The organism is Desulfosporosinus sp. FKA (genome assembly GCF_002196785.1).
Lineage (GTDB): Bacteria > Bacillota > Desulfitobacteriia > Desulfitobacteriales > Desulfitobacteriaceae > Desulfosporosinus > Desulfosporosinus acididurans.
Map to the genome: position 1 here is coordinate 1 of NZ_NAHZ01000032.1, position 57,671 is coordinate 57,671.

At 42.8% G+C, this 57,671-nt stretch carries 60 protein-coding genes and 1 rRNA gene (1 of these 61 running past the window's edge); 4 read left to right on the forward strand and 57 right to left on the reverse strand.

From position 1 onward, the window contains the following. From B5771_RS16885 to pth, 34 genes are all read right to left on the reverse strand, one after another. Window positions 1-59: ribosomal RNA gene (locus tag B5771_RS16885) — 16S ribosomal RNA — on the reverse strand; the annotation flags it as partial. Window positions 60-645: 586 nt separating this feature from the next. Then, window positions 646-2,136, reverse strand: coding sequence for a lysine--tRNA ligase (gene lysS, locus B5771_RS16890; protein ID WP_088188980.1), 1,491 nt, complete (start codon window positions 2,134-2,136; stop codon window positions 646-648). A 250-nt stretch (window positions 2,137-2,386) separates the two neighbouring features. Further along, window positions 2,387-2,857, reverse strand: a complete 471-nt coding sequence (gene greA / locus B5771_RS16895) for a transcription elongation factor GreA (RefSeq protein WP_047809039.1) — start codon at window positions 2,855-2,857, stop codon at window positions 2,387-2,389. A gap of 219 nt (window positions 2,858-3,076) precedes the next feature. Beyond that, entirely contained in the window at window positions 3,077-4,042 is a 966-nt protein-coding gene (gene dusB, locus B5771_RS16900) for a tRNA dihydrouridine synthase DusB (RefSeq protein WP_088188604.1), read from the reverse strand. Between the two features lie 17 nt (window positions 4,043-4,059). Next, window positions 4,060-4,827, reverse strand: coding sequence for a type III pantothenate kinase (locus B5771_RS16905; RefSeq protein WP_088188605.1), 768 nt, complete (start codon window positions 4,825-4,827; stop codon window positions 4,060-4,062). Window positions 4,828-4,862: 35 nt separating this feature from the next. Next, window positions 4,863-5,396: a biotin transporter BioY gene (locus tag B5771_RS16910; protein WP_047809036.1), complete on the reverse strand. Its 534-nt coding sequence runs from the start codon at window positions 5,394-5,396 to the stop codon at window positions 4,863-4,865. A gap of 97 nt (window positions 5,397-5,493) precedes the next feature. Beyond that, window positions 5,494-6,474, reverse strand: a complete 981-nt coding sequence (locus tag B5771_RS16915) for a biotin--[acetyl-CoA-carboxylase] ligase (RefSeq protein ID WP_088188606.1) — start codon at window positions 6,472-6,474, stop codon at window positions 5,494-5,496. Between the two features lie 26 nt (window positions 6,475-6,500). Further along, the gene (gene panD / locus B5771_RS16920; protein WP_088188607.1) at window positions 6,501-6,884 is read right to left on the reverse strand and encodes an aspartate 1-decarboxylase; all 384 of its coding nucleotides are present in this window, start codon (window positions 6,882-6,884) and stop codon (window positions 6,501-6,503) included. Then, window positions 6,877-7,734, reverse strand: coding sequence for a pantoate--beta-alanine ligase (gene panC, locus B5771_RS16925; RefSeq protein ID WP_088188608.1), 858 nt, complete (start codon window positions 7,732-7,734; stop codon window positions 6,877-6,879). The genes panD and panC overlap by 8 nt, the downstream gene beginning before the upstream one ends. A gap of 111 nt (window positions 7,735-7,845) precedes the next feature. Next, complete coding sequence (locus tag B5771_RS16930) at window positions 7,846-8,715, reverse strand: Rossmann-like and DUF2520 domain-containing protein (protein ID WP_088188609.1); 870 nt, start codon at window positions 8,713-8,715, stop codon at window positions 7,846-7,848. Between the two features lie 246 nt (window positions 8,716-8,961). Beyond that, on the reverse strand, window positions 8,962-9,453 hold the full coding sequence (gene folK, locus B5771_RS16935) for a 2-amino-4-hydroxy-6-hydroxymethyldihydropteridine diphosphokinase (protein WP_088188610.1): 492 nt from the start codon (window positions 9,451-9,453) through the stop codon (window positions 8,962-8,964). Then, on the reverse strand, window positions 9,450-9,827 hold the full coding sequence (gene folB, locus B5771_RS16940; RefSeq protein ID WP_088188611.1) for a dihydroneopterin aldolase: 378 nt from the start codon (window positions 9,825-9,827) through the stop codon (window positions 9,450-9,452). Before folB ends, folK begins: the two co-directional genes overlap by 4 nt. Further along, complete coding sequence (gene folP / locus B5771_RS16945) at window positions 9,814-11,028, reverse strand: dihydropteroate synthase (protein ID WP_088188612.1); 1,215 nt, start codon at window positions 11,026-11,028, stop codon at window positions 9,814-9,816. Before folP ends, folB begins: the two co-directional genes overlap by 14 nt. A 17-nt stretch (window positions 11,029-11,045) precedes the next feature. Then, complete coding sequence (locus tag B5771_RS16950; protein WP_088188613.1) at window positions 11,046-11,528, reverse strand: HD domain-containing protein; 483 nt, start codon at window positions 11,526-11,528, stop codon at window positions 11,046-11,048. A gap of 212 nt (window positions 11,529-11,740) precedes the next feature. Further along, entirely contained in the window at window positions 11,741-12,442 is a 702-nt protein-coding gene (locus tag B5771_RS16955) for a DUF881 domain-containing protein (RefSeq protein WP_088188614.1), read from the reverse strand. Next, window positions 12,442-13,152 (reverse strand): DUF881 domain-containing protein, encoded by a 711-nt coding sequence (locus tag B5771_RS16960; RefSeq protein ID WP_088188615.1) that lies wholly within the window; start codon window positions 13,150-13,152, stop codon window positions 12,442-12,444. Before B5771_RS16960 ends, B5771_RS16955 begins: the two co-directional genes overlap by 1 nt. Before the next feature lie 93 nt (window positions 13,153-13,245). Continuing rightward, the gene (gene ndk / locus B5771_RS16965) at window positions 13,246-13,695 is read right to left on the reverse strand and encodes a nucleoside-diphosphate kinase (protein ID WP_088188981.1); all 450 of its coding nucleotides are present in this window, start codon (window positions 13,693-13,695) and stop codon (window positions 13,246-13,248) included. A 32-nt stretch (window positions 13,696-13,727) separates the two neighbouring features. Further along, complete coding sequence (gene ftsH, locus B5771_RS16970) at window positions 13,728-15,632, reverse strand: ATP-dependent zinc metalloprotease FtsH (RefSeq protein ID WP_088188616.1); 1,905 nt, start codon at window positions 15,630-15,632, stop codon at window positions 13,728-13,730. A 95-nt stretch (window positions 15,633-15,727) separates the two neighbouring features. Beyond that, window positions 15,728-17,140, reverse strand: a complete 1,413-nt coding sequence (gene tilS, locus B5771_RS16975; RefSeq protein ID WP_088188617.1) for a tRNA lysidine(34) synthetase TilS — start codon at window positions 17,138-17,140, stop codon at window positions 15,728-15,730. Between the two features lie 239 nt (window positions 17,141-17,379). After that, window positions 17,380-19,140: a formate--tetrahydrofolate ligase gene (locus B5771_RS16980; RefSeq protein ID WP_088188618.1), complete on the reverse strand. Its 1,761-nt coding sequence runs from the start codon at window positions 19,138-19,140 to the stop codon at window positions 17,380-17,382. A 159-nt stretch (window positions 19,141-19,299) separates the two neighbouring features. Further along, window positions 19,300-21,399, reverse strand: a complete 2,100-nt coding sequence (locus B5771_RS16985; RefSeq protein WP_088188619.1) for a SpoIIE family protein phosphatase — start codon at window positions 21,397-21,399, stop codon at window positions 19,300-19,302. A gap of 324 nt (window positions 21,400-21,723) precedes the next feature. After that, complete coding sequence (locus tag B5771_RS16990) at window positions 21,724-22,113, reverse strand: S1 RNA-binding domain-containing protein (protein WP_047809021.1); 390 nt, start codon at window positions 22,111-22,113, stop codon at window positions 21,724-21,726. A gap of 99 nt (window positions 22,114-22,212) precedes the next feature. Continuing rightward, window positions 22,213-22,524 (reverse strand): septum formation initiator family protein, encoded by a 312-nt coding sequence (locus B5771_RS16995; protein WP_047809020.1) that lies wholly within the window; start codon window positions 22,522-22,524, stop codon window positions 22,213-22,215. Next, on the reverse strand, window positions 22,499-22,741 hold the full coding sequence (locus tag B5771_RS17000) for a sigma factor-like helix-turn-helix DNA-binding protein (protein ID WP_047809019.1): 243 nt from the start codon (window positions 22,739-22,741) through the stop codon (window positions 22,499-22,501). Before B5771_RS17000 ends, B5771_RS16995 begins: the two co-directional genes overlap by 26 nt. 148 nt (window positions 22,742-22,889) lie before the next feature. Beyond that, the gene (gene yabQ / locus B5771_RS17005; protein WP_282433354.1) at window positions 22,890-23,438 is read right to left on the reverse strand and encodes a spore cortex biosynthesis protein YabQ; all 549 of its coding nucleotides are present in this window, start codon (window positions 23,436-23,438) and stop codon (window positions 22,890-22,892) included. Between the two features lie 10 nt (window positions 23,439-23,448). Continuing rightward, window positions 23,449-23,727 carry a sporulation protein YabP gene (gene yabP / locus B5771_RS17010; RefSeq protein ID WP_088188621.1) on the reverse strand — a complete coding sequence of 93 codons (279 nt, stop codon included), beginning with the start codon at window positions 23,725-23,727 and terminating at the stop codon, window positions 23,449-23,451. A 101-nt stretch (window positions 23,728-23,828) separates the two neighbouring features. Beyond that, window positions 23,829-24,095: an RNA-binding S4 domain-containing protein gene (locus B5771_RS17015; protein WP_047809016.1), complete on the reverse strand. Its 267-nt coding sequence runs from the start codon at window positions 24,093-24,095 to the stop codon at window positions 23,829-23,831. 163 nt (window positions 24,096-24,258) lie between these two features. After that, window positions 24,259-24,534, reverse strand: coding sequence for an HU family DNA-binding protein (locus B5771_RS17020; protein WP_047809015.1), 276 nt, complete (start codon window positions 24,532-24,534; stop codon window positions 24,259-24,261). 83 nt (window positions 24,535-24,617) lie between these two features. Further along, window positions 24,618-26,075, reverse strand: coding sequence for a nucleoside triphosphate pyrophosphohydrolase (mazG, locus tag B5771_RS17025; RefSeq protein ID WP_088188622.1), 1,458 nt, complete (start codon window positions 26,073-26,075; stop codon window positions 24,618-24,620). 133 nt (window positions 26,076-26,208) lie between these two features. Beyond that, the gene (spoVT, locus tag B5771_RS17030) at window positions 26,209-26,775 is read right to left on the reverse strand and encodes a stage V sporulation protein T (RefSeq protein WP_088188623.1); all 567 of its coding nucleotides are present in this window, start codon (window positions 26,773-26,775) and stop codon (window positions 26,209-26,211) included. 159 nt (window positions 26,776-26,934) lie between these two features. Further along, window positions 26,935-27,903: a peptidyl-prolyl cis-trans isomerase gene (locus B5771_RS17035; protein ID WP_088188624.1), complete on the reverse strand. Its 969-nt coding sequence runs from the start codon at window positions 27,901-27,903 to the stop codon at window positions 26,935-26,937. Between the two features lie 36 nt (window positions 27,904-27,939). Beyond that, window positions 27,940-31,479: a transcription-repair coupling factor gene (mfd, locus tag B5771_RS17040; protein WP_088188982.1), complete on the reverse strand. Its 3,540-nt coding sequence runs from the start codon at window positions 31,477-31,479 to the stop codon at window positions 27,940-27,942. 146 nt (window positions 31,480-31,625) lie between these two features. Next, a complete protein-coding gene (locus tag B5771_RS24370) occupies window positions 31,626-31,802 on the reverse strand; it encodes a hypothetical protein (protein ID WP_172408304.1) in 177 nt (58 codons plus the stop codon). 55 nt (window positions 31,803-31,857) lie between these two features. Continuing rightward, a complete protein-coding gene (gene pth, locus B5771_RS17045; protein WP_088188625.1) occupies window positions 31,858-32,415 on the reverse strand; it encodes an aminoacyl-tRNA hydrolase in 558 nt (185 codons plus the stop codon). A 93-nt stretch (window positions 32,416-32,508) separates the two neighbouring features. Between pth and B5771_RS17050 the strand changes: the two genes are divergently transcribed. After that, window positions 32,509-33,237 carry a PRC-barrel domain-containing protein gene (locus B5771_RS17050; RefSeq protein ID WP_088188626.1) on the forward strand — a complete coding sequence of 243 codons (729 nt, stop codon included), beginning with the start codon at window positions 32,509-32,511 and terminating at the stop codon, window positions 33,235-33,237. A 20-nt stretch (window positions 33,238-33,257) separates the two neighbouring features. On the opposite strand, the gene B5771_RS17055 is transcribed toward B5771_RS17050, so the two are convergent. From B5771_RS17055 to B5771_RS17090, 8 genes are all read right to left on the reverse strand, one after another. Then, window positions 33,258-34,199: a ribose-phosphate pyrophosphokinase gene (locus B5771_RS17055; RefSeq protein WP_047809009.1), complete on the reverse strand. Its 942-nt coding sequence runs from the start codon at window positions 34,197-34,199 to the stop codon at window positions 33,258-33,260. A gap of 2 nt (window positions 34,200-34,201) precedes the next feature. After that, entirely contained in the window at window positions 34,202-35,575 is a 1,374-nt protein-coding gene (gene glmU / locus B5771_RS17060) for a bifunctional UDP-N-acetylglucosamine diphosphorylase/glucosamine-1-phosphate N-acetyltransferase GlmU (protein WP_088188627.1), read from the reverse strand. A 209-nt stretch (window positions 35,576-35,784) separates the two neighbouring features. Next, window positions 35,785-36,039: a septation regulator SpoVG gene (gene spoVG, locus B5771_RS17065; RefSeq protein WP_009617236.1), complete on the reverse strand. Its 255-nt coding sequence runs from the start codon at window positions 36,037-36,039 to the stop codon at window positions 35,785-35,787. A gap of 97 nt (window positions 36,040-36,136) precedes the next feature. Continuing rightward, on the reverse strand, window positions 36,137-36,985 hold the full coding sequence (gene purR, locus B5771_RS17070) for a pur operon repressor (protein WP_088188628.1): 849 nt from the start codon (window positions 36,983-36,985) through the stop codon (window positions 36,137-36,139). Window positions 36,986-36,987: 2 nt separating this feature from the next. Next, complete coding sequence (locus tag B5771_RS17075; RefSeq protein ID WP_088188629.1) at window positions 36,988-37,683, reverse strand: GntR family transcriptional regulator; 696 nt, start codon at window positions 37,681-37,683, stop codon at window positions 36,988-36,990. A 20-nt stretch (window positions 37,684-37,703) separates the two neighbouring features. Then, on the reverse strand, window positions 37,704-38,570 hold the full coding sequence (gene ispE, locus B5771_RS17080; protein WP_088188630.1) for a 4-(cytidine 5'-diphospho)-2-C-methyl-D-erythritol kinase: 867 nt from the start codon (window positions 38,568-38,570) through the stop codon (window positions 37,704-37,706). Between the two features lie 171 nt (window positions 38,571-38,741). After that, window positions 38,742-41,390, reverse strand: a complete 2,649-nt coding sequence (cphA, locus tag B5771_RS17085; protein ID WP_088188631.1) for a cyanophycin synthetase — start codon at window positions 41,388-41,390, stop codon at window positions 38,742-38,744. Between the two features lie 91 nt (window positions 41,391-41,481). Continuing rightward, the gene (locus B5771_RS17090) at window positions 41,482-42,282 is read right to left on the reverse strand and encodes a cyanophycinase (protein WP_047809003.1); all 801 of its coding nucleotides are present in this window, start codon (window positions 42,280-42,282) and stop codon (window positions 41,482-41,484) included. Between the two features lie 121 nt (window positions 42,283-42,403). On the opposite strand from B5771_RS17090, the gene B5771_RS17095 reads away from it, so the two are divergent. After that, window positions 42,404-42,742 (forward strand): L,D-transpeptidase, encoded by a 339-nt coding sequence (locus tag B5771_RS17095; protein WP_088188632.1) that lies wholly within the window; start codon window positions 42,404-42,406, stop codon window positions 42,740-42,742. A gap of 91 nt (window positions 42,743-42,833) precedes the next feature. Here the strand turns inward: B5771_RS17095 and yabG are convergent, their stop codons facing one another. After that, the gene (yabG, locus tag B5771_RS17100; RefSeq protein ID WP_088188633.1) at window positions 42,834-43,670 is read right to left on the reverse strand and encodes a sporulation peptidase YabG; all 837 of its coding nucleotides are present in this window, start codon (window positions 43,668-43,670) and stop codon (window positions 42,834-42,836) included. Between the two features lie 93 nt (window positions 43,671-43,763). On the opposite strand from yabG, the gene B5771_RS17105 reads away from it, so the two are divergent. Further along, window positions 43,764-44,636, forward strand: coding sequence for a glycosyltransferase (locus tag B5771_RS17105; RefSeq protein ID WP_088188634.1), 873 nt, complete (start codon window positions 43,764-43,766; stop codon window positions 44,634-44,636). Here the strand turns inward: B5771_RS17105 and B5771_RS17110 are convergent. The 9 genes from B5771_RS17110 to metG form a co-directional block, all read right to left on the reverse strand. Next, window positions 44,620-45,186, reverse strand: a complete 567-nt coding sequence (locus B5771_RS17110; RefSeq protein ID WP_088188983.1) for a hypothetical protein — start codon at window positions 45,184-45,186, stop codon at window positions 44,620-44,622. The two genes, B5771_RS17105 and B5771_RS17110, sit on opposite strands and share 17 nt — an antisense overlap. Window positions 45,187-45,443: 257 nt before the next feature. Continuing rightward, entirely contained in the window at window positions 45,444-46,271 is an 828-nt protein-coding gene (gene rsmA / locus B5771_RS17115; protein WP_088188635.1) for a 16S rRNA (adenine(1518)-N(6)/adenine(1519)-N(6))-dimethyltransferase RsmA, read from the reverse strand. Next, the gene (gene rnmV / locus B5771_RS17120; protein ID WP_088188636.1) at window positions 46,255-46,806 is read right to left on the reverse strand and encodes a ribonuclease M5; all 552 of its coding nucleotides are present in this window, start codon (window positions 46,804-46,806) and stop codon (window positions 46,255-46,257) included. Before rnmV ends, rsmA begins: the two co-directional genes overlap by 17 nt. A 128-nt stretch (window positions 46,807-46,934) precedes the next feature. Next, window positions 46,935-48,107: a glycosyl hydrolase family 18 protein gene (locus B5771_RS17125; protein WP_088188637.1), complete on the reverse strand. Its 1,173-nt coding sequence runs from the start codon at window positions 48,105-48,107 to the stop codon at window positions 46,935-46,937. 110 nt (window positions 48,108-48,217) lie between these two features. Further along, entirely contained in the window at window positions 48,218-48,925 is a 708-nt protein-coding gene (locus B5771_RS17130) for an N-acetylmuramoyl-L-alanine amidase (RefSeq protein ID WP_088188638.1), read from the reverse strand. Window positions 48,926-49,142: 217 nt separating this feature from the next. Then, window positions 49,143-50,315, reverse strand: a complete 1,173-nt coding sequence (locus tag B5771_RS17135) for a 3D domain-containing protein (protein WP_088188639.1) — start codon at window positions 50,313-50,315, stop codon at window positions 49,143-49,145. Between the two features lie 79 nt (window positions 50,316-50,394). Beyond that, window positions 50,395-51,393, reverse strand: coding sequence for a 3D domain-containing protein (locus B5771_RS17140; RefSeq protein WP_242966872.1), 999 nt, complete (start codon window positions 51,391-51,393; stop codon window positions 50,395-50,397). 78 nt (window positions 51,394-51,471) lie between these two features. Next, entirely contained in the window at window positions 51,472-52,236 is a 765-nt protein-coding gene (locus B5771_RS17145) for a TatD family hydrolase (RefSeq protein ID WP_088188640.1), read from the reverse strand. Beyond that, window positions 52,233-54,164, reverse strand: coding sequence for a methionine--tRNA ligase (gene metG / locus B5771_RS17150; protein ID WP_088188641.1), 1,932 nt, complete (start codon window positions 54,162-54,164; stop codon window positions 52,233-52,235). The genes B5771_RS17145 and metG overlap by 4 nt, the downstream gene beginning before the upstream one ends. Window positions 54,165-54,377: 213 nt before the next feature. Between metG and B5771_RS17155 the strand changes: the two genes are divergently transcribed. Next, complete coding sequence (locus B5771_RS17155) at window positions 54,378-54,656, forward strand: AbrB/MazE/SpoVT family DNA-binding domain-containing protein (protein ID WP_041276183.1); 279 nt, start codon at window positions 54,378-54,380, stop codon at window positions 54,654-54,656. A gap of 85 nt (window positions 54,657-54,741) precedes the next feature. Here the strand turns inward: B5771_RS17155 and rsmI are convergent, their stop codons facing one another. The 5 genes in view from rsmI to B5771_RS17180 are tightly spaced (at most 36 nt apart) and all read right to left on the reverse strand, a layout consistent with a single transcriptional unit that may run on beyond the window. Then, a complete protein-coding gene (gene rsmI / locus B5771_RS17160) occupies window positions 54,742-55,578 on the reverse strand; it encodes a 16S rRNA (cytidine(1402)-2'-O)-methyltransferase (RefSeq protein ID WP_088188642.1) in 837 nt (278 codons plus the stop codon). Between the two features lie 36 nt (window positions 55,579-55,614). Next, window positions 55,615-55,920: an initiation control protein YabA gene (locus B5771_RS17165; RefSeq protein WP_047808991.1), complete on the reverse strand. Its 306-nt coding sequence runs from the start codon at window positions 55,918-55,920 to the stop codon at window positions 55,615-55,617. Further along, a complete protein-coding gene (locus tag B5771_RS17170) occupies window positions 55,917-56,729 on the reverse strand; it encodes a stage 0 sporulation family protein (RefSeq protein WP_088188643.1) in 813 nt (270 codons plus the stop codon). Before B5771_RS17170 ends, B5771_RS17165 begins: the two co-directional genes overlap by 4 nt. Further along, the gene (locus B5771_RS17175) at window positions 56,722-57,600 is read right to left on the reverse strand and encodes a DNA polymerase III subunit delta' (RefSeq protein ID WP_088188644.1); all 879 of its coding nucleotides are present in this window, start codon (window positions 57,598-57,600) and stop codon (window positions 56,722-56,724) included. Before B5771_RS17175 ends, B5771_RS17170 begins: the two co-directional genes overlap by 8 nt. Next, window positions 57,597-57,671, reverse strand: partial view of an amino acid decarboxylase gene (locus tag B5771_RS17180; protein ID WP_088188645.1) — the final stretch only. 1,365 nt of this gene lie beyond the right edge of the window; only the last 75 of its 1,440 coding nucleotides appear in the window; its start codon lies beyond the right edge, outside the window; its stop codon occupies window positions 57,597-57,599. Before B5771_RS17180 ends, B5771_RS17175 begins: the two co-directional genes overlap by 4 nt.

Here is a 57,671-nt window from a genome sequence, read left to right on the forward strand (position 1 = left end):
TGCATGTGTTAAGCACGCCGCCAGCGTTCGTCCTGAGCCAGGATCAAACTCTCCAAAAAAGTTATTTCAACTTCTCTTGAAGAAGATGATTTCTGCTCATGATTTCATGATTCTTTTCGAAACTCTTCCGAGTTTCTCTCATTGACTGTCCTTGTTGTTTAGTTTTCAAAGACCAGTGTTATAAACGAATTAGCTATTAACAAAAACATATCTCTTATCAAGCTAGATTTCAATCATACCACTAATGACTGCTAAAGTCAATATCTATTTTTAATCCATTTAGCTTGAATTTATATTGTTTCGCTCTTTCTGATATATTGCCGAGCGAACAATGACTAATATACCATATTTGTATTAACGTTTTCAACCATAATAATTCAGTGTTTCTAAAGGTTTATAGTGCTATTTGTTAAATATGCTTTCATATTCTCGCAATAGGTAAGATAATCATCTTTATATGTTTCTTGCCTCTATAACCCGGATAACAATGTATCCTATGGAAAAAGAGTCCAACTTATTAGTCAGACTCTCAATCCTAACCAAGCAAAATAACTCTGTAACAACGCCCACAATATGCTCTTAATAATTTGGCTTAATTCAGATACCTAACCAATTCCAGGCATCTAGAGATATCAGCTAAGCAAATTATTCATCGCTATCCGCATCTTGAACATTCTCGTCTCGCGGACGCATGGTTGGGAAGAGGATTACATCTCGAATGGATGCAGAATCCGTTAATAACATGACTAACCGATCAATACCAATCCCCAAACCTCCTGTCGGCGGAAGACCATATTCCAAAGCTTGTACGAAATCCTCATCCAAAATGTGTGCCTCGTCATCTCCCTTGGCTCTTTCCGCGGCCTGGGCTTCAAAACGCTGCCTCTGATCGATAGGATCATTAAGCTCTGAAAAAGCATTAGCAAGCTCACGCCCAAATATAAACGCTTCAAAACGATCCGTATATTCCGGATGTTTGGCATTACGCTTAGCTAAAGGAGAAATTTCAACAGGATGTCCGGTAATGAATGTTGGTTGAATCAAATTAGGTTCGACAAAAGCTTCGAAAAACTCGTTAATAATTTTTCCACGTGATGTTCCTTCGTCAACTTGAATTCCCTTTTCCCTAGCTATCTCTTGTGCCTGCTCATCTGTTACGATCTCACGAAAATCAACGCCTGAATACTCGAGAATCCCCTCCAACATGGGTAATCTGCGCCAAGGTGCTTTAAACTCAATAGCTTGCCCTTGATAAGTTATCATCGTCGTTCCATGAACCTTTTTTACAATATAGGAGATCATCTCCTCAGTTAGTTCCATTATATCTTCAAAATTTGCATAGGCCTGATAGAGTTCCATCATAGTAAATTCAGGATTATGTTTGATCGAAATTCCTTCATTGCGAAAGGTTCGGCCAATTTCAAAGACTTTTTCAAATCCCCCAACAATAAGACGCTTTAAAGGAAGCTCCAGAGCAATCCGCAAATAAAGATCAATATCGAGGGTATTATGATGAGTAATAAAAGGACGAGCCGCCGCTCCTCCTGGTATGCTGTGCAGAGTTGGTGTCTCAACTTCAAGAAACTCTTTCGCTTCGAGATATTCTCGCATGCAGCGAATAATTTTGCTCCGTGTCACAAAAACTTGACGAACCTCAGGATTCATGACTAAATCCAAATACCGCTGGCGGTAGCGTGTTTCTACATTAGTCAGCCCATGGAATTTTTCCGGCAGAGGCCTCATTGCCTTGGAAAGCAACTTGACATCTCGTGCATGAATCGAGATCTCCCCGCGTTTGGTACGAAAAACTTCTCCTTCAACTCCGATAATATCCCCGACATCGAATTTGGAGATCAAATCAAAGAGATCCTGGCCTAGATCATCCTTACGCATATAAATCTGAATCCGCCCACTTAAATCTTGACTGTGGACAAAAATAACCTTTCCTTGATCTCGTTTGCTCATAATTCTGCCGGCAATGCTAACCTTCTGACCTTCTAGATTTTCAAAATCATCCAGTATCTCTTGAGCTTTATGAGAACGAATATAGCGATCTGCATAAGGTTCTAGACCTGCTTGGCGGAAAAGATCAAGCTTATCTAAACGTATTCGCCAAAGGTCGTTAGTATTATCCATCTTAATTCCTCCATCATTTACTCTTATCTTATCAATTTTACCAAATATGGACGCAGATAAACAAGAAGAATCAAGATTTTGAACGTAAAACCAACGATCATTCATCATTTTGGCCGCGTTTCCCATAATATGGCTATCCCAAGATCAATAAACAAAGTGCAGGATCTGTATTTAATTAACCATACAGAAACACTGCACTCTGCAAAAAGCTTATTTTTTCTGTCCTTATTTGATAATGAGATTCTAATCCTTACTTGATGTCGAGGATTTGATAGTGAAGAATCCCCGCCGGTACATTAACTTCCACGATAGATCCTTTTGTTTGACCCAAAACGGCTTTACCTACCGGAGACTCATTAGAAATCTTATTCGTACCCGGATCTGCTTCTGCTGAACCAACAATATAGTATTCTTCGTCGTCTCCATAGTCAACGTCTTTCAAACGTACCTTTGCACCTAAGGTTACAACATCTGTTCCTTCAACCTCATCAATAACCCGTGCATTCCTAAGCATCTTTTCCAGGGTAATAATTCGACCTTCGATAAAAGCTTGATCATTCTTAGCATCGTCGTATTCAGAGTTTTCACTAATATCACCAAAGTCAATGGCTTGCTTGATCCGCAAGGCAACTTCTCGACGCTTTACTGTTTTTGTTAGTTCTAACTCTTCCTCAAGTTTTTTGAGGCCTTCTAAGGTCAGAATGACTTCTTTTTCAGGCATAGTTTCTCGCTCCCTTTTCTCGTCCTACGCATTGTGCCATTTATAGTACCTTGCACTTTCTAACAGCCTTTAGCGTACTTCATTTAAACCAGGAACTGTAAAAAATAATTCCTCAATTACATTACTCGTTATTATAAGGACCTTGCAAAATATTGTCAAGGATACCACATTCCCTCTTACCGAGCAATGTTCCCATAGTTTTTCTCTCTTCGACAAAATCTATTCTCCATTTTGTAATATTCGACTCAAGACGGTTCTCATTTCATCAGCGGATCTTGTTTGCATAATAATATCTCTGAATTGTGCCGCATTTCGTACTCCTTTGATATACCAAACAGCATGTTTTCTCATTTCGTTAAGACCAATATGTTCGCCCTTATAGCGCAACACTCGCTCAAAATGCTGCGTGGCGACCATAAGACGTTCTTCAAGGAGTGGTTCAGGTACTATTGTGCCGTGTTCAAGGAAATACTGGGTTCGGGAAATAAGCCAGGGGTTTCCCAAAGCTCCGCGGCCAATCATGACACCGTCACATCCCGTTTCCTCAATCATTTTACGCGCATCTTCCGGACAAAATATATCCCCGTTGCCAATAACAGGGATTTTAACTTCACGCTTAACGTTTTGGATCCAGGACCAATCAGCTCGCCCCGAATAGAATTGTTCTCGAGTTCGGGCGTGAAGAGTTAACATCTGAACTCCCACAGCCTCAAGACGACGAGCCATCTCCAAAGCCACAATTTCATCGTGATTCCAGCCAAGACGAATCTTTACCGTAACCGGAATACTAACAGCCTTTACGACAGCGGCCGCAATAGCTTGTGCCCGCGGCAAATCTCTTAGCAGAGCCGAGCCCTCGCCATTTTTAGTGATTTTAGGAGCAGGGCATCCCATGTTTATATCAATAACATTTGCACCGGCATCTAGCGCCAAAAGAGCTGCCCGAGACATTGTTTCCGGATCTGAACCGAAAAGCTGAACAATCCTGGGCTCTGGCTCATCTCTTAAATCTAACATGCTCAACGTTTTTGAATTACGATAATTCAATGCTTTGTCGCTGACCATTTCTGTCCATACAGTTCTTCCGCCTAAGGCACATACCGTTTCGCGAAAGGCCTTATCCGTTACTCCTGCCAAAGGTGCTAAAAATACAGGAACTCCAAGGTTATAATTTCCTAGATTCATATTCATTCCTCGATAAATTATTTCTGATTCCGTTCATAAATGATTAGCAGCCCTTCGAGGGTCAGAAAAGGATCCACTGTTTCAATGGTTTCAGATTCTTGAGAAATCATCTTCGCCAACCCGCCAGTTGCTACAACTTTAGTCTCTGATCCTAGTTCCTCTTTTATCCGTTTAACAATCCCATCAACTTGGCCAGTAAAACCGTAGTATATCCCTGATTGCATTCCAGCAACAGTATTTTTAGCAATTACCGAAGTGGGTTTTACCATCTCGACCCTTGGTAATTTGGAAGCACGCAAGAAGAGGGCTTCAGTTGAGATTCCAATCCCCGGCGCAATAGCTCCTCCTAAATATTCACCACGTTTGGAAACAACACAGAATGTTGTTGCTGTGCCAAAATCTACAATGACTAGGGGACCGCCGTATTTGGCATAAGCTGCAACAGCGTTTACAATCCGATCAGCTCCAACTTCCCTTGGGTTATCATAAATAATCGGCATGCCTGTCTTAATCCCCGGCCCCACCACAAGCGGTTCTACGCCAAAATATTTTCGAGCAAGCGTTTCCAAGGTAGGCATAACAGGCGGAACAACGGAAGAAATGACAACAGCATTTATCTCCCTAAAGCTTAATCCACTAAAGTCAAAAAGATTTTTAATCACAACCGCATACTCATCAACAGTTCGAGATTTTTCGGTTGAAACTCTCCAATGATGCGTCAATGTCCTTTCATCATAGACCCCTAAAACAATATTTGTATTTCCTACATCGAATAGAAGAATCACACTACCACTCCTTTTCCCTAACGATCTGAGGCAGTTTAGCGCCGACGAACGATCTCTTGACCAACCCAGACTGCAAGTCCGGCCTTAATCAAATCTCCCATAAAAAGTAAAGGGACAAATCCGATCGCCAGAACACCCGCAATACTTGTTGTTTGATGCAAAACCCAATGTAAAATTACGTAAAGATAACTTAAACCAAATAAATATAAAACAATAAGGCCAAAGAACACACCAGTAATTGCCCGCCAAAGACTTCCTTCACGATAAAAACGCCCCACAACATAAGCTGCCGCAACATAACCTAACAGAAAGCCAAATGTCGGCTTTAAGATATAACCTAAGCCCCCGAACGGTGCAGAGGCAAAAACGGGCAGTCCAAACAGCCCCAATACCAGATAAACGAGCATTGCCATGGCACCATATTCTGCTCCGAGAATAAGCCCCGAAAGATACACAAAAACCGGAAGTATACTAAAAGGAATCAAGGCAGGTGCCCAATGTATCAGCATACCTGTTAAGCACATTAATGCCGCAAAAACCGATGACATAGCTAATTTCCGAACATTCATAAATCTCGCCCTCCATTGTAAACTTTACTTTTATTTTGAGTTTACAATAAGAGTCGATGACTTGCAATATCTTTCTAAGTATCCGTAAGGAATCTCTCTAAAAATATGATCCCTGCTTAGACCTCAACCTAACTTCTCCGGCAGAAAACCGCTCTTCGCCATGTTCTGTGCTCAGGAGCAATTCACCATCTTGAGAAATTCCTTTAAACACGCCTCTAAAGACCTCTTCACCACGCAAAACCCTTACTTCTTCTCCAAGACCAACCGCTCGAGCCATCCAGTTAGAACGTAGGTCTTCAAAAAGATTTTCTTCCAGAGCTGTAACCTGTTTTTCTAAGTACTCTAAAATCGTGGCCGCCAACCTATTCAAGTCTACCTCGTACCCTAAAATTTCCTTTAATGTTGCAGCCGTTAAAACAGAACCTAATTTTTCACTCGAAAAATTAGCGTTAATGCCAATTCCTAATATTAAGGTCTGAACTCTATTCCATTCTCCAACAACTTCTCCGAGTATTCCGGCAATCTTTTGGCCATTATAGAGAAGATCGTTGGGCCACTTAATTCCAACCCGCAATTGATATAATTCTTCTATAGCATCTACAATCGCCACACTTGCAGCAAGGGTTAGCTTAGAAGCATTGGCTAAAGTCAAGTTTGGCCGGATAATTACCGACATCCATAATCCTCCCAGCGGAGACTGCCATTCCCTCTGCATTCTTCCACGTCCTGCATATTGCGACTTTGCTATAACAACCTGACCATGAATTCCTCCCTCGCGTGCTAATTCTCTGGCCTTAGCATTTGTCGATTTCAGTTTGTCCTCGATAGACAGAACATGCCCAAAGGACTTGGTTTGTACCATTTGCTCAATAACCCAAGCATTTAATGAATTGGGAGTTTTACGGAGGCAATATCCTTTTTTGGTATGGGCCTCTATATCAAACCCTTCTTCTTTTAGCTGTTTAATCTGCTTCCAAACTGAAGCTCTAGTGACATTAAGTTGTTGGCTGATTCTTTCACCCGATACATACTCTCCGGGAAGAGAGACGAGAAGCTGAAGAATATCGTGACTTGCCATTCGCTTTTGCTCCCTGCTTGATCCAATTATGATTTTTGCCCATGAATTTCTTCGGACTCAATTTTTGTTGGCCGATTATTTTCATCCACAAAAACAACATTTGGTTTGTAATTATGGGCTGCCTCATCCGTAAGTAAACAATAGGAAATAATAATCACCTGATCTCCGACCTGCACCTGTCGAGCTGCAGCACCATTGAGACAGATCACACCGGAATGTGGCTCGCCGGGAATGACATAGGTTTCAAACCTGGCACCATTATTATTATTGACAATCTGTACCTTCTCATTAGGTAAAATATCCGCTTTTTGCATTAATTCTGAGTCTATCGTCACGCTCCCCACATATTGAAGGTTAGCTTCTGTCACGATTGCTCTGTGAATTTTCGATTTCATCATCGTTCTAAACATTAGTTTCAACCTCCACGACTATATTATCAATTAAGCGCGTTGGGCCAAACTTCACCGCTAGCGCAATTAGTACTCGCCGATTGATTTCTGTAACTTCCGACAGATCCTCGGCGTCCCTGACCTCTACATAATCGATAACCCCTTGACTGTCACGCCTAATGGCAGTGCGAATAAAATCTTCAATATCTCGGGCTGATTGCTTTCCTCGTCGAATCAATTCCGCCGCTTCTTGAAGACTACGAGACAGTACTAAGGCTTCCTGGCGTTGTTCAGCCGATAAGAAGACATTACGCGAGCTGAGAGCTAGACCATCTTTTTCTCGAACAATAGGGACACCTCGAACTTCAATTGGAAGATTCAAATCACTAACCATTCGTCGGATAATCAAGTATTGTTGATAATCCTTTTGCCCAAAAAAGGCTATATCCGGCTGGACAATATGAAACAATTTGCTGACAACAGTGGTAACTCCTCGGAAATGCCCGGGGCGATTCGCACCGCATAATACCTTATCCAATTGACCTACCTCAACAAAAGTTACCATGGGTCTGGGATACATTTCCTCCACAGATGGGTGAAAGAGTAGATCAACGCCGCGCTCTTCCACTAATTGTGCATCTCTTTCTAAATCCCTCGGATAACGTGCATAATCTTCATTAGGTCCAAATTGCAGGGGATTAACAAAAATACTTACAACAACAAAAGCCCCTGTTTCTTTAGCCTTTTCAATTAATGTTAAATGTCCTCTATGCAAGTAACCCATTGAAGGAACAAGAGCGATGGTTTTCCCCCTTTGTTTTTCCTCTTTAATGATTTTACGAAGTTCTGAAATATTAGCAGTTCTAAGCATACCTATGTCCGCCTTTCTTACCTTTATAGTACATTCGATGTGTAGAGAATTTTCAAGAAAATCTCAGCTCTGTCAATAGAGTACCAACAATTTTGGTAGTTCATATCAATTTTAATTAAATAAATGGCCTAACATTGACTTCAGCTTATTTAAATCTTCCGGAGAATAGGTCAATCCTTGTAGAGCCTTTTTGTCTTCTCCGAGCTCCAGAGCTTTTAACCCTAATTCCCTGTATATTCCCTTGAGCTTCGAGGGCATATGGTCTAAATGGCCTTGTACCACTTTAACATCGCCCCGCGCCACCGGCCCTGTCAAGGCTTGGGGGAGTCCAACCTGCTCCAGATTATAGAGAGTCCCTCGCATCAAAGGAATTAATGATGCCAAGGCTTCATCCTCTTGGAATCCGGCCTCAGCAAAAAGTTCCACAGCCAAAGAAGCCAATACTACCAGATAATTTGAAGCAACTACAGCACCTGCATGATACATTGATTTCTGGGACGCTAGGATGCGATGAGGAATCCCACCCAGATCATTGACAAGACCCTCACCAAACTCTTCATCATCACCTTCTATTCCAAAATGAGTCCCGGTTAAGATCTCCAAAGCCTTTTCTATGCTGGCAAAAGCCTGAAGAGGATGCAGAGAAAGACAGCGTACAGATAAACCCTCTTTGACCCTCAGGACACTCGAAGGGAGTGAACCTGAACAGTGAATCCATAGTTGTTCTGATTTAATCGAAGGTCTAATACTAAGGTTCTCAGCCACCGTGCGGATTAAGTCATCTTGGGTAGTTATAAACAGCCCATCCGCAGTTGAGGCGAGTTCATCCAACGTAAGATGGTTTTTAGGCAAATACCGGCAGAAGCGTTCATAAGAGCTGCAACTTCGCGTGTGAACACCAATACAATAGTGCCCCTTTTCCTCTAGGCGAAGTGCCAACGCGGTCCCGACAATCCCTGCTCCGATAATTCCAAACTTCATTCTTTCCCCTCCTTACTCCATTTAGGCTACTCTCTGAACTGGGTTAGCAACAATCTCTGATGCTGCTTTACGGCGTGGGAATAGTAAAAAAAATACCCTCACCAAGGTGAAGGCACTTTATTCTACCCTCCGTCTCGGTCCAATGATCCAAGCGGTGTTTATGTAATAGTATTAGTTTGGTAGGAATGATTAATTCGTTGACACCAAAACCACCGTACAACTCTTTCGATGTCGTCGGCTAATAGTTTAGTCTTGTTGGAGCTCCGAGTATTGCTCTTTTAGAAACACCTTTCCCTCTCCAAAAACCTCACTGATTGGTCTTCCCGAAGGTAAAATAAGATCTGGCGCGATTTCGCGCAGGGGAGCCAGTACAAACTCCCGAACCTCCAGATAGGGATGAGGTAATATTAATTCCTTCGATTCGCTAACCACATTATCATAAATTAGAAGATCAATGTCAATCGTTCTAGACCCCCAATGTTCCTTACGCACTCGTCCAAATTGCTGTTCAATTTCTTGACAGACGTGGAGCAGATCCAAAGGAGGAAGAGTGGTATCCACCTCAACCACCTGATTCCAATACAGAGGTTGCTCCTGAACTCCCCAAGGTTCGGTTACATAGATTCGTGACAGCGACAGAACAGCTATGGCGGGACGCTTCTTTAAAGCCAAAACAGCCTCGCTAAGGTAGCGCCCTCTGTCCCCAAGATTACTGCCCAATCCTAAAAATACTCTCATGCTGTTCCTCCAGCCGGTCGCCAAATCTCCACGGAAACATCTCGGAAAATGCCGGCAACCGGTGCTTGGGGCTTATGTACTTCTATCCGAACAGATTGGCAGTTAAATTGGCCCAAAACTGCTTGGGCAATTTTTTCAGCCAAATATTCTATTAACTGATGTTTATCATCCATCACACAAGTTTTAACAACATTGTAAACTTCACCATAATGAATGGTGTCCTTGACTTGATCTGAACTTCCTGCCCGACTGAGATCCACAAAAAGATCAATGTCTATTATGAATTTCTGCCCAAGAATCTGTTCCTCAGGCAGAGCCCCATGATAGGCATAGAACTCAAGGCCTCGAAGGTGAATAGCATCATGCCCCGACATAATTAACTCCTCTCTGCCCTCGAACTATGGCATCTGCCATTTCTACAGCTCTGCGATTCTCTTGAACATCATGAACTCGTACAATGTCTACTCCGGCAGCCACTCCAAGAATGCTTGTTGTCAGCGTCCCTTCCAAACGTTCATCAACTGCTAGATCCAACGTTTTTCCGATCATGGATTTGCGGGATGTTCCCAATAGTACGGGGTGACCTAAAGCCTTGAATTCTGCTAAGCGGGACATGACCTCAAGATTTTGCTCCAGGGTTTTGCCAAAGCCGATTCCCGGGTCTACGATAATTTGGTCTCCCGTTAAACCACAGGCTTCGGCTAGTCCAATACTCTGTTTCAAAAATGTCAGAATATCCCCCATTAAATGATGATACGTTGTTCCCGTCTGATTATGCATAACAATCACAGGAGCTCTATATTCACCAACAACTCTTGCCATTTCAGGATCTTTTTGCAGGCCCCAAATATCATTAATTATATGGGCCCCGGCTTCAAGGGCCTTAGCCGCCACACTTGCTTTATAGGTATCAATGGAAAGCGGTAAATCAACACGTTCCGCTAAAGTTTTCAAAATAGGTTCCAAGCGCTTCCACTCATCTTCCTCACTAACTTCAAGATGTCCTGGCCGGGTGGATTCTGCCCCGATATCCAGAATATCCGCCCCTTCAGCGGCCATTCGTTCTGCTTGAGCGATCGCATCCTCAAGATTATTATATCTCCCCCCATCGGAAAAAGAGTCAGGCGTTATATTTAAAATTCCCATAATTAAGGTTCGTTCACCAAGTCTTAATTCTTTGCCACGGCAGTTTAATATTCTGGATTTAGGAGGTTCTAAATTGCCCAGCAATTTCCTCAAATCAGAGCCGATTTGCTTCAATCCGAAGGGTTGAGATAGAACTTTTGTCGAAAGCCTCTCAAGCTGCCGAACTGTTCCAAGCAGCATAATATCTGTCATTTCAATTTGGTTTACAATCACATTGCGATGGACCGCTGCATCTCCGCCCAAAGAGAGCATCTCTTGCTTTAGAATATGAGCCACACGCAAGGGCACTTGCTCAAGTTTAATTCCTCGTCCCAATCCTTTTCCGGCCATATGAGCAATTCCCGCAGAATCTGTGCCAATTTCTTTTAAGGCCATTTTGGCCTCTTCCAGATCATCCATGCTAACCCATCTCATGCCATAACTTTGCATATGTTGAACCCTCCAAATTAATACGTAATAAGTCTCATTAGTTGATTGTATTTGTAACATTCTTTTTGAGCTGGGCAATGACGGCAGTCCCTTGCCCAATTGTCAGCCAAAGCCAGAGCATTACCTAATATACTTAGACCATCTGCGCTGTGTTGGCGATGTTCACGTATCCCCTTAAGAATAATCGTAATTTCCTCTTGCTTAAACTTACAATCTTCAAGTATCGGCAATGCTAGTTTAGCACTCGCTTCGGCGTGGTCTTCTCCGCTCTGATACTCCATCCATCGTCCTATATCATGAAGAAAGGCAGCGGCATAAACTACTTCTTTAGAAAGAGCACGACTGCCTTGCTCTAAAATATAGGTATAAGCTATACGAGCAACACTTATCCCGTGATCAAAACCATGTTTACAGAACTGCCGATTTTTCTCTAACTGATCGATTGTCTCCTGATAGGTAACATAATCTCGATGATCTAAGAGCCGGTTTAGGCGAACCATCGAATGTTTTATTTTGACCCACTCCCAACCTGCAATCAAGGCAAGTGGTTATAAAGAAGGTAAGCCTTGGGAATTCACCCAAGGCCTGCTTTCACTTACTTCTATCGCCAGTAACTCACCTTGATCGAATTATTCCAATAATATTTTAAATTCGATAAACTAAGTGAATTCCCTTCTCTATAATGCCATTATTTCTCATAATACGGAAATCCTTAAGGGACTATCGGTTTTGCATATTTGAAGGTGTATGAACCTTTAAAGGAGGGAATCGTCAAGGTTTTTCGCGTAATACTTACTATCAGTCCGTTCTGTTTCAAAGTAGGTGCCTCTACTTTAGAGAAATAATCTAGAAGAGTGTCTGGATCTCCAATGGCATCCAATTCATAAGGAACTCCTTCGGCTCGGTTAATTGGAACTTGATTTATGAGAATTGTCGAACTTCCACTGAGAACGATAGCTGTTGTACTCACAATGCGTTGTCCGTTCACACTAATTGCTTCAGCTCCGGCAAATTTCAATGTATTGACCATCCTGGTAATATCCTCAGTACTTACAGGAAAGATCGTGTTTTTGCCACGATCATCAATGCTTATTTGTATGCCTGGACCATCAACAGCTTGTGTCCCCTCAAGAATCTGTAATTGCTTCAGTCGATCTAGCACCTGAGGATCAGTTCCTACTTTTTTGCGCGCCGTATCCAACTCTGTTAATAAATTCTGATGTTCCTTCTGAAGTTGGGCATTTTGGGCCTGGGAATTAGCTAATACTGATTTCATTTGAGTTAAACGCTCAGCACTTATTTGTTCCGCCGCTGAAACATTTTTTTGAGTGTGAGCCTGTAACGAGACGAGAAAACCTAAAGCAATAGCTACCATCGTAACAGGGAGGGCTAAACTTCTTTTCCAACGATGCATTATGTTCCCTCCTTAACTGGTTGAGCAAAGCGATACGGCTTCAGTTTTCCGGCTGGCAAAGTTAAATTTTGTTCGATCTCAAGTTTACGTGTAATCCCATACTGTTGTTGAAAATCCCCCAGCCTATCCCATCCATAAAACTTGAGAGCCGCAGTGAGGTTAGTCTTATCACCAATTGCTTCAATAACATAAGGCGGCATTTGACGCGTGCCATTAATTTGAATAAAAGAGCCCCCGCAAAAGACCTCAGTATTCGTGGTTACACGCTGTCCGTTAACTGCAATAGCCTCTGCTCCGCCATTCCATAGAGCATTAAAAATCTCCCGAATATACTGCTCATGAATATAATAATTGTTTAAATCATCTTGACCCTGAACTGTTCGCTTTGAATCATCAAGGGTAATTCGTAACCCCGGTCCCGAAACAGCTATTAACCCGCTATTCATTTCAGCGTCTTGAAGTTGTTGATTCGCTAAAGTCGAGGCGCTTTGGCCTTGAGCATATTTCGCAAGTTCTTGCCGCAGCTTATCATTTTCCACAGAAATCTGCTGATTTTCGAGTTCGGTTTGAACTAAATTTGGTACTGCCGTTTCTTGCCCTAAAGGATCATTGCCAGCAATCCCATGCGCCTTGAGCAGCATTACAAACAGAAAACCAATTAATACAGACCCTAAACCTAGTAAGGATCGTTCCCTAATCTCCAACTGCATCTCATTGCCACCTCCCAAAAAGAGAGCAAATTTTTAAAAAGGACACCCATCAGGGCGTCCCTAGTTGTATACCAAAAAGGATAAATCAGATTTTCACTCGCTTAACCAATCTTCCCCGGCTTTAGTATAGTCGACAAGCTCTTCAGGTTTAAAATAAAGGGCAATTTCACGTTCGGCACTCGCCACAGAATCCGAACCATGGATTACATTGCGGCTAATGTCCATTCCATATTTACCCCGAATTGACCCTGGATTAGCATTCGCGGGGTTTGTGGCCCCCATCAGCTCTCTTGCCAAAGCCACAACATTCTTTCCTTGCCAAACCATAGCAACAACGGGCGATGACATTATATAAGCCACGGTTGGTTCGAAAAACCCTTTGCCCTTATGTTCAGCATAATGAGCTTCAGCCAATGTACGATCTACCTGGATGAACTTCATTCCGACGAGCTTGAAGCCCTTGTCTTCTAACTTAGCAATAATTCTCCCGACCAGCCCACGTTGAACGGCATCCGGCTTCAACATCAAGAATGTTCTTTCCATACACATAATCTCCCTCCACTAATAATCTTTATTCACTCAATCTTATTTAACTCTTCTTCAAGGGTTTGTGATGGCAGATCTTGCGGTTTCTTTTCCAAATCGACCGTGGTTTCCTTTTGACCTTCAACTACAGGCTTGTCAAATTGAGCCATTATTTCAGCAAAACTGTTTACATCTAAAGTTTCTTTTTCCATCAAAGCTTGGGCAATAGCATGAAGCTTGTCAATATTTTCCCGGATTAAAGTTTGAGCCTTCTGATAACAGTCATCAATGATACGACGAGCCTCTTTATCAATAGCATAGGCTACTGCATCGCTGTAACTGCGATCACGAGAAATATCTCTTCCCAGAAAAACTTGTTCTTCTTTATGTCCGAAGGTTAGAGGTCCTAGTTCCTCAGACATCCCAAGTTCAGTAATCATTTTGCGGACAATACCGGTTGCGCGCTCCAAGTCGTTAGAAGCTCCCGTACTTATTTCATGCAGGATCACAGATTCAGCCACACGTCCGCCTAATAACATCGTAACCTGATCAAGCAGCTGAGATTTTGTCATATAATTGCGATCTTCTTTAGGAAGCAGGAGCGTATATCCACCGGCTCTCCCACGTGGGATTATGGACACTTTATGCAAAGGATCAGTATGAGTAAGCAGCTCTCCAAGCAATGCATGTCCGGCCTCATGATAGGAAACAAGTTTCCTTTCAAAAGCACTCATGACTCGAGTTTTCTTCTCCGGACCAGCAATAACTCGTTCGATAGACTCTTCGATCGTTTGTTGGCGAATTTGGTTTTCGCCTCTTCGTGCGGAAAGAAGAGCAGCTTCGTTAAGGAGATTTGATATATCTGCACCGGTGAAACCCGCAGTTCGACGCGCAATAACTTCCAAATCAACTTCTGTAGTTATAGGCTTGCCTTTGGCATGAACTTTTAAGATTTCTTCACGTCCTTTTACGTCTGGAGCATCGACAACAATTTGCCGGTCAAAACGGCCAGGACGTAAAAGGGCTGGGTCTAGTACATCAGCTCTATTCGTTGCCGCAATAATGATAACACCGTCATTTCCGTTAAAACCGTCCATTTCAACGAGAAGTTGGTTCAAAGTTTGTTCTCTCTCATCATGGCCGCCGCCTAAACCAGCGCCCCGCTGCCGCCCAACAGCATCTATTTCATCGATAAAAACAATGCACGGTGCGCTTTTTTTAGCCTGTTCAAATAAATCACGAACTCTCGAAGCACCGACTCCGACAAACATTTCTACAAAATCGGAACCACTTATGCTGAAGAACGGGACACCTGCTTCTCCGGAAACAGCACGAGCAAGTAATGTTTTACCAGTCCCAGGAGGGCCGAATAATAATACTCCTGTAGGAATCTTAGCCCCTAATTCGTTAAACTTCTTAGGGAACTTTAGAAACTCAACCACTTCTTGCAGTTCTTCTTTAACTTCATCAGCACCCGCTACATCCACAAAAGTTACTTTCTTCTTGTCTTCACCGACAAGGCGAGCCTTACTTTTCCCAAACTGCATGACACGATTACCACCGCCCTGGCTTTGCTGCATCATAAAGAAGAACAGGCCCACGATAGCGAGAGTTGGCAGAAGCGTAGATAATAGCCCGACCCACCAAGGTGACTCAGTCGGTTCGGATAAGTTAAGCGGAACTCCATGGGATAACAAATCGGAGGCAAGCTGCGGATCATCGGCATAGCCAACCACATCATGCTTCGTATCGTCTTTTAATGTAACCGTATACTTAATGGTATTGTTTTCAATGATACCTGAAACATCTTTAACCTGGTTATTTACTACATCTCTTTTAAATTCAGTATAGTTCATTCCCTCGTCTTTGTTCACGGGAGGGGCCGACCATTTAATTAAAACAATTGCCATAAGAATTATGAGCACATAAATTGTTGCGTTCTTAAAGACCTTCAAATATGGTCCTCCTCTCTAGTTGGCAAACCGCCTAATCTTACAAAGCAATTCCACATATTATACCATGCTGAATTTCCTTTTACAATGAATTCAAATTAGAACTCCCAGTTTGTGGCTGTAATCATACAATATACTTTCGAAGAGCCTTTCTGCGGCGGCCACAAGCCGCTCTGACGAAGGCCCGGAATCCAAAGCACCTCGTCTCCAACCGCAACAAGCGGTAATTTACTCCTCCTAAAGGCAGAAATTTTACCTTCCTGAAATACCTTTTTTAAAGCCTTGTGCCCGACACCCGGGAACCACATTTTATCGCCTTGTCGCCGTGTTCGACACATAAGCCGGCCCTGTGTTTGAATCAATAACTCTTGATCAAAGATTGCCACTTCATTATCGGAGTCTCTCAATCCTTCCTCTGCTAATTTGAACTCCTTTTCTGTTAGCAGCGTAATTTCGGCCTCATAACCAGGGATTTTGACCCGCTTTCCCAATTCTAAGGAAATATCCGAAAACGAAGGTTTAGAGTCCTTCTCTATAGCCTGGACTTTATTGCAAAACCATATACCCTCTTCATTAATTTTTACAGTTAAACCCGGCAGATCTTGTTTCCATCCTGACTTGCCTTGAGAGGACATAATTCTGGTTATGTAAGCATAACTTAACCCTCTGCGTTCCCCAGTGACTATCATCGCCGCGTATCGCAGCAGGCGCGAAAGAATCGCAGCCGGTTCATTAAAGACCGCCGGCTTTAATCCAATCGCTTGCTGTCCATTTAAAGCATATACATTCCAAGCCTTTTCCACTTGCTGAGCTAAATAATCCTCATCCCAGCGCAGAAGTTCTCCCATCCTTCCCAAGGCTTCCTGAAGCCTTGGATTATAATCTCGCTCCAATAACGGTATTAGTTCCAAGCGAATTCGATTTCGGACATAAATCGGCTGCCGATTTGTCTGATCGATGGCATAAGGTAACCCCTCTTGATCACAGTATCTAAAAATATCTGCCTTTGTAAATGTCAGCAAGGGACGAATTATGGAGTCTCTTGACGGATATATACCTGTTAAGCCAGCAGCTCCGCTTCCTCTCAGTAAGCGATAAAGAATAGTCTCAGCTTGATCGCCTAAATGATGTGCTGTTGCTAAAAGAGTACACCCATCTTCTCGCATATCCTCCCGCCAACGAGCATACCTCCACTCTCTCGCGGCTTCTTCAAAGGATTTCCCCATGGCTTGAGCATAGCCGATAGAGTCGAAACGATGAATCCGGCAAGGAACTTCCCATCGCTCTGCCATTTCTCGAACAAGTTCCAATTCCTGATCCGATTCTTTCCGAACCCCATGATGGATATGGGAAATAACGAGTGAAATTCCCTGAGCAGGGTCTTCCCGCATGTATCGCCAAAGTATATGGCCTAATGCCATAGAATCAGGACCTCCTGACACAGCGACCAGTAATTTGGAATTTCCCGGAATCAGATTAGGCAATATGTAAGTACGCAATTCTTCGAACATCGTCGATTCTCCGCTCTGATCAAAAACTCCTATTAAACATTATAACCTTAACATTCTCTCCGAATAAACACAACGCCATACTTCCATAAAACGTTCATTTGGCAAAAAAATATTTAATAATTATTAGGGTTTATCTCTCTACAACTTTCTGGCAGACAGATTCCAGGATGTCGATGGAAAAGGCCCCGATTTCTCGGGGCCAAATAAGTTTCAAATCTATTGAGTTATTCCCCTTTGCTTTAGAATAAACCGCTGACTTTACCTGTTTTGGTATCAACATCGATTCTTCTGTAAGCGGGGTCAGAACCTGTACCGGGCATTAAAGTGATTGTTCCTGCCATTGGGCAGAGGAATTTTGCACCGCCATATACTAAAACGTCACGAATTGGCAGCCTCCAGCCCTTGGGAACTCCTTTTAAGGCAGGGTCATGGGACAAACTTAAATGAGTTTTGACCATCATCGTGGAAAAATCGGCATAGTGGGGATCCGATTCAAACTTTTTAGCCTTGGCTTCCGCTTCCGGAGACCAATCTACACCATCGGCACCATAAACTTCCTTGGCAATAAGCTCGACACGTTGACGCAGCGGCATTTCAAGAGGATAGAGACATTTGAAATCTGATTTTTCTTGACAAGCCTCCATGACCGCGTCTGCTAATTCCAGAGCGCCATCGCCGCCTTCGAGCCAATGGTTGGAATAGGCGCAGCGTGCTCCGGCTTCTTTCACGATCTTCTTAACCAGATTGATTTCAGCTTCCGTATCCGTATAGAAGCCATTGACACAGACAACTGGCACTATGCCCGATTTTTTAACAGTCTTAAGATGATGAAGTAAATTAGCACACCCTTTTTCGACAAGTTCAAGATTTTCTTGTACATATTCTTCCGGAAGCGGGCGTCCAGGTATAACAGCAGGCCCTCCTCCATGCATTTTTAAGGCACGGATTGTCGCCACAAGGACGGAAACATTAGGTTTCAGGCCGCCCAAACGAGCCTTGACGTTCCAGAACTTTTCAAATCCAATGTCTGCTGCAAATCCACTCTCCGTAACGTGATAGTCAAACATCTTGAGGCCTAAACGGTCTGCAATAATCGAAGACTGCCCAATGGCAATATTAGCAAAGGGACCGGCATGAACCATAACTGGCTGCCCCTCAGCGGAATAGCAAATCGTCGGATTTATCGTATTGCGCATCCAAGCAGTCATTGCACCGTCGACTTCCAGATCCTTAGTAGTTACAGGTTCACCCTTCTTGTTATAGGCCACAATAATATTACCAATCCGTTCTCTTAAGTCTGGAAGATCCTTGGCAATTGCTAAAATGGCCATTAACTCCGAACTTACTGCAATTCCGAATTTTGACTGCATTTGGAAGCCGTCTTTTTTCCCGCCAATCCCTATAATAATATTTCGTAACCCTTGAGCTGCGAAGTCAATAATCCAGCCCATTTCAACATTTTTGGGATCTATGTCCAGACGTTTTAAGCCTCTTTTGGCAAGTTCTTCGTCAGTGTAGTTGGCCTCATGCTGCATGCGGGCATTAAGAGCAACCATCGCCAGATTATGGGCATTCATAATATCATTTATATCACCGGTTAAACCGAGAGAAAATTCCGTCATAGGAATCAACAGGGCATTGCCGCCACCAGCAGCAGTGCCTTTAATGTTCATGGTCGGTCCTCCGGATGGTTGACGAATTGCGCCCCCAACCTTAACTCCTCGTTTCGCAAGCCCCTCAATTAACCCTAATGATGTCGTTGTCTTTCCTTCGCCAAGAGGCGTAGGCGTGATTGCTGTGACTTCAATATAATAACCATCGGACTTGTCTTTGAGACGTTCCATTACCTTCAAAAAATCAACCTTAGGCGTTTTCCCATAAGGAATTAATTCGTCCTTTTCAAGGGACAATTTTTCTACCAATTGATCAATAGTGGGCATGGTCTTTTCGGCTTCTTCGGCAATTTGCCAATCTTTGAGTTTTGTTGCATCCCAAGCCATAATAAATCCGCTCCCTTATTATAATTTTTCTTTCTGATTGACAGGTACAGAAAGCTTTACCAACTGGTATAAATTCGTTTAGTGAAATATCACAATAGTTTGATTCGACATACATTTCTGATTTCCTGCTGCACAAATAATTATATATGTAAATAATTCTCATTCATTCCAGTAATTTTTGCGGATAACAAGAACTATTCCATCATCCTCTAATTCTCCCTCAGAAAGCCGCCTAGCCTCATTACAAATTAAATCAGCCAGATCCTGGGATTTTAGCGAACCAGATTGTTTCAAAATATCCCGAATCCAGTCTGGCCCTTCTTTCAAAACATCCTGCACTCCGTCAGTGATCAGCACAAGGGTTTCCCCGCCTTGCATCTCTTCATCTATGATTGGAATTTCAATTTGATTCAATATTCCCACCGGAAGGCTCGAGGAAACGAGTCTTTTTACCTCTTCAGAGGTAATGAGATAAGAAGGTGCAGCTCCCGCTTTAATTAATTTTAAGTTCGATGATTCCAAATCGAGAATTGCCATATCAATAGTTACAAAACTTTCTTCAGGTGAACGCAATACCAAGATAGAGTTTAAGGCTTGAATTGAGCCTATCGGATCAAAGCCTGTAGTAAGCAACTGCTCTAGGAGAGCCAGCGCTGTTGCGCTCATTTTCGCTGCCTTCTCCCCCACTCCCATTCCATCACTTAAAATAAAAGCGTGCTGGGTTCTGGAGAAAGCAATTGAAGCATAATTATCTCCGCTTAGTCCGTTGCCCGATTTTGTGAAAGAAGCAACTCCGACATCAAGAAAATTACGCCGCCGACGTGCTAAATTCGATGGTTTTACTACTTCCCAATTACGCTGTGTATGAAGTTCCTTAGCGAGATTCCCGATAACCTGAGAGACATTCAAAAATTGCCGCGATAAAGCCTCCTGATTGAGGACCAGACGCCGCCGCCAGGTCTCTTGATTCTTTTGTTGTTCCAGAATAAATTGAACCCCTAACAACATTTCTTTGAGCCGGCCGCAATGCCGCTTCCACTCAACCGGTAAAGATTGCAGCTTAACATCAGGCTCATTTTCAACGAGCCCAAAGAGTTCAAAGAAAATATGATAGGTTTTATAAAATTCTCTCTTCCAGCAGACGTCAACCGTTGGACAATTGTAACAAACACGTTCAACCAAAACATTCATAAGTTCGGGGACTTCCTGCCGTGTCTCAAAAGATTCCGTTTCTGCGGCCTGATAACTTAAAGCAATTTGATCAAAGATCTCTGCCATAGCTTTTACCTTTGAAACTGTTGTTTCAACTTCAGGGATAACCTTAGGTTTCAGAAAATCTCTTTGCTGCGAAATGCCAGGCCAGAGAAAAAAAAGAAATAAGCCGACAACAGAAGAGATTAACTGGGAATAAACCGCATCCTGGCGCAGGAAGACGGTTAGCATCAACATAACAGCAATAAATGCCGTCCCAAGTCCAATTTTCCCGAACCTCCGAAAGGCTCCTGTACAGAAACCCGCCAGTCCATAAATACCGGCAGCCATTAAATTTTCATTGCTTACGGTCAGCTGCGGCAAAAAACCAAGGATAGCGCCAACACCCGCTGAAGTACCAGCTCCGTAACGTTCAGATACAAATAAGGTGAAAAAGCTCATCAACACAATGGAAAAGTTTATCTCCCTTACTTGAACCCCCTGAAGCCCACTAATAATACCAACAAGAATGATCAGCCAAGCTATTCCTTGCTCACGCTGAAATTCTCCCCTCCAAATTGCCTCTTTATGCTTCATAGCAAACCAAATAATAATTGCAAAGCCACCCGCTAAAATACTCTGAAGGGCTGCTAGAAATAGGGCATAAGTGTCAGGTTTGGAAAAACTCACGGTCAAAGAAGCAACTAATGCCACCATTAAACCTGTAATAAGAATCAAGTAGGTTCCCTCATGTCTTTTCTTACGAATGAAAGGCAGCAGCACGTACATAGCTGCTAAAATAACAATGATTTGAACCACGAAGGATACATCGTTTAGTGAGGTTATACCGAGAGAAACTGTCCCCAGTACAATCCCTAATAACCCGAACAAGGACCCGCGCTCGCCAAGTAAAATGACAGCAGCACCGAAGGCAATTCCGAAGGGATGGAGGCCTAAGATAGTGCCCCGAGCTAAGCATCCGCCAAAAATAATAGGCAGAAATGTGCTTTCCAGAGAAATCCCGCTGCGCAGCCCTTGGTTAACTTTTAAGGTTGCCCACTCAGCCATAATATCACCTCTTACCTTTTTATGGTAATATTATAGCTTAAAGGATTAGCAAAGCTTGTCTACTATAGTCAGGCGTGAAAAACAACTTTCGACGTCATTCATAGATAATCTCTTCACGACTCCGCCATATGCCCATGGGCTCTTAAAAACGCCAGCATTTTCATATCTTCTTACTGTCCCTGACTTCTAAATATAAAGAAAACTTGGCTGGCGCCAAGCCTCTGGCGCAGGCGGCAGGTTAGTTGCACTTATGCAGGAGGAAAGTATGCAACGAAGTTATACTTTCTGACAGTATAAGAAAAACCGCCTTACGGCGGTTAATTCCTAGTATCTGCTTGAGCCTCTTCCACCACGTTTGGATTCTGTGGCGCGGCGAAATTCTGTCTGACGTTCATCACTATCTTTAATAAACTTGGCCAATTTATCCTCAAAGGACACCGTTGGCGGAACTCGGCGTTCACGACTAGTATTACGAACAGTAGGATTAGCTTGTTTAATCGAGAGACCGATTTTACCCTTTTCGTCGACATGAATGACCTTTACCTTAACATGATCTTGTTCCTTTAAATAATCCCGAACATCCTTGACATAAGCATCAGCAACTTCCGAGATATGTACAAGTCCGGTTACTCTATCCGGCAATTCAATAAATGCTCCAAAGTTCGTGATCCCGGTAACGACTCCTTCAACAATACTGCCAACGTCAATGGCCATACGAAGTAAACTCCTCCTTGTGATGATCTATCTATACATAATTATATTATATGCAGTAAATTTCGTAACTGTCAAGGTTTTTAAAATCAATGTTACTTACTAATTCTTGGGAGAAATAAGGATTTCGCCATGTTTAACAAGACCTAGTTGTTCCCGGGCCAATTGTTCAACATAACTGGGAGTATTTAATTCGGCAATCTCTTCATGAAGTGACTTTTCTTGTTGCATTAGTCCTTCTTTTTGTTGAGTCAATTGATTAATCTGCTGCTCAACCGAAACATGAAGTTTCCAAAGCTGCCAGGCAGAACTGCCGACCCCCAGAAAAACAAGAAGCAAAAGGGCGATTGTTCCTAGCCGAAGATGAGGCTTTTGTCGTTTTTGCGGTTTAATCTTCTGATAAGATTTCTTCATCCCAATCTGCTCCTTCCAAACCAAGCTCTCCACTTGGGATAATGCATACGATTTCATACCCTTTACTCCGGGCACGATTTAGTAACGTGGCTACAGAGCTTGAACTAAGCTGAAGCTGCTTGGCGATGGCCTCCAAAGATTTCCCGCTTTCTTTAAGGATCACTGCTTGACGTTCACGAAAGCTAAGTTTTTCCAAGCCTCTGATTTCAATCTGCACTGCGGCACACCCTTGCTCAATAGTTATACACAGTTTGTGGATAACTTTGTGGACAAATTAATTACAAAAAAACTACAAAGGACCTACAATCAGTTACACCAATTATTATAACTACTCCTTAGAAGCGAATCAACCCCTTTGGTAATTTTTACCCATTAGTCCTAGGCGGCCATAATTGTCTCCACCACTCCTTTATAGTTATTTCCAGATTTACTAGGGGCCGATAAATAATATGTTCTCCAATACGAAAGCAAAGCAAACTAAACCAACATAAAATCGCATAGGGCGGGCGCATAAGAAGAACGAACCCTCGAACCGGAATCATAACCCCTCCGGCGAAAAGCTTTAAAAGGGCGGCAGCCAATTGGAATAGTTTGAAATATCCTTTTTTTAGAGAGCTGCTGAAAATCCTCAAATATAAGACAAGGCCCAAAAGACTGCCCCAAACATTATAAAACCTGAAGGACAGTGCATTTGCTTTAAAAAACAATCGATAGAGGATAACCAAAGCAATAAGAGAAAAGAGGATATCTCCTACGAACGTTACGACAGGCCCCCATTTCTGCCAACGCCTAAACGTCCGAAAAAAATCAAAGACTACACCCACCATCAATCCTGCTGCAACGACCCAAAAAAAAGCCATAAATTCCGAGATAGTCTTTCCCCTCCTCTCCTTAATCTGAGGAAAACTTTTCAAAAACCTTTACCTACCGAAAAATTTTATGCATTATACCTTGCCGAGAGTTCCCTCCGGTACTCCGATGATAAATGAGAGCACTAACATATCCTTCAATGTCTACCATACTTTCTTCAAGGTTAAGCTGTTTAATTCCCAACTGCTCCCCTTTAATGCTAAGTATCCCTAATTCCGTTTCAAGAATAATTTCTTTCGGATCAAAGGTCTGAACCTTTTTCACTCCTGTCAATGCAATCATTTCACGGTTTTCCATGACAAGGCGATGTCCTTTACCAAAACTGTCTGCCATGCCCCATCCCCCCAACACTTTTTTCTTCTTAAACCCTATTCAGTTCGACTGTCCTTTAGACATACCAAAACACTTTTAAAAAACTAAAAGACAGAGCCTTTTTAACAAGACTCTGTCCTTCGTTCATCTCTGATTAATTCATAGAGGGTGTGGGCTTCGTTAGCCTTAACGCTATTGGGGGTAGCCAAAACTTTTACTTCTACAACATGATTGGCCATTTCCAGAATGATTTGGTCTCCCGGTTTAACTTCCGCAGAGGGTTTAACAATTCGTCCATTGATACTGATTTTTTCTCCTGCACAAACATCTTTGGCAACTGTGCGTCGTTTAATCAGGCGAGAAACTTTTAAGTATTTGTCAATACGCATAAGTTACTGTTAATAACCCTCCCTTTTCAAAACTCGGACCCAGTTTTTATCCAATCGTAAGACTCCCACCGAAGTCTCAATGTTCAGCTTTAGCTGAACAACGAGTTTACTAAAAATCAGGTTCCAGTATAACCGGAACCTGATTTCTCAAAAGTCCAAATCCTTACTTTTGGACTGCATCCTTTAGAGCTTTTCCCGCTTTAAAACCAGGCACCTTAGCGGCAGGAATGACAATTGTCTCCTTAGTTTGCGGGTTTCTTCCCGTTCTTTCAGCACGTTCTTTGACCTCAAAAGTCCCAAAGCCCACTAATTGGACTTTTTCGTTTTGTGCTAAAGATTCTTCGATCGTAGCGAAAACGGCACTTACTGCCTTTTCTGCGTCCTTCTTGGACATTTCTGCCTTCTCAGCAACTGCACTTACTAACTCAGCCTTATTCAAACTAGTCCCTCCTAAATAACTGATCTTATCTCGTAAACTATATTTCGCGATAAATAATCAATCTCCTGCTTATTCGGGTAAGATTACATTAATTTGCCGCCTTTTTCTTGTAATTTTGCCTTTTCCCAATAGACATCCATTTCATTAAGGGATAGTTGCTCAATTTTTTGACCTTCTTCGCGGCTTAATTCCACCATTTTAAGGAAACGCGTCTGAAACTTATGTACAGCTTCCCTTAGAACTTCCTCTGCGTCCAATTTAAGGAATCTCGATACATTGACCATTGCAAACAACAAATCCCCAAATTCCTCCCGAATACCTACTCCGGTTTTTAAGGCACTCTCCAGCTCAAGTAATTCTTCCTGAACCTTCTGGTATGGTCCCTCCAGATCACTCCAATCGAACCCTATTTTAGCCGCCCTGCGCTGCGTTGAGGAAGCCAGCATAAGAGCAGGCAACCCTTTAGGGTCACTGAAAAAGCCTCTTTCTTCCTTTGTGTCGGCCTTTTCCTCTTGTTTAATTCTATCCCATGAGCGAATCACATCATCAGCAGTTTCAAGCACTTCTTCACCGAATACGTGAGGATGCCTGCGCAGCAGTTTTTGAATAATCCCTTGTAAAACATCCTGACTTTCAAATATCTTGTTCTCTGAGGCAATTTGAGCGTGAAATACAACTTGCAGTAATAAGTCTCCCAACTCTTCACATAAATTATACATATCCTCTTTTTCGATCGCCTCTAATACCTCATAGCTCTCTTCAATCAGACAAGGTTTTAAGGTTTGATGATTTTGTTCGCGATCCCAAGCACAACCATCTGGCGAACGCAAAATTTCCATGATTTGAAGTAATTTTGTCCAAGAAATAACCTCCGAACAAGGCGGCAAGACGATTGTCGTTAGGTGATCAAAGGAACCATGATCCATTTCGAAAAGAGGATGCTTGTCCACCCGCTCATTGTGAGTGCCCAGACCCTGTACAATAAAGACATCTGCCTCATCGGGATAGGAACTCATGAGATCAAGTTTAACCTCAGAAGCAATGAGTTGATTATAAACCTGAGGAATAATGAGCCACTCTCTCCCTGTTAGTCCAGCATCTTTGAGCGCATCATAATTTCGAATAAGCATCCCTTCAATGGGATCAAAATTCAGTACCCGGAAAATCTCATCAACAAAGCTCATAGCAGGATGAACAATTACTTCATATTCTGGTCTTAAATTTTTCCAGAGCAGCTGAATAGTTTTCTCAGCTACCATAGGATGACCTGGCACGGCATAAATAACTTCCGAGTCCTTTCCCAACTCTGCTCTTAATCGTTCCGTTATCTTTTGATACACCTCTTCAAAGGTATCCTCCGAATCATAAACTTCATCAAAGGATTCTAACTGAACGCCTTCCGCCATTAATTCCTGAACACAGGGATGATGCAAAGTTCTTACAAAAACCTTCTTGGCGTTACAAAGACGGCGATAGTTTCCTAACGTTAATTGTTCAAGCCCCGAAGGGCCAAGACCAATGACATGAAGACACGAAGACATTCTTTCACCTCCTAAAGCTAGTGTAGCATAAAGTAAAATAAAGCGGGAGTACCGCTTTATTCCTACAACCAGAAATTCAATTAATATATAATTACATTCCGGTAGTATAAGAGTAACTAATTTATAGTAACGCCTATTGCTCCATTTGTTTGGCCAAAAATACTGCTGCCGTCTCTACCAATTTAATTTCTAAATCCCCCATTTTGGCATTTGGCTCTTTCGATATGATAATAACCGCTCCGATAGGGTCCCCTTGGGATATTATGGGAGCGATGACTTCACAGACTATTTTTGCTTTATCATCTTCGTCATTGTCGCTAAGTTTAGGTACATTGGTCTCACCGGAGTTCGTCAACCCGATTTGAATAGTTCTCCTTTCCTCCATGGCTTGTTCCACAGGATGATCAATTGGTTTATTTAAATACTCTTTCTTCGAAGCGCCTGCTACTGCAATAATAGTATCTCTATCCGAAATGCAAGTAATGTGTCCGGTTGCTTCAAACAACGAATCAGCATACTCCTTGGCAAACTCCCCTAATTCTCTTATCGGGGAGTATTTTTTGAGGATAACTTCCCCTTCACGATCTACAAAAATCTCTAACGGATCTCCTTCCCGGATACGAAGAGTCCGACGAATTTCCTTTGGAATAACGACACGACCGAGGTCATCAATTCTTCTTACAATGCCTGTTGCTTTCATAGGCGCACATTCCTCCTTTGTTCCCGAAGACTCATTTCGTCCTTTCTATTACTATTTCAGATCAATGATAGTATATATCTAGAGATTGCCAATTATTCATTATTTTCCAATGCACAAAAAAAAGAAGGCAATAAGTTTTGCCTTCTTTTAGTATCACCCTTAACTTGCCGGTTGATATCCTTGAGCATATTCAATCTTAGCTTTTTTACGCAGGTCATCAAAAAACGTCTGAAATTTGGTGTCCTTAGCCGCATTAAAAGCATCCTGAGTTACTTGAGTCTTTACTTTCGCCAAATCCGGAGTAGTAGCAGGCGTATGCGCTTGAACGTAAATTACATGATAACCAAACTGCGTTTTAACCGGAGTTGTGGAAAATGTCCCTACCTTCTGAGCAAAGGCCGCCGCTTCAAACTCCGGCACCATTTTCCCCTTCGTAAAGGTGCCAAGATCTCCTCCCGACTGCTTGGCTCCCGGTTCAATAGATTTTTCCTTCGCTAATTGTTCGAACAAAGGTAGAATCTGAACGTTATTTTTTTGGGCCTGTTCTAGCTGGGCAATAATTGCTTTGGCCTCAGCTTCAGTCTTGAGCAAAATATGATGAGCAGTAACACTCTCAGGCTGGCCATAATTGGCTTTGTTTTTCTCAAAATAGGCTTGAACTTCGCTCTCTGTCGGCTGTTTCACATCCGAGGTTATCTTGGTATAAACCGCTAAGAAGTTCTTTAATTCCGGTTCGCTCATTCCTTGTTGGTTTAGCATATCCTGAAATTTAGCATCTGTACCCATATTCTTTTTTATAGTGTCTTCCTGACTGTTAATAGCAGGATCCCCTGTGTTCAACTTAAGGTTCTTAACCTCTTGGTCAAGAAGTTTACCTTCAATCATTCGCTCAAGGACTTGACTTTTAATTTGGGTCAACGCTTGTTTTCCTTGGTCCGTATCAAACTTCATACCTTGATTCTCGTAGGTTTTTTGAGCCTCTGCCACACGTGCATCATAGTCCTTAACTGAGATAGATTCTCCGTTAACTTTGGCTGCCCATTTGCCATCAACCAGCGAGGAACAACCCACAGTGATCAATGTCACCATAAGAATACTCACTAGTATCCCCAGCCGGGATTTTTTCATTCCGACACACCCTTTCAATTCACTTAGTCCAGTATATCAGGGAGTTCCCCTCGAAGCAATGTTCCCAAAAATTATAAGGACACGCCGCACTGCCCCAATCACCTCTTCTTGATCAAGCGTACGAGTGCGGACCTTACATTCCAGATTTCCATTAGGCAGAGAATTAAACGACAGGGGCAAGGGAGAAGCTGAAGCGATGGCCATTAACCGCTCTCCGGACATCCCAAGATCTGCTCCAAAGCGAAGGCTGATATTTTGTTTTGTTTGTTGAATTTGTTCTATGCGAATCGGACCGGCTAAAAGCTTGATACGGATAATTTCAATTAAATGTTCCACCTCACGAGGCGGCGTTCCAAAACGATCTACTAATTCATCAACCATTTCCCCAAGTTCTGCCTCGTCGGCAACCTTGGCCAGCCTTTGATACAAAGAAGCCTTAGTTTGCTTATCAGCGACATAAGAATCAGGCAAATAGGCATCGATTTGCAGCTCAATACTTGGCTCAGCAGCTTCTTCAACCTTTTCTCCCCGCAATTCCTGGACTGCTTCCTTGAGCATCTGACTATAAAGTTCGAAGCCGACAGCTGCTAAATGGCCATGCTGTTGAGCCCCGATCAAATTCCCTGCACCGCGAATTTCCAAATCCCGCATAGCAATCTTAAAACCTGCTCCAAATTCGGTAAACTCACGAATGGCAGCCAGCCGTTTCTCAGCTATTTCTGTAAGAACTTTCTGAGGTTTATACAGAAGATAAGCATAGGCTTTGCGGTTTGACCTTCCAACTCGGCCGCGAAGCTGATATAACTGGGACAGACCCATGCGGTCAGCTTCATCAATAATCAGTGTATTGACGTTGGGCATATCAAGACCTGTTTCGATAATTGTAGTTGAAACTAGGACATCAGTTTGCTGTTCCAAAAAATCAAGCATAACTCGTTCCAGCATGGATTCACGCATCTGTCCATGAGCCACACCAAAACGAGCTTCCGGAACTAATTGACCTAAGAAGTTAGTAACCTTGTCCATATCCTCAACTCGATTGTGAACAAAAAACACCTGTCCTCCCCGTTGAAGTTCCCGTCTTATAGCATCCCGCACTACGTCAGGCCGAAACTCCGTGACATAGGTTTGTACGGGATATCTGCCTTCCGGCGGAGTTTCTATTACGCTCATATCCCTGACTCCGACTAGGGACATATGAAGAGTTCGGGGAATCGGTGTTGCCGACAAGGTGAGCACGTCAACATTACCCTTAATGGTCTTCAGTTTTTCTTTATGAGCAACTCCGAAACGTTGTTCCTCGTCGATAATCAAAAGCCCTAAATCTTTAAATTTAACGGCATCCGCTAAAATGCGATGGGTTCCTACAATAACATCAATCCGTCCTTCTTTTAGGCCCTGAATGATTTCTTTCTGCTCCTTAGGCGAACGAAACCGGCTCAACATATCAATTGTTATGGGATACCCTGTAAATCGTTCGCGCAAAGTGTTGAAATGTTGTTGTGCCAGGATGGTGGTCGGAACTAAGAAGGCTACCTGCTTGCTGTCCATAACCGCCTTAAAGACTGCTCTGAGAGCAACTTCTGTTTTCCCATAACCTACATCTCCGCAAAGAAGCCGGTCCATAGGACGAGAAAGCATCATATCCCGTTTAATATCGGCAATGCACTTTAGTTGATCGTCTGTTTCAACATAAGGAAATTTCTCTTCGAATTCTATCTGCCAAACATTGTCCGGTGAAAAAGCATATCCCGAAGTAGCCTCCCGCTGAGCATAGAGCTTTAGTAAATCAAAAGCCATTTCTTTAACCGCGGAGCGGGTTTTACTCTTTACTTTATGCCACTCAGTTCCTCCGAGCTTGTAGAGCTTGGGCAAACTCTCCGCAGCACTTCCTAAATACTTTTGTAAAAGATGAAGTTGGTCCAAAGGAACATAAAGGCGATCCTCACCAGCATAGCGAATTCCGAAGTAATCCTTTTCTATTCCAGCAACCTCTAAGCGTTCAATCCCGGTAAATTGCCCAATTCCATGATGAACGTGAACTACATAATCCCCGGGTTTTAAGTCTGAGACGTAAATATTTTTTGTCGAAGCAGGACTCGGTTTCTTTCCGGAAACCTTACTCTCGCGTTTGTAAATTTCAGCTTCCGTAAGCACCACTAGTTTTCCCAGAGGCAGTTCAAAGCCTTGATCCAAGGAATACGGATAGACGTATACATGTCCATCTTCAATTGTATCTTCGAGATTTTTGCGGCTGGCTGTGACCCCCCTGTCCTTAAGGCCTTGGAGCAAACGCTCAGTATGTTCCTCATCTCCCGCGAAGAGAGCAACAATATTTCCTGCATCCCTATAATGTTCGATTTCATCCACTAACTTGCTTGTTTTTCCCATAAAACCGGTCAGAGAACGAGCGTTGAGATTAAAAACCCGCTTGGGAGTCAGACCCGGCGTCTGCCTTATTAACGTGGAGAGACCAATGAAAGGATTTTTTTGGCCGTGCCTCAGCAAATCTTCATACCTGATAAACAGAGTCTCAGGGTGGACAAAGCCTTCACCCTGTTCTAATTGTTGGGTAAATTCCATCAAGCGTTCATTAGCCTGAAACTCCAACTGTTCTTTTAAGCGCAGCGGCTCATCTAAGATGACATAATGATTTTCGGCCAAATATGAGAAAAAGGGAACGAGAGGCGTATTAACCAAACTTAGGAATGGATAAACATTCTCATCGAGGATTCCCTGCTGCAAACGTTCTTCGAGGAAAATCACTCTGCTGCGCAAACGCTCGGCTGCATCTGTTCTGCCTGCTCGCTGCAGGCGGCCTGTCGCTTTGCGGGCTTCTGCCCGAATAGTAAAGCGCAGTTCTTCAAGTTCTTCCCTTGTTACTACATATTCCATTGCCGGAGAGATTAAAACTCTCTCTTGAGACGAAATCGATTTCTGGGTTTCAAGATTAAAAGTTCGAATAGAATCCACTTCTTCATCGAAAAATTCTATACGCAGGGCTTCTTCATCAAGAGGGGCAATATCTAAAATCCCCCCTCTTAGGGCAAACTGACCTTTTCCTTCAACCGTTTCGACACGCTCATATCCTCCAAAAATCAGGATTGAAAGAATATCATTGAGCATATACCCTTTTCCCACTTCTAAGGTCAGGGAATAATCCTTCCAGCGCCGAAGTGGAAACACGCGCCGCTCTAATGCTAACACAGAGGCGACAACCGTGCAGTCTTGATCCAATGACAGACGATTAAAAACACGAATTCTCTCCGCCGTCGTTTCTTTGCTTTTTCCCAGAACTTCAAAGGGGAGCCACTCAGTAGCGGGAAAATGTAAGATCGTTTTTTGAGGGCACCATGTTTTTAAATCCGCAGTCAACTTTTGAGCCTGTTCTTCAGAATAGGTCAACACTAATCCCGGGGTTGAATTCTGCAATAGTTGGGAGATCAGAGCTGCCTTTTGACTGCCGCTTAAATCATAAATCATTTGAGGCCATTCTCCAGACCTAAGGGACCCCTCAATCTTGTCAATATCCAGCCCCCGGCAGAGGTAATCACGAATTATTTTCAAAACACCCATCCTTTCGGGCGGCAAAAAAGATGAACGTCCATCATGGGACCCCCACTTGCCTACTCCTCTAAACTGATAATAAGGCATGGCGTCAAGCGACATGCCTACATTTAACAAATTATTGTCCGCCCTAAACTCTTAGTACTGAAATATCTTTAATGAAAAACATTCCCAGACTCCGTTTTCAGTTCATTCAGACAATCTGGACAAAGGGTATACGAGACATTTCCAACGATATCCATTATAGAGTCCGAATCAGCGCTGGTCAAGTCATCAAGCTCAATCTCTCCCAGGATCCTGTCACAGGCATGACATACTTTCATAACCCTCATCCCGTTTCACCTCCCTAGCACTAGAATTACCCCTAGCGCGAAAGGTTATACCAGGTTAACGATGGTATAAATTCATGGCCCGGTTTGTATCTCCCTTAATCCAAAGGCCTGCCACTTTTTCTGCCCTATCTAATAAGTCTTCAATAATAGGCAGCTCACTTTCTCCGAACGTCGAAAGGACATAGCGTGCAGGATCCCATTCTTTTGGCGGCCGACCTATACCTAACTTGAGTCTCCAGAAGGCTTCTGTGCCCAACTCGCCTAAAATTGATTTAATTCCGTTATGCCCCCCGGCGCTCCCGTGATCACGCAAACGCAGTTTGCCTAAGGGCAAATCCATATCATCGTGGACAATCAGGACATCCTCCGCAGCAATTTTGTAGAAGTTAACAAGTTCTTTAACTGAATGTCCGCTTAAATTCATAAAGGTTTGAGGCTTCAAGAACAACAAACGCTCCCCTTGCAGGAAACCTTCTGCCCATAATCCCTGAAATTTGGCTCGAAACTGAAGCCCTAAGACTTCGGCCAGACCGTCAAGAAACAGAAAGCCAACATTATGACGTGTCTCTGCATATTGAGGTCCCGGATTGCCCAGGCCGACAATAACCTTCATTCAAATACCCTCCTAAGCATATTCATCTTCTTTTCCGAATACATTCATTATGGATAAGCAACGAATAAATCTTCACCATAAGGGGGTGAGCTTTTGAAGCCAAGTAGAAAATTTTTATCCTTACCCATTATCTCCCTTCAAGAAGGACAGCAAATAGGATTTGTAAAAAGTCTGGTCCTCGATGCCGGAACAAAATCGCTCGCTGCAATTATTGTGGACCCCAAAGGATTTTTTAAAGATCAACGCATTATACCCTATGCCAAAGTCATCAGTGTCGGCGATGACGCAATCACCATTGATAAAGAAACTCACGTGGAAAAAACCTCAAATCTTCCCGAACTGTTAGAATTAGTTAAAGAAAAACTGGCACTTATCGGCACAAAAATAATCACAGAATCCGGAAAAACCCTCGGAACCGCTGATGAATATTATATTGATCCAGATTCAGGGAAAATAACCCAAATTGAAATCTCGTCCGGAAAACTCAATGGGTTCCTGAACGGCAAGGCTTGGATGTCCGCAGACTATATTACGACCCTGGGACATGATGTCATTGTTACTCAGCGGGGAAGCGAAAATTATCTGTCCGTTTCCGACAAGGGACTTAGTGAATCCTTTAAAAATCTTTTACATTCAACGTCCCATCGTGCCTCCGAAACAACCCATGCAGTCAGCAATTACTTCAAAAAGCCAAAACATGGCAACGATAATTTGGAAACTCCGGAAGAAAAACCTCCCGTAATTGTAACCGAACTGGACATAACACCGACAGAAGATCAAGATCCGCCGGAAACTCCTCAAACCAAAGAACCCCTGGGGTAAATACCCCAGGGGTCTTCTTTTTAGCTAAAAAGTTTACTCACTGAGAGATCTTCGTGAATACGAACAATGGCTTCTCCTAAAAGCGGAGCTACTGAAAGAACTTTTATTCGAGGAATTGTTTTCTCTTGACCAAGAGGAATTGTATTCGTAACCACAACTTCCTGCAGCACTGAGTTCTCGAGCCGTTCGATAGCCGGCCCGGATAAGACAGCATGAGTACAACAGGCGTATACTTCTTTAGCGCCACGCTCAAGGAGCGCTTGAGCGCCTTGAGTAATCGTTCCGGCGGTATCAATGATATCATCAATCATGATTACTGTTTTTCCTTTTAATTCGCCGATGACATTCATGATTTCGGAAACATTGGGTTCAGGCCGGCGCTTGTCGATGATGGCAAGAGAAGCTCCAATACGTTCCGCAAGGTTTCGCGCCCTGGTAACTCCGCCCAAATCCGGCGAAACAACACAGAGATTTCCCAAACCCTTTTCGCGGAAGTACTCTGCAAGAATCGGAACACCGGGTAAATGATCAAGAGGGATATCAAAGAAACCCTGGATTGCAGGGGCGTGCAAATCCATGGTTACAACACGGTCAGCACCTGCGGTGGTTATTAGATTAGCCATGAGTTTGGCAGTAATTGGGTCTCTGGCCCTTGATTTACGTTCTTGGCGAGCATAGCCGTAATAAGGCATTACAGCAGTAATTCGGCGTGCCGAAGCCCGGCGCATCGCATCAATCATAATAAGCAATTCCATAATGTTGTCATTGGTTGGAAAACAGGTCGGCTGAACCACATAAATATCTGATCCCCGGACACTTTCATCAATGACAATAGAGATTTCTCCGTCACGGAAACGTTTAATTTTAGCGTCCCCAAGCGGAACTCCCAGATAATCAACAATTTCCTGTGCTAACGGTCGATTGGCATTTCCACAGAAAATCTTAAATTCTTTTGCTGCCATGCCTATTTTTGCCCCCTATTTCTCTTTTCGCGATGCCATTGTTCCTTAATTATTTGTTGACTCCGTTCCACTGCCAAGGCTTTTGCAGGAACATTTTTAGTAATCGTTGAACCTGCACCTGTTACAGCATAGTCTCCCACTTCAACGGGAGCCACTAAATTCGTATTACTGCCAATAAAAGTATGGTCTCCAATTTTCGTAGGATGTTTACTGCTGCCGTCATAATTGCAGGTAATCGTACCTGCTCCAATATTTGCAGCCTTTCCAATCTGCGCATCACCTATATAACTCAAGTGAGGGACTTTAGCCCCCGCTTCTATTTTACTATTTTTAATTTCGACAAAATCCCCAACCTTTACATCTGCCTCTAGGCTTGTACCAGGCCGCAAATACGCAAAAGGCCCAATGTGACAGCGCTCGCCAATTTTCGCATTTTTGGCAACCGTATAGGTTACTTCAGAACCACTTCCTACCTCACAGTTTTCCAACGTTGTCTGAGGACCAATTACAGCATCCTCCTGGACCTTGGTTTTCCCCGAAAGCCGGGTGAAAGGCAGGATCGTGACATCCTGGGACAGCCTTACTTCAGTATCAATAAAGGTTGAAGCAGGGTCAACAATCGTTACTCCCTCTGCCATCCAATGTTCAAGAATGCGCTCGCGCAGAATCCCTTCTGCCTCTGCCAGCTGGCTCCTGCTATTAATCCCCAGCGCTTCATAAGAATCTTCGGTGCAATAGGTCAGTATTCGTTCTCCTTGCTTTAAAAAGATATCAAAAACATCGGTAAGATAATATTCTCCTTGAGCATTTTGAGGAGTAATTTTTGCCAAAGCATCTTTGAGCGCTGATCCTCTAAAACAATAGGTACCAGTGTTAATTTCTTTAATTAAGCGTTCATCAGAAGTTGCGTCTTTTTCCTCGACAATCCTTACAAGTTGATCACCATCTTTAAGGACCCGCCCATAACCAAACGGCTCATCTAAATAAGCCGTTAAAACAGTAGCACAGGCTTCTCCATCTTGATGCAGTTTTAAGAGAGCTTGAAGTGACTCAGGTTTAAGTAACGGCTGATCCCCGCTCAGAACAAGTACCGTTTGAGCGCCTTCCAAATAGGGCAAAGCTTGCATGATAGCGTGTCCTGTTCCCATTTGTTCAGTTTGAACTACTATCTCTGCGCGTTCTTGAACTTTGGCCGCAACAGCCTCACGGCCATGTCCGACAATCACGAAAGGTCGTTCAATCCCAACTTGGTTGGCCACGTCCAAGACATGTTCAATGAGCGGTTTCCCTGCTAATGAATGCATAACCTTTGGCAATTTTGAGCGCATTCTTGTTCCTTTTCCAGCAGCCATGATCACCGCTACCAAATCAGGCATTTCTATTCGCCTCCAATTTAGTTTAACCTCTACAGATTTTTACATTCCAAAAGTTCTTTATTCGTCAAATATGCCCAAAATCCTTTTTTAGTACAACGATATATCAAAAAGAAAACGTATAACTAGAGTATACAGACTTTTCAAAAACCTGCTTATTTTTGCCCACAAAAAAAGAAGACCTCCAAGGTCTCCTTAATCTTTTAAATTAATTAAATCGCTTCTTGATACGCTTTTAAAACAGCAGTCTGAATGACTTCCCGTGCTGCAGCGGAAATAGGGTGAGCGATATCACGAAATTCTCCCTCAGGTGTTTTTCGGCTGGGCATCGCAACAAAGATGCCATTCATCCCTTCGACTACTTTGACATCATGCACAACAAATGCATTATCAAAGGTCACAGAAACCACTGCCTTCATCTTACCTTCCGTGTTAATCTTTCGAACCCTCACATCAGTAATATTCATTATGAATCACCACCCTTCCCTTTGCTTTCCAGGTCTGTCCATAATGTTATTCTCTGCATGGTAAAAAAATCCTGCCTGCAATTCGGGAAAATTTTGATTAGGTTGAATAATTTCCTAATATTTTAGCGAATAGCAAATCATCGGGGACTATAGTTGACTTTCCGCAATTAAGATCGAGTTCACGCAGCTTCAAAAGTGATAGATACCCATCGACAAGCTTTGCCTCAGAGGTTATTTGAGTTTCTACCAAAACTCCGATACCGATAACATCTGCCTCGAATTCGTGCATTAAATTCTTAATGCCTAAGGCAGTACCTCCTGCTTTCATAAAATCGTCAATCACCAGAACTTTACGCCTGGGATCCAGAGCCCTGCGCGACAGAGACATGGTCTGAATACGACGAGATGACCCGGAAACATAATTAATACTTACTGAAGAACCCTCAGTTACTTTATTTCCTGTACGAATAACCACCATGGGCAAGCCGAGGGCTTCTGCGGTAACCAAAGCCAAAGGAATTCCCTTTGTTTCAATGGTAACAACAACTTCAGGTTCTTTCTCTCTGAAAGCACTTGCAAAAATCAGTCCCAGTGGACGAAGAACTGCCGGATCATAAAGCAGATCAGTCATATAAAGGAAGCCGCCCGCTAAAATTCTTTCCTTCTCGCTGAGCCGCTGTGCCAGGCTGCTTAAAAAGTGAGCCGCTTCTTTTCCTGAAATTTCAGGAATATAACGCACCCCACCTGCTGCTCCAGAAATAGTTTCCAAACGTCCTTGTCCGGAAAGCTGTAAACTCCCTTTAACTGCCATTAGATCCTCGCTAATGGTAGATTTTGCAGTACCAAATCGTTCTGCAAAAAAAGTCAGTGGAGTCAGAACATTCGGGTTTGCCATTAATAATTGGGTGATAGCCACCATACGTTCCGCCCGTTTCATCTTTTCCACGATTATTGGTCCGCCTTACCGGGATCGTTCTTCATTCTTAAAGTCTCAAACATAACATTCTCGGCAGTCACGATATGAGCCATAGCCAGTGCTTGGGCTTCTTCACTGTTGTGATTTCTTAAGGCTTCTACAATCATGCGATGTTCTTCGATAGCATCCTTGTTCCGACCGGGAACCGCTAAAGAAGTTGATCGAAAGCGTTGAATTTGTTCCCGCAAATTCGCCAGGATTTGAATTAAGCGTTCGTTGCGGCTTGCTTTATAAACAAGGGCATGAAAATCTGTGTCTGATTTAACAATTTGCTCCAAATCCATTTCACCTTCATGCGCCCGGTAAAATAATGCCTGCTCCATTTGTTCTAATTCTTCATCTGTAACCCGCTCCGCAGCCAAGCCTGCTGCCAGGCCCTCCAGGGCTGAACGAATTTCAAATACATCCGCAACGTCTTTGAGAGAAACTCCCGCTACATAAGCACCTTTACGAGGAATCATAACGACGAAATTTTCCAGCTCCAATTTGCGTATAGCTTCGCGCACAGGAGTTCTGCTGACACCCATTTCTTCAGCCAGCTGAATTTCCATTAATCTCTCCCCGGGTTCAAGAACCCCATTAAGAATTGCCTCTCGCATGGACTCGAAAACTATCTCCCGCAAAGGTTTATAACCATCAAGCACTACCGGTAATAATCGTTTTTCCATTTTCCAGCTCCCCTTTCACACTATATTGCTTCACTACCTACAGTTTTGGTAACCCAAACGTTTTTACAGCCTCTTTTTCTCAATTTTTCGGCAACATGTCGTGCATGTTCATTGTCTTTAGCAATTCCAAAAACGCTCGATCCGCTGCCTGACATTAAAGTCCCATAACAGTTCTCTTCCAGCAATTGTTGCTTAAGTTCGGAAATCTCCGGAACCATTAGAATCGAAGCAATCTCTAAATCATTAGCTAACAACACTGCAATCTGCTGTGGCGACGATTCCTTTAATGCTTGCTCCCAATCCGATCTCGAGAGATATCCGGGTTTACCTTCTCTGTCAAACCTTCGATAAGCTTCCCCAGTATTTACGCCTAATGTTGGTTTAACCAAGACCAGATCAATATTAGGAACGTTTGGCAATAAGTCCAGCCGTTCCCCGCGTCCCGTAGCCCACATGGTCCCGCCCCTCAGACAGAAGGCCACATCGGCGCCACACTCCCCTGCGAGGTCTAACAGCTTTTCCGCTGTCAAAGGTTTATCATAAAGTTGATTTAATAGCCGCAGTGTCGCGGCCGCATCGCTGCTCCCGCCGGCTAAACCGGCCTGAATCGGGATTTTCTTGTCAATATCAATTTCTACGCCATCAGAAATCCCAAGCTCCCTGAAAAATAATTCGGCCGCTATATACGCAAGATTTCCTCTGCCGCTTAGCTCTCCACAGTGACACGTTATAGTCTCACCACTACGCCTCACCCGTACAATGTCATGTAAGTCAATTGATTGCATTACGCTTTGAAGTTCATGATATCCATCATCCCTCATTCCCAGAACCGCTAAGGCAAAATTTATCTTAGCATAAGCGAACGTTGTAAGGAAAGGATGTTCCATTACTATAACCATCTCCGAACGTTAGGATTGCATTTCTTTTTATTATACATGTTTTTCCGAAGGATTCCAGCATTCTCTCATAAAATGAAACAAAACAAAAAAAATGAAGCGAAAGAATTCCATCGCTTCATGATTCACAAATTTATCCAATCGTAAAACACTAAATTACTATTAACCTCCGACCGCCAATTCATGGGGGATAGATTTTTTACTTTCGGTTTGCAGCTCCAATCTCCGCTGAATTTCTTCTTCAATCGGTTCGAGGTGTTCATAAAACATGACAAAGGTATCTCCGGATTTACAACTATCGAGACCTTGCTTAAAGGCTTCTATTTCGGAAAGAACTATTATAATCTTATTTTTATCCATTCCGGAACGGACCGCTTCATCATAAAGGATATTAGCAATTTCTCCGGGTTTTCGTCCCCGTAAATCTGTATCCTCACGAATCACAAGCCGGTTAAAACCTTGAGCGGCAACCCTGCCAACTTCGCGCACCAGCTCATCGGGACGATCACCCGGGACGGTAATGCACCCTGCTAAGGTTTTACAGCTAAGTTGTTTTAAGGTCTTACATACTTCCCGAATTCCAGCAGCATTATGTCCATAATCAACAACAACTTGAACCCCATTTAATTCATAAAGATTTAAACGTCCCCGGTTACAATTTACGTCTGAAGAGAAAGTTTTCAAAGAATTTCGTATCGTTACAGCGCTTAACCCTAAAGCCCACCCTGCAGCAACAGCCGCTAACGCGTTTTGGAGGTTATGTTTTGCCTTTCCGTCCCATGTAACCGGAAGCTGTTTTACTGAACAGATTCGAGAACTTTCTGAGCCCTGACAAAGTACAATCATTCCGCGTATGACGAAGACAGCTGTTCCGCCTATACCCAGGTGTTTTCGAACATGAATATTATCCTTCTCTGTACTGAATAAAATAACTCGTCCCTGTGTGCGTTTAGCCATAGCAACAACCTGGGGGTCATCAGCATTTAATACAACATAACTATGAGGTTTAACAATCTCCGCGACAAGGCTCTTGACATGGGCAATATCCTCAAGGGTTTCGATTCCATACTGACCGAGATGATCTATTGAAACATTGGTGATGACCGCGACATCAGCATAGTCGTAACCTAAACCTGCTCGCAGCATCCCTCCCCGTGCGGTTTCAAGAACTGCCACCTGGACATCCGGATGCCTTAAGACAATTTTGGCACTTTCCGGTCCTGTCATATCTCCTTTGAGCCATAATTTCTGGTTAAAATAAATACCATCAGTTGAGGTCATACCTACCTGAAGCTGTTGATCACTCAGCATTTTACTGATCATCCGAGTTGTTGTGGTTTTCCCATTGGTACCTGTAATGGCGATTATGGGAATTCTCCCGTTTCCTGTTGGCATGACATGATCAAGAATAGCCTTGCCAACGTCCCGAGATTGACCAATGCTTGGAAAATGGTGCATGCGAATACCTGGGGCCGCGTTAACTTCAATAATATGCCCATTATTGTTTCGATAGGACTCTGCAATATCTTCGATAACTATGTCTACTCCTGCGACATCTAACCCAATTAATCGAGCAGCATATACGGCTAATTCGACATTATCAGGATGGACCTGATCCGTCACATCCAGCGCGATACCTCCGGTACTCAGATTGGCACTATCCCGCAAATAAACAATCTCTCCTAAGGATGGAACGGTGGAAGTAGTCATTCGTTTTTGGGAAAGTGTCAGAAGCACCACTGGATCAATCTTAATTTTCGTTAAAGCTTTCTCATGATCATCCCCGCGCTGTGGATCCTTGTTAATCTTGTCTACTAATTCTGCAATAGTTGATACCCCATCGCCTACCACATGTGCCGGAATTCTTTGGGCTGCCGCTATCAAACGCCCTCCCACAACGACCAGGCGATAATGCTGTCCGGAAATGTATTCTTCAACGATGGCCCATTCTCCATAAGTTTGAGCAACCTTAAAAGCAGATTTAACTTCACCGGCACCTGAGAGCTGTAAAGTAACCCCCTTTCCCTGATTACCTCGCAAAGGTTTAATCACTACGGTGGTATTCATTTCAAGAAAGGCCTCTACAGCATCTTCTTCCGTGTTAACGATGACTCCCCAGGGAACCGGAATCCCTCCTTCACTAAGGATCTTCTTCGTTAATTCTTTATCACAGGCAATATCTACCCCAATACTTGAAGTTTCTCCGGTAACGGTCGCCTGAATCCGTCGTTGATTGCGGCCATAACCTAATTGGAGCAAGCTGCCGCCATTTAACCGGCATACAGGGATACCCCGTTCTTGGCAGGCATCAACAATCATTTGCGTTGAAACTCCAAGTTTATAATCATTCGTTACATTTTTGATTCTCCGAATTGCCTCTGAAACGTTATAGTTTCCATTCTTCAAAAGAGCCTTAACTAAAGCAAATCCTTGGCGAAACGCTTCAATTGCCCCCTCTTTTGCTTCATAGTTAAAGATAATTTCATAACAGCCCGGTTCTTCAAGGATAGCCATTGTTTTGCCGTATTTAACCGTCTGCCCCGCCTGGGTCAGCAATTCAATAGTTACGTGCTCAATCACATGTCCTATTAAAGTGCCTTCATGCAAACGCTCTAAAAAACCTCCCGGTTTCCCTTTGGAACAATAGTGCTCATCTAATGATGGCAACGTTTGGATAAGACGAGAAGAAAAATCTCCTAACTCATTACTGAAGCGTTCCGTCCATTCTTGGAGATCCACAATCGCTCGAATAATTGGCCGATGGCAATAAACATTAGCCCCTTCGATCGCTTGGATTTCTCTTATCTCCATTATGTTGTTTTTCTCCCTTCAATAGCATGGATCATACTACAATAGTTTTAACCTTTTTTCCGTTTGGTATTCCTCCCTCTAAATCAGTCCTTTATAGTAAGGATTCCCTTCGTTTAAGGTCAAAGCCATAACCATCGGATAGAACATGCAGCAAAATCGGACTTAACACTAAAGACTGCCCCGGACTTGTTTCAGAAACATTAGTGGTCGTGGAGGAAGATGCATCTGCCACCGTTACTGTATTACTGCCCACTACAGTAAACCTTGCATCATCTTGAACTAAAATTGCCGTATCTTCATCGATGCCAACTCCAAGAACATAAGGGTTGTGAGATATTGCTGATAAAAGACGCCCTATCCGTCCCCGTTGAGCAAAATGCTGATCAATAACTACAGAACGCAAAAGGCCGAGTCCCGGCGCCATGGTTAAAGAATCTTTTTTAGCAGTCCCTGCTTCGCCGCCTACAATCATCGTATCCGACATCACAGAAGCCCCTGCGCTGGTCCCTGCAATAATAACTCCACGTTCATATAATTGTTGGAGTGTACTTCCCAAGATAGTTCCGCCCAACAAACCGGTAATTCTTAATTGATCTCCGCCGGTAAAGAAAACCCCTGTTGAGTTTTCAAACTCCTTGCCAATCCCTCTCCTGTTGGCCTGTATACGGTCAGAAACATCGAGAACCTGTACCTCTCGCGCCCCTAATTCAAGAAATAAGGAATGATACTCATTTCCCACTTGCAAAGGTAATTCTGTTGCGGCTGTCAAAACCGTAATCCGGCTCTCCTTTCCCCCTGCTTCTTGAACAAAGCGTTTGAGAATTTTACATTCATTCTTTTTATCTTCAGCGCCGCCAATGATGAGCAGCCTTCCTTCCACATGTTCTGTCAAAAAAATCCCTCCAGTCCCTTTTATTTTCCGCCTAAAGAAGGGGTATTATGCAACGAACATTCAAGAATCCGTTACATACCATGAACTATACCCTTTAGTGAAGAAAGGAGGCATAAGATTAATGTCCAGTTCTTCTCTTGTTGTTCATACTCAACGCCGCCAACTTGAGCTTTACGAAGACAACCGCCTAATATATCGTTTTCCAATTGCCGTTGGCAAAAACGAAACTCCCACGCCCCATGGTTTCTTCTACATCGCAGCCAAAGCTATGTATCCCGGAGGAGTTTTTGGCAGCCGCTGGATGGGCCTTTCTCTTCCTCAATATGGAATTCACGGCACAAATAACCCAGCTAGTATTGGTCAAGCTGTATCGAAAGGCTGTATCCGCATGTATAACCAGGACGCGGAATTTGTTTACCAACATGTAGAAATAGGTACACCTGTTAAAATTCAATCGTAGGTAGCAAGGAACCATCCATTGATACAAGTGGATAAAAATGAGATTAAGAGAAACGAGAGCGGTCTGTTAAACACAACCGCTCTCTAACACATCAATAAGGGCTTCTTGGATAACCTCGCCGCATTTGCCCCCGTGTCTCGATCCCGCCAACCCCGTCCGTTCCTGTGATTGTATGCATTAAAATGTCTTTGACTGAGACAATTTGATCCATGGGAGTAAACGCGATTCTTTCGACTATAAACACCGGATCAAACGCATGAATCAACATCCTCTTCGGTGATGAAGCGAAATTTGCTCCCGCTTCCAGAATAGCCTCATAGTTAGATTGACAGGCCCCGGCAAAAATAACCAGGCCATCTCGATTAGGCTGAAAGCGGCGGGCCTCTAAAACTGACTCGACAAAATACCTCGAACTCCGATAACTGTCTAGACTATGAAAATCCTTCTTCCCTCGCAGAAATCCATCATGCCCAGTTAACACTAAAATATCCGTTGGATTTTCTTGCAAAATTTTACGAATTACTTTTGGTTGTTCTACCTCACTTTTACAAATCCCCTTGGCTTCAATTCCCATTTGACGATAGGTCCTTATACATTGATTTAAATACTCTTGATCCCCATCTAACTGCAGAACCCGGCCGGGGATTTCAAAATATTCCTTTAAGTCGTCCTGTACTGCCTTTCTCTGACTTGTAAGCTTGTGTAACTTTTGATAGATCATTTTATTATCTTCTCGTTCATAGTTCATCACTTCGACTGGACTTTTAAACACAAGATCCGAAAACGGAGCATCAGCTAATAGTCTTAAATTAAGCCCTTTGATGATCGCCGAACGCTCTTCAGGATTACCATCAATAACATTGACGATGTGAAAATAAATATCCTGCTGATGAGAACGTCTCGCTACGATATCCCCGACTCGAAACATGGACTTCCCTCCTTCCCCTTTTCGCTATATCTTATGTCGCATACCAGCAAACGACATATACTATAACTAGTAAATCCCAAAGGAGGAGCAAGGATGTTCTCAGCGATCATACCCGCTAAAAATGAGGAGAAGAGCATTTTGGCAGTTTTAACAACGGTTTTGCGTCTTCCCGTAGATTATATTATTTTAGTTCTCAATGGCTGCACAGATCAGACTTTAGAACTTGCTCGTTCCATTCCTGATTCCCGTATCCATATATTGTTCTTTTCTGACCCTTTAGGCATTGATATACCACGAGCGGTAGGGTCCCTTTATGCTCGCTCTTTAGACGTAGATGGAACCCTTTTTATCGACGGCGATATGTCCGGGGATATCTATCAAAACCTGCTTTCTCTCATCACAACAGTGAACTCTGGAGTTGATGTCGCTCTAACAAATTGTTATCCCTATATAACCAACCGCCAAAAGCTGGCCAATCTTGTTCTGAAATTTCGTGCCAAACTCAATCGCGAACTCGATTTATTTAAAAGTCTTGGCCTATCTACCCCAACACACGGACCCCATGCCCTTTCCAAGCGAGCTTTGTTAACTATCCCTTCTGAGGCTATTGCGATTCCGCCTCTCACCTTATTTTGGGCCAAAAGATTGGATCTCGTGATAAAAGTAGCAACATCCATTCCCCATCAAAGACTTCACTCTCCCAGAAAACATCGGGGCCATGCCCGCTTAATTGCCGAAACCATTATTGGCGATTGCCTTATGGGACTGGCTCTGAGCCAAAATCTTCCTTCAACTCGTTCACTCGGCAAGCATCAGTTACTTGGTTATCACCCGGAAAGACGTTTTGATCTGCTCCAAACTTGGGAACAATCGTTAAAATCTCGGGACATATTTTACGAACAACATGTTATTCTTCCCAGAACCCCTGTCTTAGCTTGCAGTTCAATTATCAACTCCTCTCTTTGAGGTCTATCCCGTGTTTCTGAAAGTATTGTAATATTTTCGTCTTTTCATCGATTCGAACGTGAACCGTTGGCTGAACTTTGCCTTTTTCAATGCCATTCCATTTCATATAAATAGTTTGGTTATATGATTTATTTAAAATTGGATCTCCATATTGTAAGTCAACAACAACATAATGAGGCTTGATATCACTTTGCTGATAATTAGGCTTCTCGCTTGGAAGTATCATTACCAGACTTGACAGAGCATCTTTGGGAATTTCGTTGACAATGGCTGATTCGTCATGATGAATCGGTTCTCCCGCTAAAGTTTCAGCAAAAACAATGGTTTCACTTGATAAATTTACTGCCGGATGAACTCCAACATTATTGAATTTTAATTCTAAACTCAGCTCATTCCCTAAAACCACTTGAGGTGATTCTTTCAAAACAAAATATGGCCGCGCTGTTTCTTGCTGTACTTTCCAGGCGGCAACCGTCAAATAAACAGTAATTAAAGCAGTTATTGCCAATACAGTTGTTGCCAGTGTGGCAATAATATTTGACCACTTCATTAACCGATGGTTACTTTCTTTACTCAAACCTATCCTCCTTTAATTCAATCCTTATATTGAAACAAAAAATACGCTTCCATAGAATTCGGAAATTTCTCCAATTTTATGCTTGCTCCTGAAAAGATAGACATTAGCTAAAATGTTATTGTATAAAAAAGGAAGCCTTATGAATACAATAAGGCTTCCTTTTATAAGATATTTCTCTAACTTATCCAATTCGTAAGACTCTCACTTCTTCTTTCTACTTCTGTAGTTACCTATGAGTAAAATAACTTCGTTACAATCTGAAATTCCTCAATGCTTAATGACTCTGCCCGTCGTCCATCTGAGATTCCAGCCATGTTCAATTCTTTAACAACAACTTCCTTATCCAGGGCTAAACCTGCAGAAAGAGAGTTTCCCAGGGTTTTACGACGCTGGCTGAAAGCAGCTTTTACAACTCGAAAAAACTTTGTTTTATCGACTTCGAGACCTGGATAAGGGCGAAGATCTAATCGTAACACAGAAGAAGTTACTTTCGGGGCCGGCCAAAAATCCCTGGGCATGACATCCATTACTTTTGTAACCTGGGCCGAAACTTGAACAGCTATGGATAAAACCCCATAAGTTCTACTCCCCGGACGGGCAGCTATCCTGTCTGCTACCTCTTTTTGAACCATGATTGTCATCCCGCTCAAAATGTCTCCTTGATCTAAAAAATGCATGATGAGAGGACTTGTAATATAATAGGGCAAATTGCCGACCAAATATCCCTTTTGATCTCCCCAAAGTTCTTTTAAATTAAGTTCAAGTGCATCCATATGTACATATTCGATGGGAAGTCCCTGCAGCTCTTTCTTCAAAGTATCAATTTTCTGGGAGTCTAATTCAACAGCCCACATCTTTTCGACCTTGGGGGCCAAAGCTCGTGTTAAGACGCCCAGACCAGGGCCAATTTCCACCAGGGGCACATCCGGTCTAAAAGTGCTTGCTTCAACAATCCCCTCAATTGCCTGATCGCTGACCAGAAAAACTTGTCCCAGTGATTTATAAGCACGTGAACCACTTCGGATGAGGCGTCTGACATATTCAGCAGTACTCTCCATGCCTAGCCTCCTCAACTGCTTTAAAAAATAATTCTCGAGATATCCCAAACCGGTTCAAGCGGTGAAGAAATTGTTTAGCATTACTGTCACCTATCCCTAATCGTCTCCCTAAGGCCAAGCGAAAATCACTTGCCCGGCTCGAACCCGCAAGCCCTGCCGACCATAAATCGTCCATAGTAAATGTCTCAACTGAACTCCCTTGCTCCTGTTGAATATGAGCGAAAGCACGGCGAATTTCTTCCGGATTGGCATTCTCCACCCCAATGTCTCCCCGTTTCGTCGCAGCCTTTTTACTAAGATAAGCATGCTTAGCCTGAGGAACATAGTTACCTATACGCTTTCGAATCTGCTCTCCAACGGTATCCGGGTCTGTAAAAACAATGACACCTTGGCGAACTGCCATTTCAGCAATATATTCTAGTTTTTCCTTTGTTAGTCCGAAGCCTTCAGTCCAAAGAATATCAACATTTCCCAGGGCTAGGCGAACTGCATGGGCGTCATTTTTCCCTTCTACCACTATAAGTTCCTTGATCACAACAATATTCCCTCCGTTTCCAACTCCTTTTATCTTACCCGAGATTCGGCTAAGACTCAAATTTTAGAGTTAAACTGACGTAAAAAAAGGGGGGTTAATCCCCCTCTTAAAAAGTACGAGTTCACTCACTACTTAGCTGTTGTTTTATTTGTACCAAAGGTACTCGACACTGAATTCCAAATTGAGGGATCCTCCATTCCAAGACGCCAAATAGCGACACCATGCAGCTTGTGTTGTAATGTATACTTCATTTTTGTTTTTAAACTTGCTGCATTTTCAAAAAATACTTCGTGTCGGACTCCATTTGCCGTATAGGTAAACTGTGGAACTTTGGCACTGGGATCTGTTAAAATTTGAACGCCATGTTTTTTGGCTCGGGCAACAGCTTGAGCATAGGATAAATAATCCGGCATTAACGGCTTATTTGAACCCCAGTCATAAGCATATACGGGAAGTCCCATTACGATCTTATTGCTGGGGATCTTGCCAACTGCAAAGGTAATGACACGATCAACCCAACCCTGTGAAGCAATAGGTCCTTGCGTTGTTCCCATACCATGTTCATCATAGGTCATAAGAACAACTTGATCGGCTGCTTTACCAATTGCCGCGTAATCATAAGCACCGGACCACAAATCAGAGGGATAATCCACAAACTTTGCAGGAATAGAGATATTGAGGACTTTATCCTTGGCTTTCAATGCTTTGCCTAATTGCGCCACAAAGGCCGAAAAATTGTTGCGGTCGGCAGGTGGTGTTTTCTCAATATCAACAGAAATTCCATCCCAGTTATCTTTCATTGCGAGATTTACCAAATTTGTAACGAAATTGGAACGTGCTCCGGCATTTGCTAAAACACGATGCGCTAAATTGGCATCAAACCCTACACTTCCGCTCATATTCATGTTATGAACCAAGGCATAGACTTTCGAACCATTTTTTTTCGCCGTATTTTTGGCGCTCATATCAACGTTTCCTGCTGGAATCACTTTTCCTGAGCCATCAAAGGAATACCAGAAAAAGGCAACTTCATCAAGCATCTTTCCATTCTTGGTCATAGATGCTTTTGAACCGGGAGTCGGCCCTTCTGGGTCTGTGTAAAATCCCATAACAACTCGTTTGTCTGATCCCAAAACAGAATCCCGAGTGGCTCCAGCCTCAGCTTTCGGGGGTTGTGTACTCTTTGAAGTTTGCTGTTGTTGATTTGATGGCGTGTTAGGAGTCGGTACATTCGAACATCCTGTTAAGGCAAGTCCCAAAATCAGGGTACTGCTCATCATAAAAGTCAGAAACCGTTTCATGCTGCGCTTCAACTCCTTCGAATAGATTCGGTTACTGACTTTATTCTCCCCGCTTCAAACAACGTTATGTATGATAGTTCTAAGAGTATAATTTATCCTATAGTTATTAATTATGGTATTTCAAAATAGCGGGCAATCCCTTTAGCAATTGCTCTGGATAATTGTTCTTGATACCATGATTGTTGAAGCTTTTTTTGTTCCTTAGCACTGGATAAATACCCTACTTCAACAATAACTGCCGGCATACTTGTATTATTGATGATATAAAAATCTCCCGGTTTGGCAATTCTTCGATTCATTGCTGGTATTTTTATCAGTTCTTGTTGGATTAATTCAGCTAATTCTTTGCCTGATTTTGATTTATAATGATAAAATGTCTCAGCTCCGGAATTCCGTCCCTGAGGTGTAGCATTGACATGAAGGCTGACAAACACATCGGCTTTTGCTCGACTGGCCATTGCTATGCGGCGGTTCAGATCAATTTGCTTTTTCGTAATTTTTCCTTTAACTCCGGCAGGCACATAGTCAATATCTTCCTCTCTCGTTAAAAAAACCTCAATACCGGAGGGTCTAAGCATTTCCTTAACTTTTTGAGCAATTTGCAGGTTGATCGATTTTTCATAAACTCCCTGAGATGAAATTGCTCCCGGATCGTACCCACCATGCCCGGGATCGAGCATTACCGTATAATGTGCTTCGAAATGACTAACGACTGCTGTGGAGCCCTGCCAAAGTACTGAAAAAATCAACAAACTCATAACCCCAAGAACAAAACCAATTGCCATTTTCTTTCCCGGTACTCCCAAAAGCAGACGCATTCAAATTCCCCCGTTTCTTAGGTTACCCTAAAGACTATGACCCTAAGTTAAAAGTTATAACTTCTCACCTTAGGTATTATCCGAAGGTTTAGCACGAAGATATCCGGTGGAGCTGCCCGGGGCATAGATGTTTGATGATCATAGGAAAAGCCCCTGAATAAACTTTTCAGGAGCCTTTTGAAAACATTTCCACTTCAACAAGAGAATGTCACCATAATTACTGAAGGTAAACTAATACATAACGTACGCCCCAAGACATTGCAGCCGCTTGAGAATCCATATATAGGTCAACTCGATTGCCTTGTATCAGGCCTCCTGTATCCAAAGCACGTCCGCTCCCATAACCATCTACATAAACCTTCGAGCCTAAAGGAATAACCCTCGGATCAACAGCAACTACTCCCCATTGAACCGGCGCTCCAGTTTTCGTTATACCGCCGGGAATACAGTAAGCCGTTGCTCTCATGATATAGGCCTTTTTAAAATTAATTGTCTGCCCGCCGCGAGAAACAGATGTTTGTGCTCCCCGAGAAACGAGTTCATTGATCGGAGCGGCAACCACACGCTGCTCAAGAATTTGCCGATCGACTTCTTTTCCATCTTCGAGGGTTAAACGTATAGTCTGTTCCTGAATACCATTAGAACCACGGCTAAGAACTTTATCAGGTAATCCAACAGGATAATCCCCAGGCTGAGTTACCATCTGATAAGGAATCTCACTTTTCTCAGTTTCCACCTTTTCGGCCACTCTCACTACCTTAACCTTTTCATTAGCCGTCAATATATGGTTAAGCGCCAGAGAAACCTTATCCTTTGCTCCCAAAACAATATTCAACTTCTTTAAGGCCTCAGCTACTGTGCGGGGCGCTAAAAAAGTATGGATTATCTTTCCATCCGCTTGCACAACAACCGGAACAGACCTTCGCACTTTAATATCCATTTGCTCTTTAAGATCTTCAGAACGTGGTTCATTAACTTCATCGACGTCTTTAATTTGAAGGCCATAGCGTTCTGACAAATCATTAATTGCTTCACCAACCGTCTTAGCTGTAGTCCTCACTGACAGAGTCTGTTTGTCTACAGTAAGGTGAATCGGTATGCTTCTTGTAACAACGACCCTCATACCTTTGGTAATTCTTGAATTTCGAGGAGGATCCACTACATCCTCAGGGTTAAACTCTAAGTTGGAATACGCAAGGGCTTGCCCGACAGTATTAAAAATCGTTGTCACAGGTATCTCTTTGTCATCAACTTCAATCGTAATTGTTTTCATATTGAAGGCCAGAATTCCGCAGGCAAGCAGTGAAAAAATCACGAGGGCAACTGCAGCTTTACCTAAGCGACCTCTGCGAACTAACGCCAAAACCGTAGTTCGAGAATTCTGAAACATTGAATCCCTCCAAAACCCATAGCAATCAACCAACCTCATTTTAATTGATAAGTAGTTGGTTGTCAAAAACTTTTTTCCATTATATGGGTTTTAGAATGTGTATGCGTACAGGCTTTCTTCCCCAATCCAAGCATTGTCTAAGGTTTGTAAAAAACAGATCAATCCTGTTACCTTTGATATCTCCGCCCGTATCAGCTGCTATAGCATACCCATACCCTTCTACATATACTTTACTTCCCATAGCGATGACTCTGGGGTCTACGGCTATAATGCCTTGTCTTGGCGTTAGTCCCGTTGCCGTTTTGTTGCCTGTATAAGTATAAGCCGTTGACTCCATTGTTAACGTTTTACTAATATTCAGTTTGTCAATGTCAAAGTGTTCTCCGACAACCGGCTTTGAGTTTTGAATTACAACTTTTTTCTTAGGCCTTTTTAATTCAAAGGAAAGTTGTATTTGTTGATTCAATGGTTGTCCATCTACCTTATAGGTCTTAACCACCTGTCTCAAAACACCAGTTTCCCCTTCTTCCTGAACCTTGCTCATTCCGGGAAGAAGCTGATCCGATTCTATAACCTGCGTATCATAGGCAATTTCTTTGTCTACAACTTGAATATCGCTCGTCATCATGCTTCCTGAACCCTTGATAGACTTATCTTCACTTAAATGTTCCTTTTGCGACGTTTCCCCAAAATTGTTCTGATTTGAATCCTTAACCTGATTTAGCGTTTCAGCTGTGTCAAGTTTACCTGCATCATTTACAACTTCCAGGCTGCTTGGCTCTGAAATACGCGATTTTAAATTACTGCCGCCTAAGACAGGAGCTCCGCGACTAATATTTCCGACACGTAGTAATTTCCTGCGTGAGTCTAAAAGGCCTATCTCAAGTTTTGGTTTTTGAATCGTCTGTGGTTGTTTTACTTGTTGATAAGGAACAGACATGGTCTGAGATATATCTGGAGCTTTCAGTGCTGAATATCTTGTACCAGCTGCAAACACTGCTAAACCGCCCAGATACGAACTCCAAGTCTTGGTTGCCCGCCAATAATCGGAATACGTGGTGATCGGTAGCGAATACATCCTATCCCTCCTTAATCAGAAGGTATGAAGCAACTTCAAAAAAAAGAACCTTCTCCCGAAGGTCCTTTTTAATCAGCTTTAAACAAGCTTAAATATTGTTTCTGCATTATGCATCGTCTGAAGAGCCATTTCTTCAATGCTCAGTTCTTTGATTTCAGCGAGTTTCCTGACTACTTCCCTTACATAAGCAGGTTCATTGCGTTTGCCTCGCCGCGGTTCCGGGGTTAAATAGGGAGAATCTGTCTCCGCAAGAATACGGTCAATGGGGGCATTTCTGGCCACCTCAACAGTATGGCGGGCATTTTTAAACGTTAAAGGGCCGGCAAAAGAAAGATAGAACCCAAGCTTTAAAAGAACTTTCGCCATTTCCCAGGAACCTGAATAACAGTGGAAGACCCCTCCATGTTTCGGCGGGTGGGCTTTGACAATTTCTAAAACATCCTGATGGGCGTCCCGGTCATGAATTACAATCGGCAGGCCAACTTTGTTGGCCAAGTCAATCTGTTGAACAAAAACCTCTTGTTGAATAGCTCGTGGAGATAAATCCCGATAATAATCAAGGCCAATTTCCCCCCAGGCCAGAACCTTGGGCTGTTGAGCCAAAGCTTGCAGTTGAGCCATAACGTCATCACTAAACTCTTCTGCATTGTGAGGATGGATACCGATTGCTGCATAGATGAAATCGTAATTCTGGGCAAGCTGAACTGACCTTTTTGAAGAAGGAAGGTCATAGCCAACATTCGTAACTCGAGAAATTCCTGAAGACTTAATTCTTTCTAAGACATCTTGAAAATCTTCTTCATATACCTCGTCATCAAGATGCGCATGCGTATCCCAAATCATTTCACTTGTGCTCCGCCAGGAAGTTCTTTGTCAAGCGTAAGTACTTCAAGAACGTCTCCCTGTGATGCTGCCAAAATCATACCCTGAGACGTTATTCCTCTTAACTTTGCCGGCTTTAGATTGGCAACAACTACTACAGATTTATTAATCAAGTCTTCCGGAGCATAATGTTGAGCAATACCGGAAACAACCGTACGCACTTGTCCAGAGATTTCGATTTCTAATTTCAGGAGTTTATCCGTCTTGGCAACCTTCTCGGCACTCAGAACTTTTCCAACCCTTAAATCAAGTTTTGCAAAATCCTCAATACTAATTTCTTCCTTCATTGGTTCAAGTTCCACCTGTTTAGTTTCTTGCTTAGGTTCAGATTCCACTGGTTTCGCCACCTCTTCAGCGTATTGAGAAATATCAATCCGCGGAAAGAGTTGTTCACCCTTTTGGACGCTGACACCCGGATTTATGATTCCCCATTGATCCGCCTCTTCCCAGCGAATAAGCTGCTCATCGCTGCTAAGGAGTGAACATATTCGAGGAGTAATTCCCGGCATAAAGGGAGCGGTCAAAATCGCCATAATTCGAATAGATTCTACAAAAGTATAAAGAACAGTATCAAGACGCTCCTGTTGATCCTCCTGCTTCGCTAAGGACCAAGGAGCAGTTTCATCAACGTACTTATTGCAGCGGGCTATAAAACGCCAAATTTGTTCCAGAGCACTTGCCAGGTCACAACGTCCAAGGCTTTCGTCTACGCCCTTTTTAACTTCCGAACTTAAGGTTTTCAATTCCATCTCTAAAGGACCATCTTGAACTGGTCGAGGAACAACTCCTCCTCGATACTTAACGACCATAGCCAAACTTCGAGAAACAAAATTACCGAAATCATTAGCCAAATCACTATTAATTCGTTCCACTAAATTATCCTCAGAGTATGTTCCATCAGTTCCAACCTGCATTTCACGCAACAGAAAATAACGGATAGCATCTGAACCATACCTTTTAATTAGTTCAAAGGAATCTTGAACATTCCCACGTGATTTCGAGATTTTTCCCCCATCTTTCGACAAATACCACCCATGCCCATAAACAAGACGCGGAAGAGGGAGGTCAAGAGCCATCAAAATAATAGGCCAAATAATCGCATGGAAGCGAACGATATCTTTCCCCATGATTTGAACGTTAGCCGGCCAGTACTTTTTATAATTTTCTCCGTCTGGGTAACCTAAAGCAGAAATATAGTTGATTAAGGCGTCAAGCCAAACATAAACCACATGCTTGGGATCGAAAGGCACCTTAATTCCCCACTTAAACGTCGTTCTGGAAACACAAAGATCTTCTAAGCCGCTTTCAATAAAACGAATCATTTCATTGCGCCGGGAAAGGGGTTGAATAAAATCAGGATGTTCTTCAATGTATTGAAGGAGTGCATTTTGATATTTTGATAAACGGAAAAAATAGCTCTCTTCTTTTAACAATTCTACACTGCGCAAGCAATCTGGGTTGGGACATTTTCCATCAATCAGCTTACTTTCAGTCCAGAATGTTTCACAAGGTGTACAATACCAGCCTGAATACTCTGATTTGTAAATATCACCTTGTTCATATAATTTGGCAAAAATTTGTTGAACCACTTTTCCGTGACGTTCCTCTGTCGTCCGAATAAAATCGTTATTGGAAATATCCAATGATTTCCACAACTCTTTGAAGCGCTCTACAACACCATCTACATAAGTTTGCGGTTCAAGATGATGGGCTTCCGCAGTACGAACAATCTTTTGCGCATTTTCATCGGTACCCGTTAAAAAATAAACCTGATCTCCCAGCATTCTATGATAACGAGCCAAGGCATCTGCAGCAACCGTAGTATAGGCAGTACCAATATGGGGACTCGAATTAGGATAAAAAATTGGGGTTGTAATGTAATAGTTCACGTTAGATCTCCTCTCAATCTATGAATTATCGACACATTAACTCATATTTGTCAAGTATATCCATAATAAAAAATTAATATGTAATGCTATTTTTTATTTAAGAAATTTAATTCCTAATCATGTTTAAAAATGGTTGACTTTAATTGGAACCATTGGTATCATAAGGTTGTAGTTTTCTGTCGAAAGTTGTAGTAAAGGGAGTGAGTGAAGATGATGAAATCAACAGGAATCGTGAGAAAAGTTGATGAACTTGGCCGCATTGTTTTACCTATCGAACTTCGCCGTACTTTGGGAATTGACGAAAAAGACGCTCTGGAAATTTATGTGGACCAAGAAAGAATTATTCTTAAAAAGTATGAGCCGGCTTGTGTATTTTGTGGTAATGCCAGTGACAATCAACTTTTCCATGGTAAAAATGTTTGCCGTGAATGTGCTGTTGCAATGGGAGAAGCTATCCTTGGCAACGTAGATACCGGTTCTAAAGCTGTCTAAGCTTAACAGTTTTACATAGATAGAAGTTTGTGTATAGAGATATTAAAAAACTCTCCTTGAAGGCCGGATCGGCCTTCTTTTTATTCTACTTTAATTCTTCGATTAAGGCTTGATATACCTCCGACTTTTTCACTCCATAACGCTTAGCTACTTCTTTCATGGCTTCTTTTTTGGTTAACCCCCGCTGTATTCCCTCATTGACTTCAATACACCAGTCTTGAGGCCCGCCTGCTAATTTTTCTGGCACAAATGGAGCAATGACTATGCAGCATTCTCCCCGCGGAGAGGTCTTTTCAAACTCTTCTCTTAGCTTAGAAAGATAATTCTTATGAACTTGCTGATGCACTTTTGTTAACTCACGAACAACTGCAGCTTCACGGTCACCGAAGGATTCCGACAATCCTTGTAAGGTGCTTAATAATCGATGGGGAGCCTCATAAAAGATCAAAGTTTCTTGACGATTTGCCAAGCCTTCTAAACTACGTTTTCTCTCTCCTGCTGAAGTTGGTAAAAAACCATAAAACGTAAAATGTTCGGCCGGCATACCCGATAAAATCAAAGCCGTCAGAGCCGCATTCGGTCCAGGCAGAACATCCACCGGAATATTTTCTTCAAGACACAGCCGAACAACCTCACCTCCCGGATCAGAAATTCCAGGTAATCCCGCATCACTAATAAGAGCGACTGTTTGGCCTGCTTTAAGTCGTTCTACGAGTTCTAACGATTTCTTCTTCTCGTTGTGCTCATGATAACTTGTCAAATGGGTACTTATTTGATAGTGCTGTAAAAGCTTACGTGAGTGACGAGTATCTTCAGCGGCTATTAAATCAACATTCCGCAATGTATCTAAGACGCGCAGCGTTATATCCGCCAAATTGCCAATTGGGGTCCCACATACATATAATGTACCTTTAACTAACATGTCTAAAGACTCCCGACCTTAAAATATCCTTTAATTCTAGTCTTTCCGTAAAAAGCCCATACAAAACAGACAATCCCCTTCTAAAGGCTGCCCGAAATGAAGATGACAAACGTGAAATCCTTCATGATAGAGTCGCTCTAAGTTATCATGGGCAACACCTTGGATATGTTCGGCATTGGCAATAACCCGCTCCGTCTCCTTTTCCGGAAGAGTACACTCACGCTTTAGTTTGATATTTTCTTCTTCTAAAGCCTTGACGTAAGGTATCAATTGGTTAACTTCCTCCAGGAGGGAACGCAGTTTTTCTTCCACTTCTGTAAGGGCTTGAGTTAACTGACTCATACCTTATCACTCTTTCCTTTGGGCTTTTCCCCTTTCCTATTACAACGCTGTTTGCAATTCATTTTACTAGCATTGGCGACAGGGTTATCGACAAGAAGATTCGATTCCTCCAAAATTTCCAGCATCTTAATGTCTTCTAAGTCTTGGGCATACATTTCCTTATCATTAGGTCTATAACAGCCATTTTCATACTTCAGGCAACACATAAGCCGCCCGCAAATTCCAGAGATCTTTGTTGGGTTTAGAGATAATTTTTGGTCCTTGGCCATACGGATGGAAACTGGTTCAAAATCCCCCAAAAATGATGTGCAGCAAAGTATTCTGCCGCAGGAACCGACTCCTCCCAGCATCTTAGCTTCATCTCTAACTCCTATTTGCCTTAACTCAATACGCGTACGGAAAATGGCCGCCAAATCTTTCACTAATTCCCGAAAGTCAACTCTGCCTTCAGCTGTAAACGAAAAAATAATCTTATTTCCGTCAAAAGTATACTCAACGTCAACTAATTTCATCGGCAGCTGATGCTCGGATATTTTCTTTAAGCAAATTTGAAAAGCATCTTTTTCCTTTATTCTATTTTGCTCTACAAACTGTTCATCAGCTGGTGTGGCCTTTCTAATAACCTGCTTTAAAGGAAGTACCACTTCCTCATCAGCTACCATTCGAGGAGGGATCACCAATTCACCGAATTCAATACCTCTTGCGGTTTCAACAATCACCCGGTCCGAGGCCTCAAGCTTAAGATCTCCCGGAGAGAAATAGTATATTTTACCCGCATTTTTAAAGCGAACACCGACAACCTCAATCACAGAGAACCCCTCCTTGTTGAAATAGTTCTAAAGCCAATACTTCTATAACCAATCTCGGATTTACTTGTTGTCTTAACGCTTCATTAGCTTTACCAATTGCCAGAAGTTCAAAAGGTTGGTTCGCGCCATTACGGATGCCTTCCTGTATCCTAACGGCTAAAACCTGCAGATAGATACTTACTTGGTTTTTGTCTAAGGGGAAAAGAGAAAAAAGCGCCAGAAAATCCTTATCCTTAACAACCTGAAAAAATCTATAAACCCAATCTTGAAGAGAAGAAACACCCTGCTCCATTATTGCAGTCGCCAGGGTTTGGTTTTCTCCGCTTAACTCCAGAGCTAATCGGGCTTCCTGCTGATTTTCCGCACCCAATTCCCTAAGCCACTCGTCTTCGGAAGGATCAGGAAAATAAATTAATTGAGCACGACTTTGTATTGTAGGCAATATTCCTTCCGCATTTCCGGCACTAAGGATAATAACACAATGCTCCGGAGGTTCTTCAATAACTTTTAAAAGTGCATTCGCCGCAGGCAGCGTTAACGTGTCTGCCTGTTCGATTATAGAAATTTTATAGTTTCCTTCGTAATGTTTTAAATAAACCTTTTCTTGCCAGGCAAGAACTTGTTCGATTCCAATCGTTGTCTTAGGCGGTTTCAGCCACAGTACATCCGGATGGTTAAAACTGGATATTTTATGGCAGGCTATACAATTTTGACACGGTCTTTCTAATTTTGGTGAAAAACAATTTAATATCTGGGCGATCCGAAGAGCCTCTTCCCGCCGGTGTAATTCGCTTCCCCCATGGAAGAGTAAAAGATGTGCCAATTGTTCTTCTCGAGCCGCCTTTTCTAAAAGAGCCTGTGCTAGATTCATGACATTCCTTTTTCCTCCTCCGCAATCCAAATTGTTCGGCTTTCACAGCCTTCCCACCCTTGCCATCGTCC

Coding starts and splice junctions, on each gene's coding strand:
- B5771_RS17105 (WP_088188634.1), top strand. CDS start 43,764: ATGTTCTCAGCGATCATACCCGCTAAAAATGAGGAGAAGAGCATTTTG.
- rsmA (WP_088188635.1), bottom strand. CDS start 46,271: ATGGAGAGTACTGCTGAATATGTCAGACGCCTCATCCGAAGTGGTTCA.
- glmU (WP_088188627.1), bottom strand. CDS start 35,575: ATGCCTGATTTGGTAGCGGTGATCATGGCTGCTGGAAAAGGAACAAGA.
- folB (WP_088188611.1), bottom strand. CDS start 9,827: ATGTCGGGGCATGATGCTATTCACCTTCGAGGCCTTGAGTTCTATGCC.
- panC (WP_088188608.1), bottom strand. CDS start 7,734: ATGCTTAGAACTGCTAATATTTCAGAACTTCGTAAAATCATTAAAGAG.
- spoVG (WP_009617236.1), bottom strand. CDS start 36,039: ATGAATATTACTGATGTGAGGGTTCGAAAGATTAACACGGAAGGTAAG.
- B5771_RS17110 (WP_088188983.1), bottom strand. CDS start 45,186: ATGAAGTGGTCAAATATTATTGCCACACTGGCAACAACTGTATTGGCA.
- B5771_RS17125 (WP_088188637.1), bottom strand. CDS start 48,107: ATGAAACGGTTTCTGACTTTTATGATGAGCAGTACCCTGATTTTGGGA.
- B5771_RS17175 (WP_088188644.1), bottom strand. CDS start 57,600: ATGAATCTAGCACAGGCTCTTTTAGAAAAGGCGGCTCGAGAAGAACAA.
- B5771_RS17075 (WP_088188629.1), bottom strand. CDS start 37,683: ATGGAAAAACGATTATTACCGGTAGTGCTTGATGGTTATAAACCTTTG.
- B5771_RS17095 (WP_088188632.1), top strand. CDS start 42,404: ATGTCCAGTTCTTCTCTTGTTGTTCATACTCAACGCCGCCAACTTGAG.
- ispE (WP_088188630.1), bottom strand. CDS start 38,570: ATGGAACATCCTTTCCTTACAACGTTCGCTTATGCTAAGATAAATTTT.
- B5771_RS17130 (WP_088188638.1), bottom strand. CDS start 48,925: ATGCGTCTGCTTTTGGGAGTACCGGGAAAGAAAATGGCAATTGGTTTT.
- yabG (WP_088188633.1), bottom strand. CDS start 43,670: ATGTTTCGAGTCGGGGATATCGTAGCGAGACGTTCTCATCAGCAGGAT.
- B5771_RS16960 (WP_088188615.1), bottom strand. CDS start 13,152: ATGCAGTTGGAGATTAGGGAACGATCCTTACTAGGTTTAGGGTCTGTA.
- greA (WP_047809039.1), bottom strand. CDS start 2,857: ATGCCTGAAAAAGAAGTCATTCTGACCTTAGAAGGCCTCAAAAAACTT.
- lysS (WP_088188980.1), bottom strand. CDS start 2,136: ATGGATAATACTAACGACCTTTGGCGAATACGTTTAGATAAGCTTGAT.
- B5771_RS16955 (WP_088188614.1), bottom strand. CDS start 12,442: ATGCATCGTTGGAAAAGAAGTTTAGCCCTCCCTGTTACGATGGTAGCT.
- spoVT (WP_088188623.1), bottom strand. CDS start 26,775: ATGAAAGCAACAGGCATTGTAAGAAGAATTGATGACCTCGGTCGTGTC.
- B5771_RS16930 (WP_088188609.1), bottom strand. CDS start 8,715: ATGAAGTTTGGAATTATCGGAGCAGGGATTGTCGGGACCGCGTTGGCA.
- mazG (WP_088188622.1), bottom strand. CDS start 26,075: ATGTCTTCGTGTCTTCATGTCATTGGTCTTGGCCCTTCGGGGCTTGAA.
- rsmI (WP_088188642.1), bottom strand. CDS start 55,578: ATGTTAGTTAAAGGTACATTATATGTATGTGGGACCCCAATTGGCAAT.
- mfd (WP_088188982.1), bottom strand. CDS start 31,479: ATGGGTGTTTTGAAAATAATTCGTGATTACCTCTGCCGGGGGCTGGAT.
- tilS (WP_088188617.1), bottom strand. CDS start 17,140: ATGTTCGAAGAATTGCGTACTTACATATTGCCTAATCTGATTCCGGGA.
- B5771_RS17035 (WP_088188624.1), bottom strand. CDS start 27,903: ATGAAAAAATCCCGGCTGGGGATACTAGTGAGTATTCTTATGGTGACA.
- B5771_RS17135 (WP_088188639.1), bottom strand. CDS start 50,315: ATGTTTCAGAATTCTCGAACTACGGTTTTGGCGTTAGTTCGCAGAGGT.
- pth (WP_088188625.1), bottom strand. CDS start 32,415: ATGAAGGTTATTGTCGGCCTGGGCAATCCGGGACCTCAATATGCAGAG.
- cphA (WP_088188631.1), bottom strand. CDS start 41,390: ATGGAGATAAGAGAAATCCAAGCGATCGAAGGGGCTAATGTTTATTGC.
- folP (WP_088188612.1), bottom strand. CDS start 11,028: ATGCAAAGTTATGGCATGAGATGGGTTAGCATGGATGATCTGGAAGAG.
- B5771_RS16980 (WP_088188618.1), bottom strand. CDS start 19,140: ATGGCTTGGGATGCAACAAAACTCAAAGATTGGCAAATTGCCGAAGAA.
- B5771_RS16990 (WP_047809021.1), bottom strand. CDS start 22,113: ATGGCCATTGACGTTGGCAGTATTGTTGAAGGAGTCGTTACCGGGATC.
- ndk (WP_088188981.1), bottom strand. CDS start 13,695: ATGGAAAGAACATTCTTGATGTTGAAGCCGGATGCCGTTCAACGTGGG.
- B5771_RS16985 (WP_088188619.1), bottom strand. CDS start 21,399: ATGGCTGAGTGGGCAACCTTAAAAGTTAACCAAGGGCTGCGCAGCGGG.
- B5771_RS17145 (WP_088188640.1), bottom strand. CDS start 52,236: ATGATTTGGGATACGCATGCGCATCTTGATGACGAGGTATATGAAGAA.
- B5771_RS17165 (WP_047808991.1), bottom strand. CDS start 55,920: ATGAGTCAGTTAACTCAAGCCCTTACAGAAGTGGAAGAAAAACTGCGT.
- B5771_RS17055 (WP_047809009.1), bottom strand. CDS start 34,199: ATGGCAGCAAAAGAATTTAAGATTTTCTGTGGAAATGCCAATCGACCG.
- B5771_RS16910 (WP_047809036.1), bottom strand. CDS start 5,396: ATGAATGTTCGGAAATTAGCTATGTCATCGGTTTTTGCGGCATTAATG.
- B5771_RS16995 (WP_047809020.1), bottom strand. CDS start 22,524: ATGAAGAAATCTTATCAGAAGATTAAACCGCAAAAACGACAAAAGCCT.
- B5771_RS17140 (WP_242966872.1), bottom strand. CDS start 51,393: ATGTATTCGCTACCGATCACCACGTATTCCGATTATTGGCGGGCAACC.
- folK (WP_088188610.1), bottom strand. CDS start 9,453: ATGAGAGTATTTTTAGGATTGGGCAGTAATCTTGGGGACAGAGGGCGC.
- yabP (WP_088188621.1), bottom strand. CDS start 23,727: ATGGCAGACAGTTTTGGTAAAGGACATCGCCTTGTCATGGAAAACCGT.
- B5771_RS24370 (WP_172408304.1), bottom strand. CDS start 31,802: ATGAGGGTTATGAAAGTATGTCATGCCTGTGACAGGATCCTGGGAGAG.
- dusB (WP_088188604.1), bottom strand. CDS start 4,042: ATGAATCTAGGAAATTATAACCTTGGAGTTCCTGTATTTTTAGCACCT.
- B5771_RS16950 (WP_088188613.1), bottom strand. CDS start 11,528: ATGGTTCGCCTAAACCGGCTCTTAGATCATCGAGATTATGTTACCTAT.
- B5771_RS16915 (WP_088188606.1), bottom strand. CDS start 6,474: ATGGCAAGTCACGATATTCTTCAGCTTCTCGTCTCTCTTCCCGGAGAG.
- B5771_RS17155 (WP_041276183.1), top strand. CDS start 54,378: ATGAAATCAACAGGAATCGTGAGAAAAGTTGATGAACTTGGCCGCATT.
- B5771_RS17015 (WP_047809016.1), bottom strand. CDS start 24,095: ATGCGTATTGACAAATACTTAAAAGTTTCTCGCCTGATTAAACGACGC.
- panD (WP_088188607.1), bottom strand. CDS start 6,884: ATGTTTAGAACGATGATGAAATCGAAAATTCACAGAGCAATCGTGACA.